The following is a 57,671-nucleotide window of genomic DNA, read 5'->3' as shown; positions in this document are numbered from 1 at the left end:
TTCATGGTGTAGTTCAGCGTGACCACTTCAGTCGCACCAGCGGCCAGGTGGTCGAATGCCGTGCCCGGGTTGAACACCAGCTTGCCGTCGACGACGCTGGCGCTACCCTTGCCGGTCGGAGCGCTGCCTGACAGCAGCGTAAAGCTGTGGTTGTCATCGGCATCAGTATCGTTGGCCAGCACATCAATGCTCAGCGTAGCGTTTTCCGTACCGGCTGCCGTATCGGCCACAGCGACCGGGCCGTCATTGGTGCCCGTAATCGTCACCGTCACCGTGCTGGACGACTCGGCGTTCTGGTCGTCCTTCATGGTGTAGTTCAGCGTGACCACTTCAGTCGCACCAGCGGCCAGGTGGTCGAATGCCGTACCCGGGTTGAACACCAGCTTGCCGTCTGCGACAGCAACCGTACCTTTGCCGGTCGGCGCAGCGCCCGACACCAGCGTGAACACGTGGCCGTCGTCGGCATCCGTGTCGTTGGCCAGCACATCAATGCTCAGCGTAGCGTTTTCCGTACCGGCTGCCGTATCGGCCACAGCGACCGGGCCGTCATTGGTGCCCGTAATCGTCACCGTCACCGTGCTGGACGACTCGGCGTTCTGGTCGTCCTTCATGGTGTAGTTCAGCGTGACCACTTCAGTCGCACCAGCGGCCAGGTGGTCGAATGCCGTGCCCGGGTTGAACACCAGCTTGCCGTCGACGACGCTGGCGCTACCCTTGCCGGTCGGTGCTGTGCCCGACACCAGAGTGAAGGCATGGCCGTCGTCGGCATCCGTGTCGTTGGCCAGCACATCGATGGCCAGCGTCTGGTTTTCCGTACCGGCTGCCGTATCGGCCACAGCGACCGGACCATCGTTGGTACCCGTAATCGTCACCGTCACCGTGCTGGACGACTCGGCGTTCTGGTCGTCCTTCATGGTGTAGTTCAGCGTGACCACTTCAGTCGCACCAGCGGCCAGGTGGTCGAATGCCGTACCCGGGTTGAACACCAGCTTGCCGTCTGCGACAGCAACCGTACCTTTGCCGGTCGGCGCAGCGCCCGACACCAGCGTGAACACGTGGCCGTCATCGGCATCGGTATCATTGGCCAGCACATCAATGCTCAGCGTAGCGTTTTCCGTACCGGCTGCCGTATCGGCCACAGCGACCGGGCCGTCATTGGTGCCCGTAATCGTCACCGTCACCGTGCTGGACGACTCGGCGTTCTGGTCGTCCTTCATGGTGTAGTTCAGCGTGACCACTTCAGTCGCACCAGCGGCCAGGTGGTCGAATGCCGTACCCGGGTTGAACACCAGCTTGCCGTCTGCGACAGCAACCGTACCTTTGCCGGTCGGAGCGCTGCCTGACAGCAGCGTAAAGCTGTGGTTGTCATCGGCATCAGTATCGTTGGCCAGCACATCAATGCTCAGCGTAGCGTTTTCCGTACCGGCTGCCGTATCGGCCACAGCGACCGGACCGTCATTGGTGCCCGTAATCGTCACCGTCACCGTGCTGGACGACTCGGCATTCTGGTCGTCCTTCATAACGTAGCTGATGGTGACCGTCTCGGTAGCGCCTGCCTTAAGGTGGTCGAAATCACTGCCTGGCGTAAAGACCAGCTGGTTGTTCACGATAGTAGCCGCGCCCTTGCCCTGCGGTGCAGTCACCGATACCAAGGTGAATACATGGCCGTCGTCCTTGTCGGTATCATTGGCCAGCACATCAATGCTCAGTTTTTGGTTTTCCGTGCCAGAAGCAATGTCTGCCACAGCAACCGGAGCATCATTGGTGCCGGTAATCGTGATCCTTACCGTGCTGGTCGATTCAGCGCCTTGGTCGTCCTTCATTAGGTAGCTGACGGTCACCGTCTCAGTGGCGCCTGCCTTGAGGTGGTCAAAGTCCGTACCGGGGTTAAATACCAGTTGGTTGTTCACTACGGTAGCTACGCCCTTGTTTTGCGGAGCTACACCAGACATCAAGGTGAACACATGACCGTTGTCCTTGTCGGTATCGTTGGCCAGCACATCGATGGTCAGGGTTTGGTTCTCGGTACCGGCCGCCGTATCCGCCACTGCAACCGGACCATCATTAGTACCAGTGATAGTTATTTTCGCAGTTGCCCAGCTCAAAGTGCCGTTGCCCAAGCGGATAGCGTAAGTGAAGCTGTCGTTAAAAACCGCTCCTGCCCCGAGTGCCTGGATCTTGTCCTGGATTAGCGTAGTGTCATACGCAACCTTCCCATCCTCTATCCATATCGTTGCACCGCCGGCGCTCCTTTCCGTGCTAAGCGCGCCGATGACCGTGTCTTTGGTGAGCAAGTCACCTTGCAGATCGCCGTTATCGAGCGAGTAGAGCGTCTTTGCGTTTCCGCCAAGGTCGTTCGCCATCACATCCAGGGTAAAGATGACTTTTTGGTCTTCAATAAACGTGAACTGGTCAGCCGTTGCTTGCGGGGTATTGGAAAACGAAACGTTGATTCCTGGAGTTGATGTAGTGTCGGCCATTGTTATCTCTTTGATATTTAATATGTTCGTGTCGTTTAGCTCGGCCATCAGCCAGGCAGTTTTGTTAATGCTTCGAACTTGCGTTCCAATCTGTTTTCCGGGTAGGACAAACCCTTACATGCCAGTTCACACATTCCTACAAGCTTCGACGATAATAAAGAGCAACCCATGTCCACACAATCTTGTTATGTCCCCCTATTAATAGGATGAAATGCCTCTTTTATCTCCGCGCAACTAGTTGATTTGTACTGTTTTTTGCTAAATTCTAGTTTTTCGTGCCTTCTTTCAGAAAGGCGACAGACAGAATTAAAGGTAATCTTGAGATATTTAAGGAAGTTGATTTCTTGACGACATCGGTGCTGCCCCAACGGGGAAGGCTTTCAGTTTCCGGCAGGTGCTCAGCTGCGGCAGCCTATTCAGTGCGCAGTGAGACTTCCCTTAAAAAATTAAATCCGTCGAGCGTCCAGATTTAACGTTCTTAGTGTTTTAAGCCCGGCGTCAAATTAAAGCGTTGAATCATCCAAGTTTGAGGTCGCCGCTAGCTGCAGTTTCTTGATGTGTGTTGGACTTATGCTTCAATTCAACGCCAGCAAATCGCGGCATTTTCTTATTTAAAAGCAAGTCATGTATGAAACAAACCTCTGTTTTCTTAGGCGAAAGGAACACATTCTTGTTGACAAAGGAAGTTTCAATATTTCAACAATCTGTGAAGAAATATAATTTTTAGAACGTTTGCTATCCGCGCTAATTTTCCAGTGGTAAGATCGTCGCAGGCTACTAGCAGTAATCCCAATTTGAATAAAGGTTTGTTAAATCTGTTAGCGCTCTGACGCTCACTTGTTGCATGGAGTGGCGCAATCCGCTGACCTGTTTGCAATGCCATAGCTGTGTAACCCAAGCATGTTCAAGAACAAGAACGACAGTAATGGCCGATTAGGGCTGGACTTTTCGGATGGGTCCATGGTGACCCATATCAGGTTGCTGCTCGCAGTCTCCGCCCTGCTTACCATTTTTACCGAGTCGGCACCCGAACCGGACCACTTGGACTGGGCCGTATTCATTGGCTACACGCTGCACACCACTGCGCTGTTCGTGCTTTCCCTGCTGCACAAGCCAATTGCACGCAGCAAGCTGATCCATTGGCTGGACGCCTGCTGGTACACCATGATGGTTGTCTCCACCGGCGGTAGCCAAAGCCTGTTTTTTCTGTTCTTCTTCTTTGCCATCCTGACTGCATCGTTCCGCTGGGGCTTTGAGGAAGGCGCGCGGGTGACCGTGGCGTCTACCCTGCTCTTCTTTGCGGCATGCGGCCTTGAGAAAACCGTCGATGTGCCTTCCATCCTGCTGCTGCGCGCCACCTTCCTGCTGGCGCTGGGCTACATGATTTCCCGCTGGGGCCAGTCTGAGCTGACATCGCGACGGAGGCTCGCGCTGCTGCGCGATGTTAGCCGGTTGTCCAACCCGCGTTTCGGCGTGGACCATACTGTGACGTCGGTCATGCGCAAGACCTTGGAATTCTTTAGCGCCGACAGTTGCGTGCTGGTGGTGCGCACTGAGGACAAGGTCGAATGCCAGTACCGCGCCGTCAAGGGCGATACACCCGCCGAAATAACGCGCGCACAGCAGGTGGATGCGCAGGCCATGGCCCCGCTGCTGAATTTTGCGCGCGACCAGGCTGTGGTGTATTGCTCCCCTACCTCGCCCAGAGCCGCCTTCCTGGCCGACTGGCGTGTGTATGACAGCGCCAGCAACCAGTGGATTAAAGGCGCCGGCGACGAAGGGCACAGCGTTGCCGAAATGCTAAACAGCAGGACTTTCATCGCTGCGCCAGTTCCGCTGCGACACGGTGAAGGCCGCATTTATGCGCTGTCCGGGAAGCGTGATTTTAGAAAGGCTGACGCATTATTTCTGGGTCATATCGCTGCGCAAGCCTTTCCTGTGATTGAGAACATTGAACTGCTGGACCGCATTGCCTCCGAGGCTGCGTCTCAGGAGCGCAAGAAAATAGCGTATGACCTGCATGATGCAGTCATACAGCCGTACATCGGCCTGAAGATTGCCTTGCATGCGATGAGCCGTAAGGCAAAACCGGACAATCCGCTGGCAGAAGACCTGCAAAAGATCAGCGACATGGCTGCCCAGGTGATTCAGGATTTGCGCCGCTATGCCGGCGGCTTCAGCGATACTGTCGTCTTAGGTGAGTCTGTATTCCTGGCAAGCCTGCACCGACAGGCTGAGCAGGTGCGCAAGTTCTATGGCATCGATATAACCGTCAGCGTTGATGACGAGATCGCCATCAGCGACCGGCTAGCGGCGGAGGTTTACCACGTCGTGAGCGAGGGCCTTGCCAACATCCGCAAGCATACCAGCGCCCGCCGAGGCGCAATCTGGGTGAGCTGCGCAGAAGGCTGGCTCAAAATCCGTATAGAGAACGAGGGCGATGAAACGCATCCGGCTGACTTCACGCCGCGGTCAATTTCCCACCGTGCTGCCGCGCTTGGCGGACGCGCTAGGGTGCTTACCGCAAATGGCGGCCGTACCGCGGTGCATATCGAGATACCAGTGTGATGCTGGTGTGGCACAACAATAGAATCGAACAGGAATAGAACGCATGCAGGAAACAATAAAAATTATGCTGGTCGACGACCACCAAACCATGTTGTGGGGGCTGGAACAGCTGATACGCGGCGAAGCGCCTCGCATGGAGGTGATAGGCACCGCGCGCAACAGCGAAGACGCACTGAGCTCAGCTCAGCGCTTGGCGCCGGACCTGATCCTGTTGGACGTCGACCTCGGTGGCAGTTGTTCGGTCGACATTCTCCCCGGCCTGCTGGCTAATGGTGTCTCCAAGGTGCTGCTGCTGACCGGCAGCAGCGACCAGGAAATCCTGGACTTGGCCATCAAGCGCGGCGCGCGCGGCATTCTGCACAAGAAGGCAGCGACCGCTGATGTACTCAAAGCAATTGAAAAGGTTCACTGCGGCGAATTGTGGCTGGACAATGTTTCATTGGGGCGGGTGCTTGGCAATTTCATGAATCCCGTTGTCGCCCCCAAACCTGACCCGGATGCGCACCGGCGCGCCAGCCTAACCAGCAAGGAACGCAAGGTAATCCAGGCGGTGGTGGAAGGCAATGGCGCGCTGAACAAGGTCATTGCGGAACGGCTGTTCATCTCGGAGTACACTCTGAGGAATCATTTGACATCCATTTATCAGAAGCTGCAGGTGGCGAACCGGCTGGAGCTGTATGTGTATGCGGTGAAGCATGGGCTAGGGGTGGAGCAGGTTTCCGATCCGAGTAAAAAGAGCGCATGAGCTCTTGCGCTTAGTTCTATTTCAAATTTATTCGCCTCTGAGCGCACTCCGCGCTCCCCCGCATTTCCTGAATAAGCGTCGAGCGCCTGCACCCTGCAAGGCTTTCTTGCTCTCTTCTCACCAGGAAACAGGATTCCTCTCCTCTCAGCCCTAGTACAAATCTCCCCCGTTTATACACAAATAAAGGTTGCGGAGTCCTACAAGGATTGGTCGTTTTGTAAGAAGTCGTCTTACTTTCCCATCCGTATAGTTTGCACATCAGCCGGCGGAACGAAGTTGTTTAAGCACCCCGGGACAAAGTGCCAAGGGAGAGACAAATGCAATCGACGACGTCTGAAGTTTACAGCCTGAAACAGTTCTTCCTCGAGGAAGACGGCATGTCGTTTATTGAATGTGCTCTCGTGGCCTCGCTTGTTGCTGTGGTGGGTGGCATCGCGATACTTGCCTTCGGAAAGCTCTGAATCGGACTATGAACGACTTCATTAAGTTGAAGTATTACGGGACCTGAGACTAGGTAGACAGCATGCAGGAATTTAAATCATTTCTCGAACTACTGGGAATGCTGGCGACAGACACGCGAAGCATGGTCTTGCTGTTGTTGCTGACAATCGCTGCTGTTATTGATTACCGGACTTTCCGCATTCCTAATTGGCTTACGTTTTCAGGCATGGTGTTTGGGCTGGGGTATAGCCTGCTGAATCCAGGTACGACGAGCCATGGAGTTCTATGGTCACTGACTGGGCTTGGTTTCGGATTTGCGGTGATGTTGCCCATGTATATGTTGAGGGTGATGGGTGCCGGCGATGTAAAGCTGATGGCAATGGCAGGCAGCCTCCTGGGTCTGGAAGCGACTTTTTACGCTGTGTTATGCACCTTCATCGTAGGTGGCGTCGCTTCAATAGGATTCGCTGCCACACATCGGGTGCTTGGCAAGATGCTCGCCAACATCCGTGACATTGCCCGCCTTGCCGCCATGTCGATCGCCGGCGGTATGCGCCCCGACATTCGCGTCCATGCTGCTCAGTCGGTAGGCAGGCTGCCTTATGGCGTGAGCATCGCTATCGGCACCTCGGGCTTTGTATTGGCACGGCACTTTGGCTACCTGTAATCAACGAACAGCAAGCGGACCAAGCGGAGACTTTTATGAAAAACATCAAGGCATTAGCACTGTTGCTCCTCGCCGCGGCAATCGGGCTGGCAGCAGCATTCTATGCGGCCGCCTGGACTTCCCAACGGGCAAATATCGCGTCAAACAAAGTGGTCGTCGCTGCTGTCGACGTAGGACCAGGCAGCAAGCTTACCGCCCAGATGCTTTCTACGGTTGACTGGCCCAGCGGTTCCTTGCCCAGCGGGGCGATACAGGACCTTAAGGCTCTCGAAGACCGGGTCGTTAAGGTTGGCGTGGTTCGCGGCGAAGCACTACTAGAAGGAAAGCTGGCACCTGTTGGCACACAAGGCGGGTTGTCTGCAGTAATTGCGGAAGGCAAACGCGCCATGACAGTACGCGTTAATGACGTTGTAGGTGTAGCCGGCTTTGCGCTGCCAGGAAACTATGTCGACGTGATGGTCAATGCCCAGCGCTCCAAAGATGGCAATGGTGGAGACGACCAGAAAATCAGCAAGACAGTGCTTGAGCATGTGCTTGTACTGGCTGTCGCTCAAGAGGCAAGCCGTGACGATACCAAACCGAAGGTGGTTAGCGCAGTGACGCTCGAGTTATCGCTGGAAGACTCTGAAAAGCTGGACTTGGCGCGCAGCATCGGGACGCTGTCCCTTGTATTGCGCAACCAGGTCGACACCAAAACCGTGTCCACTGCTGGAATTACAAAACAACAGCTATTTAACGATGAAGCACCGGCTCCCGTAAAGATCCCCGCCAGCATCAAGCCAGTCGTGAGTCCCAAGCCGCCACGTCCCAAGTCGACAAGTGCATTGACCAACTGCGTGGAAATAATTCAGAACAACGCCGCGGTATACAACTGTTTCTGAAAACAAGAAAAAGGGAGCAGCAAACGTGCGAACCAAATATACCAATATCGCCATCACAGTTGTAATGACATTCGGGGCTCATGCCGGCGCAGCAACAGGCGCATCGGCCAGTTCCGCAACAACCCAAAACACCGACGTTGGCCCGAACACGGCCATGAACTCCCGCCTCAAGCCATGTACGTCCGTCGTTGTTGATCAGGCTACCAATGTCACATTGGGCAAGTCGACAGTCGTCAGGTTGGAAGCCCCGGTTATTCGCATGATGGTCGGCGGCCAAGGCTCCAGTCGGGTAGGGCGTTCTGCCCAGCCCGTTCCGCAAATTTCGCCCCAAGCGCCTGTATCACCGCAAGCGACAGCGATGGGACTAGCCCCCACGCCGGCCGCCGGTTCGGCAGGAAGCGCAACAGACGGCGTATCTGATGTCGACATTACACTGCTAAGCCCGACGGAATTATTTGTACTCGGACGCAAGGCCGGTGCAATGAATGTCATCCTGCAGAGCGCCAACGGACAGTGCCATATCAAGGACATCATTGTCACCATCGATCCGAATGCCATCCGTGCGAAACTGATGGAACTCATGCCCGAAGAAACGGGCATCCAGGTGCGGGGTGCTGAAAATGCCATTGTACTAAGTGGAACGATTACTGATTCGGTCAAGCTTGACCAGGTAATGAGCCTGACGACTTCCTATGGCGACGGCAGGAAGGTGGTTAACCTGCTCCGCGTCGGTGCACCTCAACAGGTTATGCTGGAGGTAAAAATAGCCGAGGTAAGCAAGACGCTGCTTGACCGGGTCGGCTCTTCCTTAGGCGTCAGTCGCAGCAGTAACGGCGGCGCGAATTCCTATTCGCTTCTGTCGAGCTTTCTCTCCGGGGGAGGCGCCGTCCTGGAAGCCCTGAAGATAGGCAGGACTGCTGTGACTCTCGACGGCCAGAAAGATGACGGCCTAGTTCGCGTTCTTGCCGAGCCAAACATTATGGCTATCAGCGGCCAGCAGGCAAGCTTTCTCTCTGGCGGCAAAATTTTCATTCCTGTAGCGCAAAGCAATAATCTCGGCACGCCAACGATTACGTTGCAGGAAAAAGAGTTTGGTATTGGCGTGAAATTTACGCCCACTGTGCTTAACGGCGACCGGGTGAATCTGAAAATGGTGTCCGAGGTGTCGGACCTCTCACAAACAGGGTCGCCTTTTACCACCGTAAGCGGTGTTACATCGGTCTTGCCATCCCTCACCGTCCGGCGTGCTGATACTACGGTGCAGCTCAACGACGGCCAAAGTTTCGTGATCGCTGGCCTGATAAAAAACAACGTCACCGAAACAATCAAACGCTTTCCCGGCCTGGGTGAAATTCCGGTAGTGGGTGCCTTAGCGCGAAGCTCGGAATTCCAAAACGATCAAAGTGAGTTGCTATTCGTTGTCACGCCGCGCTTGGTAAAGCCCCTGTCTGAGTCTCCGCGCCTGCCGACTGACAACCATGTCATACCTACACGTGGCGAGGTGTACCTCAACGGTAGCTTGGAAAGCGCCATACCGGCTCAGCTCACCCCCGTCAATCACAACCAATAAGAGGGAAAGCCATGTTCAAGCTTGGAATCGCACTTGTCGCAAGTATGTTGGCCGGATGCGCAACTGTCACACCAAACTATGACGCTCACTTCGGCGATGCAGTGCGGCAAGCAAAGTTAAAAATGATCATTAATCCCAATGCAGGAAAAAGATCTGATGACGTAGCTGGTCTGGACGGCAAGGCAGCGAAGGAAGCAATGAGTTTGTACCAAGGAACGTTTACTTCTCCTCCACCGGCGGTAAACGTCATCAATATCGGTGGGGCTATCGGAAGTGGAAGATGATAAAAATAATAAAAAGAGTGCAATTTAGAAGAGCACTTTGTTAGAAAGCAACATTAGATTAACATTTCAACCTGAATAGAAAGGAAATCAATGAACATTACTTTAGATTCCATTAAAGAGTATTCGAAATCTTTCTTCAAAGAAGAAGAAGGTGCCCAAGTTATCGAATACGCCCTGATCATTGCAGTTGTATCCATTGCGCTGGTAATCGGCCTTAGGGGACTCAACGGACAGTTCGGCGCATTTATTACTAAAGTCGGTACCTGCCTCACCACCGGCAGTTCGTGCACTTCCTAATAGCTTAGTCATCCCTGGCTGAAAGGTTTGCAATGAATAATACTTTGACTTCTATAAAAACCTATTCAAAGTGCTTTTTCAGAGAGGAAGAAGGCGCCCAAGTTATTGAATATGCATTGATTATTGCAGTCGTATCCATTGCATTAGTAATAGGGCTTAGAGGACTCAACGGAAATTTCGACACATTTATTACTAAAGTCGGAACGTGCCTGACCACAGGAAGTTCTTGCACCTCTTAGTATTTTTCAAAACCGAAAGGAAATCAATGAACATTACTTTAGATTCCATTAAAGAGTATTCGAAATCTTTCTTCAAAGAAGAAGAAGGTGCCCAAGTTATCGAATACGCCCTGATCATTGCAGTTGTATCCATTGCGCTGGTAATCGGCCTTAGGGGACTCAACGGACAATTTGGCGCATTTATTACTAAAGTCGGTACCTGCCTCACCACCGGCAGCTCGTGCACCTCGTAACTTAATTTCTTCATCACGGGCATTTTTAAAAATAGGCCCGTGATGAAACGAAATCTAGCAACGCTGCTCTTTCAAGATTTACAAGTATCAAGAATTGAAAATCAAAGTAGTAAATGATTTTTGACTTTTGTACAGGCAAAAATTCATTAAAGAGTATTTCCATGAAGAAAATAACTGAACAGGGTCGCCAAGACGGAACAATCCTCATCACAGTTGCTCTCAGCTTGTTATTCTTGCTCGGTTTTATGGGGATTTCCTTAGACTTTGGACGGCTATTTATTATTAAAACCGAGCTGCAAACAGCAATGGATAGTTGCGCTCTTGCAGCCGCACAAGAACTAGATGGTGCCAGCGATTCGCTAGAGCGTGCGACGAAAGCGGCATCCACTGCGGGAAATCTTAACAAAGTTGGTTTTCAAGGTAGTCCAGCAGCAATTGTTGATAATGATATTTCGTTTAGCGAAACCCTGACAGGAACATACAGCCGTACTCTTCCGGCAAGCACCGTGAAATACGCAAAATGCAGCCATACAAAATCCGGCATCACTCCTTGGTTATTACAGTTCATGGGGTTATTCACCGGAGATAACAGCTATGGAAACAATCGAAACGTGTTTGCCCACGCAGTAGCTACTCGCGCATCAGCCCAAAGTAGCTGTGCTATTCCGGTACAAATTAATCCCAAGGGAACAGGCACGAATTTCGGCTTTGCACCCGGCGAGTGGATCCCTTCCCTTTATGACGAAAACTCGAGCGGCACTTCTGATACAGCCGCTGGCCATTTTGGCTGGGCTAACCTCAACGGCAGTTCAAGCGCTTCGGATACCGTATCCCAATTACTAGGGAGCGGCGTATGCGACTTGCGAGTCAATGATGTGTCAACTCCAGGCGCAAAAGTCGGTGCAAGGACGGCGTGGAATACCCGTTTTGGACTTTACAAAAATGGTAGTGGCAACCCGAATATCAACAACGCGCCGCCAGACTTAACAGGTTACTCCTATTACCTTAATAACTGGCCAACCAAGGCAAATGCCTCGTCCGATTTTCTGGCGAAACGGGCATCCAACCGATCTTATGGCGACACAGTTGACAGTGTGAACGAAGGTGATTCTCTTACCGGATTGAATATGAAAGGAAGTTATAGGGACAGCGAAATGGGCACTTATGCAGCGGGAACAAATTCCCTTGCAACCCATGGGCAAAATAGACGTTTGGCCTTGGCCCCCGTAGTCAGCAGCGGAAAAATCATTGCCTTTGCCTGTATTCTGCTGCTGCATCCAATTGACGGACCGAATGTCACAGTCTATTTGGAATATATAGGTAATGCATCGGCCCTGAATAGCCCATGCAGCACTTCAGGTCTCGCAGGCGGCACAGGCGGGTCACTGGTACCTACGCTTGTTCAGTAAAAGGGGCACTCATGAGAAAGAAGCAAGACGGTGTCGCGTTGATAGAGTTTGCATTGGTTTTACCATTGCTATTGGTGCTGACATTAATTACCACAGAGCTTGGCCGCGCCCTTTACCAATACAACACCTTGACCAAATCAGTAAGAGATGCTGTGCGGTATCTCTCAGTCCAATATCCTGGAATCAATACTGACAAAGCAAAAAACCTAGTTGTTTATGGCAGCCTTTCCAATACTGGCTCCCCATTGGCTTTCGGTTTGAGTACAAATCAAGTAAAAGATCCTACATGGCAGACGGCCGGCACAAGTCCGGTCATTAATACCGTCACGATCAAAATTGCGGGCTGTGGCAACTCGGCACCGCCGTGCTACAAATTCGTCCCACTACTAAGTAGTGTTTTTGGGGTCAATTTTGGCAATGTAAATTTTTCAGATATAAGCGCAACGATGCGGAGTCCATCATGAAAAATCAGGTCGGTGCCACTATAGTTGAATTTGCGCTGGTCCTTATGACGTTCCTGACCGTTTTCCTCGGCATTATTGATTTCGCACGCATGCTCTGGACTTGGAATGCAGCAAACGAGGCGACACGCTGGGGAGCGAGGGCATCCGTTGTATGCGACAGGGGATCAGAGATCGCACTGAAAAACATGAAGAATTATTTGCCTCAATTAACTGCAGCTAACGTCAAAATCGACTGGTACGACGGGGCAGGTGCCATTAGCACAACCTGTAACTCTACGAACTGTGCAGGAGTTAAGGTTCAAATTCAAAACTTGGACTATCAGTGGATTTCCCCTATTGGATTCAGTCTACGTGCGGCCATGCCGATGCCAGCTTTCTCAACCTATCTTCCTAGAGAAGTCATGGGCCAAGATCCCAACAGCGCCGCGGTTTGCTCTTAACTTCCAGAAAATTGAATATGAAAATCGCAGCTATCTCACCGAACAAAGACCATTTGCAACAACTCCGCACGGTGTTGGAGGCTATGTCTCATACGGTCGTAACGGTTGAAGGCGGCAAGACGAAAATGCGAACTGTTGCCGAACAGGAGATGCCTGACCTGATGATTGTAGAAGGCATGTGCTGTGACCCAGCGGAACTGGATCAGATAGAGCATCTGACCACGCAGCATCCAAGCATTGCAGTAGTCCTCCTTTGCGCTATCAACACCCCCGAATTTTTGATTAGCTCAATGCGAGCCGGAGTGCGCGAAGTGCTTCCCTCACCGGCAAGCGCAGAAGCATTGGAAGGGGCAGTAAACCGCATATTTTCAAAGCGAGCGAAAGTACGAAACAACACATCAGGAAAGATATTGGCGTTCATGCCTTGCAAAGGCGGTAGCGGCGCAACTTTCCTGGCCTCAAATTTTGGCTATCAACTGGCAGAGTCGAAGACAGTATTGCTAGTTGATTTAAACCTTCAATTCGGCGACGCACTCTCGTTTGTGCATGACCGTGCGCCAGCAGTGACTATCGCAGACCTTGCTCATGACATCAGTCGCCTAGATGCTTCCTTCTTGGCAGCAAGCGCAGTCAAAGCAGCTCCCAATTTAAGCATTCTAGCAGCCCCTGAAGACCCGGCGACGGCAATGGAAATCAAACCCGAGCATGTTGAGGCTATCCTGAAGCTGGCAGTGACTCAATACGATTATGTGTTGGTTGACGTGCCTCGAATTATCGATCCTGTCTCCATCAAGGCACTAGACCGTGCAGAACGCATCTTTCCGGTTCTACAAGCTGGTTTGCCGCACCTCAGAAACGCCCGTAAATTGCTCAAGGTGTTTAATGCGCTCGGTTATCCGGCTGAAAAAATCGAGTTAATCGCCAATCGCTTTGAAAAAAAGGGAGAGATTGGCTTGGACGATATGCGGCGCACACTCGGCCCTTACGTCCTGCACACGATGCCAAACTCCTTCAAAGAAGTAAGTATGTCTATCAACCACGGCAATCCTATTCTGCAACTTGCGCGGTCGAATATGGTGTCAAGGCAGCTGGCGGAACTCGCATTGTCCTTAAGCCCGAAACAGGAAGAAAGCCGCAGTGTGTTTGGGCGTCTTTTCCGGCGCACATGACAGACTATTTATTTATTAAAAAACGATTCAGCGGATAAAGGGTGTTGGCATGTCATTTCGGGAAAAACTGAACGCGGTTCAATCTATGCCTGTGGCCCACGAGCAAAGCCAAGGACCGAGTGAATCTTATAAGCAAATCAAAGCGGATATTCATCTAAAATTGCTTGACAAATTCGACTTAACTGTCCTAGAAAGCTTGGCGCCGGAAAAGTTGCGGCAGGAAATCGGCACAATGGTTGAACGTTTGTTACTCGAAGAGCAAGCGGCGGTTAATGATATCGAACGACGTATGCTCATACGCGACATTCAGCATGAAATGCTCGGATTTGGCCCATTAGAACTCCTAATGGCGGATCCAACCGTCTCAGATATCCTAGTTAATTCGTACAACAAGATCTATGTTGAGCGCAAAGGAAAGCTTGAGCTGACAAATGTCAGCTTTACTGACGATCAGCATTTGCTGCGGATTCTTGACAAGATCGTTTCGCTGGTGGGACGGCGTATCGACGAATCAAGCCCGATGGTGGATGCCAGATTGCCGGATGGCTCGCGTGTAAATGCTGTCATTCCTCCTATTGCTCTGGATGGACCGATGATGTCAATTCGACGGTTTGCGCATATCCCGCTGAGAATGGAAAACTTGATCCATGACTTGAAATCACTTACGCCGGAAATGGGGGTTTTACTAGAAGGCTTAGCCCGCGCCAAAGTAAACATGATTATTTCCGGTGGCACTGGCGCTGGCAAAACTACGCTGCTTAATATCCTATCCGGCTATATCCCTGCGTCAGAGCGTGTCGTCACTATCGAAGACGCGGCTGAACTGCAGATGCAGCAGCCTCACGTAGTAAGGTTGGAAACCCGCCCAGCCAATATCGAAGGCAAAGGAGAGGTTACTGCACGAGCGCTGGTCCGCAATGCCCTGCGGATGCGGCCCGACCGGATTGTAATCGGCGAAGTGCGCGGCGCGGAAGCGGTTGACATGCTGCAGGCGATGAATACCGGACACGAGGGATCACTAACAACTATCCATGCGAATACGCCGCGTGACGCGGTGTCGCGGTTGGAAAACATGATAGGCATGGCAAACCTGAATTTGCCCAACAAAGCAATGCGACAGCAAATCGCGTCCGCTATTACTGTCGTCATTCAAGGACTGCGCCTGATCGATGGCAAGCGCAAGATCACCAGCATCCAGGAAATTACTGGGATGGAAGGCGATGTCATCACAATGCAAGAAATTTTTGCCTACCGGCAAACAGGAGTAGACAACAATGGCAACATCGTCGGCTATTTTCACGCAACCGGTGTAAGGCCTAAGTTTGCAGACAGGCTGCAAGCATTTGGGGTTACTTTGCCCGACTCGATGTTTGACCCCAGCAAACGTTACTCGTAAAGAGGAGAGAAAAATGCTCAAGCCCGATGGCAGCAACGCTTTTCTCATTCTTTCAGTATTGGTCTTCATCGCGGTCCTGCTGGCACTTGAAGGCTTGTACCTGGTGTGGAAATCTTATAGAGGCCCGGAGGCCAGAAAGATACAACAGCGCCTGGATGCACTCTCAGCTTCCTCTGGGAGTGAAAGAGACAACAAGCTTCTCAAGGATCAGAAGTTCAGTGATGTCCCTAGCATTGAACGCTTGCTTCTAAAATTTCCAATATCTCATGATCTGCAAGGCCTTATTCACCAAGCGGGCCTAAAATGGACCGTTTCAAAACTGCTCTTGTCATCCATTGCGGTCGGCTTCTGCAGCTACATGATAATAAATATTCTCGTGCATCAAACAGCGCTATGGGCGGGCATGACCAGCATACTAGCGGCCACGCTGCCTTGGTTCTACGTCAAGCGAAAGCGCGCCCTGCGGTTACGTAAAATCGAGAACCAATTACCTGATGCGCTGGACCTTCTGGTGAGGGCGTTACGCTCTGGCCACGCATTCTCATCTGGCCTCCAAATGCTAGGTGAGGAAATGGCGGAGCCGATTGCGGGAGAGTTTCGCATCGTGCATGAAGAGGTGAACTTCGGCGTGTCCTTACAGCAGGCATTGATGAACCTTGGTAATCGTGTGCCTATCACAGACCTGAGGTATTTCATCGTCGCGGTGCTAATACAGCGGGAATCCGGCGGCAACCTGACTGAAGTGCTCTCCAATCTAAGCCGGCTCATTAGAGAAAGGTTGAAACTATTGGGCAGGGTCAGGGTGCTCTCTTCGGAAGGAAGATTGTCAGCATGGATATTAGCCATCATGCCATTTGCATTGGCAGGCCTGATGAGTTTAATGAATCCGGACTTCATGGCGCCGTTATGGAACGATCCTCTTGGCGCAACTTTCATTAAAGCCCTACTGTCGCTGATGGGAATTGGGATTTTGGTTTTGATAAAAATTATAAAGATCCGCGTGTAAAAAAAGGAAACATAACATGCTCATTATCCCTCTGCTTGTTTTCTTTTCGATCACGTTAGGCTTAGTCGGCGTGTATCTTTGGCTTGCTCCTAATAGAACTAGGCAAAGGCTTCAGGAATTTGCCGAGCCTGCTGAGAAAAGCGTATGGTCAACTACGGTGATTGGGATTATCGGGCCGTTTGCGCGACTGTCGACACCTACCGGTGACTGGGAATCCTCACCGTTGCGCGTGAAATTCATCCAAGCTGGTATACGACACCCGGACGCTGGTTATGTGTTCTTTGGCGCAAAAACTCTGTTGCCATTGATCCTTGCTGTTCTAATGTATTTATTTGCCAGATTAAACAACCAAACGGATCAAACGACATTTTTATTTGAAATTGCTCTTGCTGCACTTATTGGCTGTTACCTTCCAAATCTGTATCTGTCTATAAAGTTAAAGAACCGTCAACGGGAAATCTTCGAAAATTTTCCAGACGCGACTGACCTGATGCTGGTCTGCGTCGAAGCAGGGTTAGGACTAGACTCCGGCTTGACTCGGGTAGCAGAGGAAATAAAGATTAAAAGTCTCGCCCTGGCGGAAGAGCTTCATCTTACTAATCTTGAAATCCGTGCTGGGTCAACACGTGAGAAGGCATTACGGAACTTGGCAACACGTACAGGAGTTGAAGAAATCAGTACGTTTGCTACTATGTTGACGCAGGCAGATAAGTTCGGTACGAGCATCGGTGAATCGTTAAGAGTTTTTTCAGACGATTTACGCCATAAAAGGCAAATCCGGGCAGAGGAGTTAGCAGCAAAGATACCGACAAAAATGCTGTTTCCATTGGTCGTTTTTATATTTCCATCTGTGGTGATGGTGATTCTTGGTCCGGCGATTATTCATATCATCCGCAACGTTCTACCCATGATCGGTGGCGGGGGCTAATCGAAAGCAAGACAATTCAACCTTCGTGACACATATTATCAACAGCGGCATAACTGCGCCGGCGCTAAATTCGTTCGATGCCTGTTTTGTATGAAATGACTTACCTTTTCTTGAGGAATCGCGCACCTCACTCCACTTTAAGGTAAGCGGCACCATGGGCTTTCCGGGCATAAACGAAGTTAAAATTCGCTATCCCAAACGATCACGGCGTAGACTCTTTCCGACCTATTATCAAAATATTACTTGATGAATATTGCCCAGGTACGCCAAGGATCGAAGCAGCCAACCCAATGCGGCACAAAGAACGGGGGCACGACCTTGGCCGCCAACAAAAGGTTCAGATTTGCGGTCATAGCAACGACCCTCTCGGTTGCGCTCTCGTTTATGTCCAGTGCCGGAGTAGAAGGCATTGACCATCACGATAATCAACGGTTAGGCCAAGTAATTATCCTAGTCATAGCAGCTTTCATTCTGCTGTGGCGAATCATAATCGATAGAATTGATACGATCGCAGCAAGTAACATGGCGTTTCCATGTCTTGTGATTTTCTTTGCGCTGGGTCTTTTGTCGAGCTTTACGGCTTGGTCCGTTCGCCATGCACTTTATGAATTAGCATCGTTTGGTCTATTGATCGTTTTGGCATGTCTAATTGCAAACGAAATTAGTACTTTTGGTGAATCTCTTCTAGAACTGATATTACGTTTATGCGGTGGCGGCTGCGCCCTGTACGTATTGCTTGCACTGGAAGCGCACGTCTTAGCGCTGGTTCAAGGAATTCCAATGCACGGAGCGACCTTTGTTTTCATTAGCTTCGATAGTCCCCGATTCTTCAATTATGTGCAGACCGTGAGCTTGCCTCTTCTAGGCTTATTAACAACGCGCAGCTTGCTTTTTGTATCCGGAGAACACCGTGATGGCAACCGCTTAGACGGCGCGTGGCATCGCTATGAGTTTTTATTTTGGTCGGCCGTCTTGATCTTTTGGTGGATGTTGCTTTTTGCATCCGGGGGACGCGGGGCATTTGCCGGCATCATTATTGGCATGGCAGTCGCATATCTACATTGCCGGAAACATGCGAAACTATGGATTCACACCATGGTTTTTAGCTGCCTTGCCGGCCTTTTGGCTTATTTTCTTCTTTATTTTTTGGTACCACAAATGCTGGGGATACCGGCCGCTGGCAATCCATTTGAAACAGTCGAACGAACTATCGCTTCTCCCGCAACAGGGCGATATGCATTATGGCGTGCCGCGTTGGAAATGATACTCACACACCCGTTTCTTGGTGTTGGGCCACTGCACTACGCGCATTACGATGCCTATCTCCACATCGCCTCCCACCCACATAATTGGCCTTTACAAATTGCTTCTGAATGGGGCATTCCTGCCGCACTTTTTCTATCCCTTACGTTGGTAAGGCTGTGGCAAACATTAGTAAATATAAAAAAGAATATTTCCCAAGATGACTTAGTGTCGTCCACAACCTTGAGCGTTCTAATAGCAACTTATACTGCTATTCTAGTGGATGGTATGGTTTCCGGATTGATTGTCATGCCAGCCAGCCAGCTATGGATTGCCTTATATGGGGGTTGTGCATGGGGTTGGCTAAAGTTACAACGGCCGACTTCCGACACTCCACAATATCCACGGTCCCGCTTTGAAAAATGTCTTTATGGGCTCTCACTTACTGCTTTGTCTATCATGCTGGTGCAGGGGTTATGGCCAGAGGTAGCGGACTTACAGAAGCATAGGGAATTGAGTATTCAGCGAAATATGCTGCATGGTATTAAAATGCTTTGGCCGCGTTTATGGAGTGCAGGCTATTTTTAGAATAGAAAACTGAAAAAATTTTCTCTAATCGAACAGACATCAAGTGCAGCAAATTGGGAGAACTATAGAGTCAGCGGCTACGCCTTTTTTTGATTTTTTCTATAATGCCTGGTGGCAGCTAGAATGGATGGCATATCGACAGCTCCACTCAAAACCTACCCGTTGCAAAAAAATATGCCAATTGTTTTATGTTATTTTTGATATCATCAAACAGTTATTTTTAAAACAACTAAAAAAATGTCTTCGTTACCGCGCATTTTGAAAAATGACTTTGGAGCAGGTGCCGTCGAGTATGCGCTTCTGATATCCTTACTATCTGTTGGATTTGCCCTCGCTCTCGCCGCTTCAGGTGAAAGCCTTTGCGGCCTGAATGAAAGAGTAAGTCAAATTTTTCTTACCGGAACAGACATTCGCTCAACCTGCAGGCCTGGTAGCGGCAACGGCAACAGCAGTAATCATAGCAATGATAACGCCAATCCCAATGCGAATCAAAATGCTAACAATAATGGGATAGGCAACGGAAAAAATGGCAACGGAAATGGCAATGGTAATCCTTGAATATAGTATCCACCGAAAACTTGGGTTGCGCTTCTGACAATTACATCACTTGGTGCGGCGGTACCGATTTTCAGATAGAAATTAAACTGCCTTTGTTTTAAGTCCTGCTATCGACACTCTAATTAGGATGTCTAAGCGTATCCCAACTTTACGTCTCCTCTCTTCACTTTACGACTCGGCGAACTGAATTGGCCGCGTAAGACTACTGCTATTTGCTTACGCGAAGATGCACAACAACTACTTCAAAGATTTTACGGCCTAAAACTTTTCAGTCGGAAAGCAAAGTAAGCACCCGGCCATCCCGTCTTGACGGAACCTTCTAAGGTAGACGCGAACTAGGCAGGCGCCCAGCGATGTGGGAGCAAGTCGCTGATACGGCTGGCCGGTAGCGTTGGCAAGCGCTCCAGGACGTCCTTCATGTAAGCGTGCACGTCATGGCCGTTCAGGCGCGCCGAGTGCAATAGAGTCATCACTGCAGCCGCACGCTGCCCGGCCCTCTGACTCCCGGCAAACAGCCAATTCTTCTTGCCAAGTGCCATTGGCCTGATCTGGTTCTCTACCCAGTTGTTATCGATCGGTACCGCATCATCGTCCAGATAGTGCGTCAATGGACCCCAACGGCCCAGGATGTAATCCATGGCCTTGGCTGCCGCACTGCCGTCCGGTACGCGCTGTCGTTGCGCCAGCAGCCAGGCATGCAAGGTATCAGCCGCTGGCTTGCCGAACTGCTGTCTGGTCGCTCGCCTGGCATTGATATCGGGCCCCTGCACCTGGCGTTCGACGTCGTACAGCACCCCGAACAGCTTCAGGGCTTCTTCGGCGATCTGGCTCTTGTGGTTCGCATAAAGCTCGTGGAACTTGCGGCGAGCGTGCGCCATGCAGCCAGCTTCCATCATGCCTTGCCGGAACAGCGCTTTGTACGCCACATAGTCATCACAGCCAGCGTGCCGCGCCAGTCGCCAAGGAAGTCGCCGGCATGGCGACCAGCGCGCGATTCGGCGAAGTCGAACACCACTGCCTTCATGGCGCTCATGCTGGTGCTGCAGTAACTCCACAGGTAGGCCCGATGCGTCTTGCCATTGCCCGGCTTGAGCATCGCCACTGGTGTCTCGTCGGCATGCAAGACGGGCTGTGCCAGCAGTTCCTGACTGAGTGCATCGACCAGCGGCTGTAGCTGTACACCGCATACGCCGACCCACTGTGCCAGCGTCGAGTTCGGGATGGCCAGTCCGGCACGGCCAAAGATGCCGCTTTGCCGGTAGAACGGCAAGTGATTGCGCTTGGGCTGCTTCTTACCATCGTCCTCGGCCGGTTTGGTCGGCGCGAGTTGCTCGATCTCGGCGGTCATGGCTTCGATGTCGGTGTCGAGGGTCTTAAACAGCATTCGCTGCTGCTCGCCGCTATAGGCTTCGCTGGAAGCGGCGAACTTGAGCCGCTTGAGGATGGCCATCTCGTGCGTGAGCTTTTCGATCAGTGCCTGCTTGCCACACATCTCCTCCATCAGCCGGCTGGCGAGCTAGCGCAATTGGTCGGCATCAAGGGTGGACAGATCGGGTGCAGAAGTCATGGGCGGCAGTGTGCCAGAACAACTGCCGTATCGGAACAGAAACAGTATACGTACGGGCGTTAGACCACTGCAATGGCTTGGTCAGTGGCAAGCGTCTTCCATGGCAGGGCCGTGACCAGTGCCTGCAACTGCTTGGCGTTGAGCGCTACGGTGGCAATTGGCGCCCCCTCGGTCCAGACGAAGCGGCCACGGTTGAGGCGGCGGGCGGCCAGCCAGATCCCCAAGCCGTCATACACCAGGACCTTCATTCGCGTGCCGCTCTTATTGACGAACAGATAGGCATGGTGTGGGCGGGCGGTGCCGAACATCTTCACGACCCATGCCAGCACAGTGTCCGTGCCGGCCCGCATATCCAGCGGTTCGCCGGCCAGCCAGATCGCATTAATGCGGATCACCGCAGGACCTCGCGCAGCCATGCTGCGCATTCGTCAGCAGATGACATCGGCCAGCTGACCGTGGCGGTCACCGGACCGCGGCGCAATTTAATGCGTAGTTCCGTAACCTCAGAGGTCAAGGTGGTAGCCTGTAAGCCGACGGGAACTAAGGACAAGTCAGGCGCCGTCATAGCGGTGTCCTGGCGTTTGGCCGCCCGGGCACGCCACTTATGCACCAAGTTAGCATTGACGCCATGTGCCATGGCGACGGCGGCAATCGATGCGCCTGGACGTTCGCATTCTGCAAGAATCTACGCCTTCAAGCTTGCGCCACGGCGGCGCCGACGCACCGCTGTCGAGGTCGTTTCTGTCATGAGGTTTCCACTTAACATAGGTGGACACGATCATTCCTATATGCCCCGACTGTCACAAGGTAAGTTAGCTAGGTGCTTACAAAGCAAATGCGACGACGGGCCATTATTACTTATTATTAGCAAGCCGTTTCTTAACAGATTCTTCAAGCAAATTCATTTAGCTATAGAAATGAATTTTTATTTAAGCGATTTCCATGCAATTAGTTGTCTGTAATCGCTGGATTTCTCGTCGCTGAGCATGGCTGATTTTAATTTTGAACAATAGTACAAAACGACTACATAAAACGCTTAGGCGTGTGCCATTTGTCCCATGAAAAAAGTACATCCGGTCGATTGTCTCGCGATGGCAGACGGCTTAGGATGAAAGCGTGTAAGAATTGATGAAGCGCCACGTAGGAAACCACTTACATTTTATAAATCTTTAAACAAAAATTGCTTTTAGCCGATGACGTCTTGGCGCTACCCATTCATCGACTGGTATGAATAAAATGTTGGCGCTCTCTGAATAGTCATTGAATGGAGGCTATAATAATAATGAGCGAATCTTTACCTTCAGAATCTGTTTTGAAACTGACTTCACTTAGCAACGCTAGGGCGGTGCATTCACACGAACCGATATTTTCAAAACGTCAATCGATAGCGCGAGCAAAAAAATATTGCCCATCATTTTTCTCGAACGTTTTAAGGACAACTGATGTTGTCGCCCTCCTCGTCGCTGGATTTGCTGGCTATCTTTTCCGTTTTGGCATATCCTCTCCAATACTACAATCTGCACATTTATTTATATATCTTAGCGCCATAGTTACATCTGTATCCCTTCACTTGGCAAATGCATATAAGCCGCGAGCCATTTATTCATTAAGTACCCAGTTAGGAACGCTTTTTGTTGGCGGTTTTGGCGCTCTATTCTTTATTCTGATGTTTGGATTTTTTTCCGGGACATTGCGGGAATACTCCCGTATCTGGCTGTTAACGAGCATGCTTCTTACAGTTGTGATGTTATTAGCAAATCGCGTGGCCGTTATAAGTATGGCACGCGCAGCATTACAAAAAAACCATTTAACTGAATCGGTGGTGATTGTAGGCGCTAATGAACATACGGAGAAAATTATAAATGAGGTCATTAAAGAGCCAAACTTAGGAATAAACATACTGGGCATTTTTGATGATCGTGAGTATCAGCGCATCCCATCGTCAATTCAGGATCAACTTCTTGGGACCATAGACAGTCTTCTGACCTACATTAGACAAAACCCTGTTGATCGGGTGGTAGTTGCTCTACCTTGGGTTGCTTCGGACAGAATCGATTATTTAATAAAAAAACTTCGTACTGTCCCGGCGCGAGTAGATTTAGCTCCAAATAACGTAATCTGGAAATTTTCCACCATCAACATGGAAAGAATTGCAGGCATTCCTGTGTTGACAGTCGCAAACGGCCGCATAAATGAGCAAATTGGGCTAATAAAGCGAATTGAAGACCTCATAATTTCGGCTCTTTTGCTCTCCTTATCACTGCCTTTCTTCGCTTTTATCGCAGCTGCTATTAAGCTTGACAGCAGGGGACCCGTCATATTTAAACAGCGCCGCCATGGATATAACAATCAGATTTTTGAGGTTTACAAATTCCGTTCCATGAATTTGGAAGCTTGTTCCAGCGCAGAATTATCACAAGCAACACGAAAGGATCCGCGTATTACACGTGTAGGAAAGTTTCTTCGTCGTTTCAGCCTTGATGAACTGCCGCAACTGATTAACGTGCTCATGGGTCACATGTCTATTGTTGGACCACGACCTCACGCGGTGGAGCACAACGTGGAATACGGATCAATTATTTGTGAGTATTTTGCAAGACATAATGTAAAACCAGGCATAACGGGCTGGGCGCAGGTAAACGGATTACGCGGTGAGATCAACTGCCCGGATAAAATGCGTCGTCGTGTGGACTCAGACATCCATTACATAGAAAATTGGTCAATCCTCTTAGACTTAAAAATAATTTTGATGACCGCGATAACGGTGTGGTTCCAGAATACTGCCTATTAAAATGGCTGCATCCAAGTTACCAGGACAGTATAACAAGCAATGTTCCCGCATGTTAATGAACATGATTGCGAGGAAAAATGAGTTTTATCCAGTCGAGTACATCGAACTTTGTAGCAATCTTCATACGAATATCCACCGGCCTAGCACTGAACAAAATTGCTGCTATTTATTTAGGCCCTTCCGGTTATGCCGCGATGGGCCAGTTCCAAAGCATCCTGAATGTAGGATCGGTCTTGGCGAGTGGTGGATTAAATACTGGACTAATTAGATACACTGCTGAGTATGAAGATTGTGGCGAAAGTCAAAAAAAAATTTGGCGGTCCGCATTTCTTATTTCAACTGCATGCGCCCTAACTACTGCACTTTTTATTTTTTTCTTTTGCCAAGAACTATCTGCCTATGTTTTAAAAAACGAAAACCATGCTGATTTATTAATTGGCTTGAGCGGATTAATGGTCTTCATCACATGGACCGGATTACTTCTTTCTATTCTTAACGGATTAAAGCAGCTACCAAGATTCATAGCTATAAGCGTAATGGGAAACGTAATCGGGCTTGCCCTAGCCAGTACACTTACCATATTTTTCGGCTTCAGAGGCGCAATAATTTCTCTATTAGGCCAACAAGCTTTAATATTCTTGCTAGCCTTTGTCGTTTGTCGAAAAACGGTTTGGTTCAAAATGCAAAACTTCTTTGGCAAGTTCGACAAAAAATCGACATTAAAACTTTTAAAGTTTGCAGCAATGGGCAGTGTTTCAGCTTTAGTCGCGCATGGTGCCAACTTCTTTATAAGAAATCATCTTGTCGAGTACTATGGATGGCAGGAAGCAGGTTACTGGCATGCCATTACGCGCATAAGCGATCTTTATTTTATGATATTGACGGTCCCAATGTCTTTCTATTACCTGCCACGATTGCCGCGAATAAGAACATCAGAGGCGCTTAAACTTGAAATCCTGAACGGCTATAAATACCTCGTTCCAACATCAATTCTACTTGCTCTAAATATTTATCTTTTACGCTATTTTATTACTACAATTTTACTGACTAAAAGTTTTGCACCAATAGAGCCGTTATTTTTCTGGCAATTACTAGGTGATATCATGAAAATTGGGAGCTGGTTTCTTTCTTTTATAATTCTAGTCAGATCGTTAAGTAGGTTATATATTGTTACAGAATTACTCTGTGGCCTAAGTCTTGTGACGTTTACCATCCTCTTTACTTCAAAGATGGGGACAGAAGGAGCTGTTGTAGCATATGCTTTGACCTACTTTCTATACTGGATAGCGTTGATCACTATTTTTAAAGTTTTATTTAAATCAGCTAAGCAAAAAATTTAGCTGATTTAATAGGCACCCTACAGGATAAGATGTCGTTTTAAATCAAAGCACCTTTATGACATCAGGGTGTGTGTTTGAAGCATTAAATACACAATTCGCTCGGACGTCTGTTGTCATTCAAGCAAAGACCAGGAAGGGGATCTCAGGTATACGTTTGTATTGAAAAAAATGTGCTAGTAAGATGATTGAAATTTTACCTTTGCCAACGTATTAAGTTTTCAATTCGTTAAAAGTTAAGAATATTATGAGCGAACTAGTTAGCGTTGTTATGGCGACTTATAATGGCGCAAAATATATTGATCAGCAAATTGAGAGCATTCTTCAACAGACTTATAAAAATTTCGAGCTGATAATAGTTGACGATGCATCGACTGATAATACAATTTTTCATCTTCAAGCCTACGCCGCGAAGGATCAGCGCGTAAAAATTCATCGCAACTTTCGCAACTTCGGGGTAGTAAAGACTTTCGAAAAAGGGCTTAGCTTAAGCGTTGGAGAATTTATCGCATTGTCAGATCAAGACGACATTTTTGCAGTAGACAAGCTAGAAAAGCAGGTAAAGGCTTTAAAGAGTGCACCAAGAAGCGACTTGGTAGTATCAGACTTACGCTTGATACATTCAGATGGTAGTGAGCTTTCCTCATCGATGTGGCGTTATCAAGAGCTAAAGGTAAAGCCTGGAAAGCCATTTTGTCAGTTGCTTTATGCAAATTTCGCAACTGGATGCGCAACGATGTTTACTCGGCGGTTGTTAGCCAAAGCTTTACCGTTCCCGCCAGACTGCTTTATTCATGACTGGTGGCTTAGTGTCTTAGCAGCTAGTTCCTGGGGTGGAGGTATTGTACTGATTCCTGAACCACTGACTAGCTATCGTCAGCACGGGTCCAATGTGATCGGTGCGCATTCAAAGACTATTCGAGCGGGACTGAAGCGTGTTCCACCGTTGAAAAAAAGGATGATTTGGTATGCCGAATGTAAGGCAAGGATTGCGGGATATCGAACAAAGGATTTTTGGACAGCGAAAGAACTATCAGACCTGAAGAAAGCCGAAAATGTCTTTTTCGGTTTCTTAGCGGACGGGTCTAGCTCATTTACAAATCGTATATTGCGCCTACCATCGCGTTGGCATTTTGCGAAGGAAGAAAGTATGGTTCATCTGTGTGGCATATCGCTATTAACTATATTTCCGCGATTTGTAGAAAATATACTTGGTCGGAACGAATAGAGAATCTCTGATTACTAAATCAAGTTATTATTAGGTAAGTTAAACTTTGAAAATTCTGCGAATTTTAGGTACCCGTGGCGTTCCGGCTTCACATGGAGGATTCGAAACCTTCGCTGAGCAGTTAGCAATTTTTTTAGTGAAACGTGGCTGGCGTGTAGTTGTGTACTGCCAAAAGCTAGGAGACGAAAAAATATATGGCGACATTTGGAACGGTGTTGAACGTATTCACATTCCTGTTTGGCAAACCGGAGCTAAAGGTACAATATTATTTGATTGGAAATCAACAAAACACGCGTGCCAATTCAATGATATTTGCCTTACGCTTGGGTACAATACTGCGATATTCTGTTCCGTATTACGGTTGAAAGGAATTTACAACGTAATTAATATGGATGGGTTGGAATGGACGCGCGCAAAGTGGGGTTTGTGGGCAAGGATATGGCTTTGGCTGAATGAAAGGGCCGCCTGCTGGATTGGAAATCATTTGGTTGCAGATCATCCAGAAATTAAAAAACACTTAGAATCGCGTATATCTGCCGAAAAAATTACTATGATTCCCTACGGTGCAAATTTGATCTCTAATGCATCTTTAACCCATGTATATAAATTCGGGTTAATACCGAAGAAATTTATAACGGTGATTGCACGAGCGGAGCCAGAAAATTCAATTTTGGAAATTGTTTCAGGCTTTTCAAGCAAACATAGGGACTGCGAATTGGTCATATTAGGTTCATACTATGAGTCTGATCCATATCACCGCCGGGTGAGAGCCGCTGCTAGTAAGCAAGTTCGTTTTGTCGGGCCCATTTTTGAGAAAGAGATTGTTCAAGCGCTTCGTTTCTTTAGCATTTTATATGTACATGGGCATCAAGTCGGTGGAACCAACCCGTCTCTTGTAGAAGCTTTAGGTGCTGGCAACCCTATTGTTGCGCACGATAATCACTTTAATCGATGGGTAGCGGGAGACGGCGCAATATATTTTAATGGCGCTGCATCGTTTTCCTACTGCCTTGAAAATTTATTAACTAACCCAAAAAAGCTGCAAGAAATGTCAGCTTTGAGCTTGATGCGCTTCCGCAGTGAATTTGTTTGGTCGGATGTATTGCGACAGTATGAGGAGCTACTTTCGCATAAATCGTTTTGAGGCTGGATGGCATTCGCAGCTGAATCCATGCAACCCGTGTACGCCTATTGGCGCTGTCCAGCGTTTGTGTCCGGCAGGCTCTTTGTGCTCAAAGAATTTAAAGTAATGATTACTATGTTTCTAAATTTTTATTTCCGCACTCACGATTAAACTGACGGTAAATTAGTCCAAGAGCGGCTGACACTGACAATGGCCCCGTTAGCTTGCAACTTAAACTTCGGAGTCGCTAAAGCCAAGGCGTCTCTGTTCTGGGATCTGGCATTCAATCCCTGCAGATAACATCACTGCGTACTTACAGTTGCTTAACAACCTCATGTCGAAAAGCGAGGCCCATTTAGCAGTATTCGTGAATATCAATTTCCAGGACGCCTAGTAGTAGTTTGTTGAAAGTAGTGGACTGATGGTCTAGGCTAGGGGCAGGAGGTATGCTGCCATGACTGCCCGCCGTCCTTGCCCGCCAGCATCCGGTCCACTCGAAGATTACGCAACACACTTCGATCCCTCGTTCCATTCGCTGGCGCAACGTCATCACTTTCGCACTTATCTTGCTGGTCTACTGGCACCGCGCGACCGGCCCAAGACGCTCACGGCATTAGCCGGTGCCGAGCAGCTCGTCGAGGCGCAGACCGCGCCTGTACAGCAATTGCAGTTCTTCCTTTCCGAGTCCTGTTGGGATGCCGACCTCATCACGATGCGGACATTGCAGTTGCTGGGAGACGTACTGGACTGAGCCCGGTGCCAAGCTTAAGTACTGCGTATATCTTTGCGGATACTAAAAGCAAATGGGCCAGCAACATGCTGGCCCACCCTGATTACCTACCCTGCACCGAGAATTAAACGCGACGGCGGCGGCTCAGGCCAAGACCGAGCAGAGCAATGCCGAGCAGCGCTACTGCACTTGGCTCTGGCACGAAGAACACATTAGCTGCGCCTTTGATGATCGAGCTTGTGCCATTGAGGTTGATTGGCTCAGTGCTGCTGAAATTGCCATCAATGGTGAGCTCCTTATAGAACGGCGAGGGAGCGGTAAAGTAAGCAATACCATCCGTAGTCAACACCAAGTCATTAAAAGTCAGCGTAAAGTCACCATTTGCCTCTGTAATGCTTCCGGGGCGCAATGAGCCCGAGCCAAACTTGAAAGTATCGGTAGAAGCGAGCAGCACGTCGGTTTCACCATTCACTACATTGATGGGAGCACCGCCAATTGCCGGCAGCGTGAACATAGACCTGTTACCTTTGTCCAAAAAAAGCTGAATGCTGCCGGAGGTCCCAACGAACTTGCCGCCATTCTCAACAACTTGACCGCTTGCAGTGAAAATCGCGTACACCTTCAAATCGAATCCAACGGGAACAGTCGCTTCCTCACCCAAGAAGACAGGCCCAGCTGCAACGGCTGACGTTTTAAAAGTGGACCCATTATCAATAGTCAGGATCTCTTGATAGCCAAATACCATTTTGTCAGCGATAAAGCCTGTTCCGTCCTGATCCACATTGAAATCCAGAAACAGTTCCGCATGTGCGGGCGCGGCGAATGAGGATGCAGCAAGAGCAAGCATCGACAGGCTGCGTTTGATGGTGGTAACAATATTCATATTATTCTCCCTGGTAAAGTTGCCTTTATAGTTCTTAGCAGAAATTGTGCCTGAAATAAATTAGTTCCTTAAATCAACCACTTACCTGTAAATTCAAAAAAGTCGTTTCTTTTCTGTAAAGAAACTCGACAGTGAGCTTGTATCTCAAAGAAAAATTTTGATATGCAAGCTGAGTGAACCGGCAGCAGGCTGCGGTGAGCTTCTTTCTCTTTCGTGCCTTGCGGCGTTATAAAGGAAGACGAACAGGACAATGCCGCGCAAACCGAAGCTTATTGACTTGGAAGTGTTTGCGGATCGCAGCGATTATGGGGCGCTGCTCATGGGCAGATCAGACGTTCCAAAATGAGGTATGGCGCCATCAGCAGGCTCAGTGCCGCTCGAACGGCGTAGCTCTATAACCGACTCGCTTCGTACCCTACCCGGCATACACCAGATCTGACTTTGGCTCCTACATGCCACAGGTCTGGAGCTCAAACACTTCCGCAGGGCATCAAGCCGCCGGCATCCACGGCAGCCTGCCGATTCACAGCCAGCACCCGCTGGTCGAAGCCTTGTCCCCGGGTCTTCAGGTTGCGTTCCTGTTGCGAGCGGTGAAAGCGCAGCAGCTGCGCTTTCCATGCGGCGTCTTCTTCGCCGACGTACATATATAGGTCCGCCCGTATAGAGACGGTCTTTGCATCGAGGTTCAGATAGGTATCAACCCGCAAGCCGTCTTCAATGGCGATGGCATGGAAGGTTTCGTAGGTGCGACGATGGGTGCGGTTGGTGTCGTCGCCATGCGGCAGAAAGACGAAACCCGGGCGCCTGGCATGCAGGTAGGCCCGCAACGCTTCCCATCCCGCCTGCTCGTTATGCTGTTCGTCCTCGCCTTCTCACAGGCGCATGAACACCAAGCGGTCCATGGACAGGCCGAAAAAGGCGCAGGTCGCCCGTTGCTCCGCTTCGCGCAACGCGCCCTTTTCCAAAGCCCCGTGCGCGCCCCGCCACCCGTCCTCGATGCCGTTCGCGCCGGAAGTCAGGACAGCCAAGTGGATTTCATGTCCCTTCCGATGCAGGTGCCGCAGCGTGATGGCAATGGCGTCGAAGTCGTCCCGATGGGGTGCGAGCACGGCGATGCGGGATCTTATGGGCAGGACGGGTAGGCAGCAGCAAGGGGCGATGTTGGGAAATACGGCGAAGGGAGGCTTGTACATGAGCTTCGCGGCAGAGTGAGGCCATCCGATGGCGGCAGGAAAAGCTGGCCGGCTGCAAGGCCCATGTTGCCCCAGCCGTGCCGGTTTTGCGGGGCGCTTTACCACCCCACGTTGTATTCACTGCGTCAAGCGCAACACATGCTTGACCTTGCCAGTCGCCAACCGGATGCCGGGAGGCCATGCATGCGCCTGATGCCATCTCGAGCGGACTCTTTCTTATGCCAGCCTGCACAAGGGACAAAACCCTAACGTTTCGGTTGGAGGAACTGTGCGTAGCAAATGCATGTTTAAGCCAGCGACATTCAGCTTTTATTTGAATCCCAACCGGATGGCGCGGCATCGACTGGCGCTAGCGGGCCAACATCTCGCCAACAACATCTCGGCAAAAAATATTCTTTGTGGAAACTTAAAGCTTAGATATCATTGTTTCCACCGACCCAATTACTCAATTAACTACATTCTTAATAAAATATGCAATCTTCGAAAAAATTCGATCATCATCGAATTGATGTTTTGGACTACGCTCGGTTTGCCGCTGCGCTTTCCGTCATGCTTTTCCATTATTCCTATATTGGCATCAAGTACGGAACCGTGGGATCGTTTTCCTATATGGGGAAAATTACAGACATTGGTAGGTATGGTTACTTGGGGGTGGAGTTTTTTTTCATCATTAGCGGTTTTGTCATCTTTATCTCATCGAGCGGACGAACCGCTTCCCAATTCTTGATTGCGCGTGCATTACGGTTGTACCCAGCTTATATATGTTGTGTTCTCTTGACCGGCTCAGTTCTATTCATATTTGGCAATCCAGAAAGTCCCGTGAGCCTGCGTCAAATCATAGCCAATTTCTCCATGCTAGCGCCTGCCTTCGGCCAAAAACACCTGGACGCCAGTTATTGGACCCTTGGTGTTGAATTAAAATTTTATGCTGCCATCTTTTTCATTATGCTGCTTGGTTTTTCCAGGAATCTTGAAAAACTTTTCTTGGCATGGGGAATCGTCATACTGGCAGCCGCAATTGGAAATTTTACCGCCTTCCCTGCCTTGAGCGGATACTGCAGTTACTTTTGTGCCGGCGCCTTATTTGCTGTGAGAATGAAAAAGAAAAGCTGGCCACTTAATGTGCTAATAGTTGCGTGCCTGTACTATTCCATCAATTTTTCCTGCATCGAAAGCCCGCAAATAAAAGAGATGCAACTTCTATCCCCCGAAATTATTGCAGTAATTGTATGCGTCTTTTACTTATTTTTCTGGGCCATTAGCTCTGGAAAATTTTACGGACTCAATTTGCCAGCCGCAAAAGAAGTAGGAATGATTACATACCCGTTATATCTTGTTCACCAATCAATTGGATACGTCATTATGTCCCAATTCGCCACAGAAGAAAATAAAATTTTGATGATTTTCATTACCATGTTAACAATGATTTTATTGGCATTCGCAGTTCATCATTACTCTGAAGTCAAGCCGTCTATATTCTGGAAATCCTGTTTTCAAGCTTTTTTGGGTCAGCCCGTGACATGGTGCGAAACATGGATAAGTAAAGCTAGAATAAAGTTAAGAAATTTGGCTGTGCATAATTAGGCACAAGGATTTTTCAATTAATCGGTACACGATCGATTCAGGCTTTATTGTCCAAAATCTGAAATCCTAATTTCTCAACCCTGTTACCGTGAAAAAATGCGTTCAGACCACACTTTTTTGTTCAAGCGACTGTTTGCCGACGGTGTCGGTCATTGCTGCAATCTGTTCGACAAGCCAGCATTTCTATATATGTTCCTGAATTTTTCCGAAAAATAGATGACGATTACTTATGAATGCTGCTTAGATGGCGCTGAATCGAAAGCGTATTTCAATCTGATGCAAACATAGGCTCTCTCTAAAGCCTGATGACAGCAAATTGAAATTTAAACGACAAGCCCATGTCGCGCTATGAAGCCTCCTGAGAAAATGCCCTTTAAAACAAAGTAATTTTATAAATAAAAGGAGCTAGAACAGTTCCTGACGCTTTACGAAAGGGCAAGTGTTGCGTGCCATGGCTTTTTCATTCGGCGCAGACGCGGCGTGAATACGCACTTCAGCAACGGCCGAATGCCACTGGGTCAGTCCATGCACCGCGTTTGTAGCCAGCAATATAGATAGCAGCCCAGTGCCAAGTATCTTGCTGTACTTATCCAGCCTACTAACGCCGAGTCCCAGAATCATCAGGAGAAAAGGGAGGAAACTACCGGAATAAACAAAGGTTTCAGATCCATAAACCAAATGAAGCAGGACCAGGAAAACTACGGACCCTACAACGGTGTACGAGACCCTATCAATAGGTGACTGTGCCAGTAAGGTGCCCATCATGCGGCCTTGCTTTTTGATAGAACATAGCATAGTAGTGAAAATGGTCACCAAGCCGGCCAGAAGAAAGGTGCTCAACAAGAAGAGCGCTGTTACTGCCAACAATGAATCACGCTTCCAAACAGCCTGTTGGACAGTTAAAAAAGCCTCCTTGCCAGGCATATTAACAAGTTGAAATTCAGGGAATACCAGGCTGCCGAAGAAAAATAACGCCAGCACTTGGCGAAGCCGTTCCAAAGAGATGGATACAAAGAAGCTTGCCTCTCCCTGAACGGCGGAAGGAAGGAAAAAAATTCCAGAAAATGGAAACAACAGTCGTTGAGTCACAGCAAGAACAGACACCACCGCAATCGCCATAGCCGATAGAATTAAAGCACGCTTGATGCCGCACGATTGTACTGCTGCCCATCCTGCTATTGCTATGTTTGTCACAGTGACTGAAAAAGCGATGGCAATCGTCATCACCCATTGCATGGCAATTCCGGATTTTTTCTGGCGTAGTGTCGTTATAAAAAGTACGATGCTAAATGCAGCAAATGAATAGGCATAGCTTTCTGGAATGCTGAACCAAGCGAGTGACGCCGCCCCGCTCAATCCAAGAGCAACTATAAGAAAAGCGTTGATTTCGGATATTTTCGCATTGCGCAGTGCATTGAACAAAAACACGGCCCCAATGGCTACAATTAGGGAAAGCTGGATACGGATTGCTTGGATAATCTCTATGCCGAAAAATTTCAGAGCATTAGGCAGTGGGTAGGTCATCAGGGAAAACAAGGGATGAACTTTATTTCTCCAATGGTCGTTTGCAATGCGATCAACAGCTTGGCATATATAGCGCGGCACATCGGCATCAAACCAAAAATTATCAAGGCTTATACCAAACTGACGTGGCGAAAGAATATTGGATAAGTAGTATATCCATAAAAATGACGCAATGAATACACCGAAGTCGTAAAAGCGCGATTGCTTTGGCAGTGTCAGACCAACATCGGATCCCAGAACAGTATTCAATTGATTCTCAATTTATTTTTCAGGAAAGATTCAAGGCATGCTTCTTATGAAAACCGCCTTCATACGGACCGGCACTGTATCAAGCATGCTTCTCTATGACTTCGCAACCATCCATACACCTGCGCAAATCAAGATCACGCCGCCGGCACGTAGGGGACCGACTTGCTCTCCTATAAAAAGTCCTATCAATGCAGTCATCGCAAACCCTATACCTACAAAGGGATACGCCTTGCTGACATCCCACCGGGAAAGTACGGAGAGCCAGACCACAGCACCGAGGCCATAAAACACAAACCCGCTTATGACATAAGGTTGTGTAAAAATTGCAAGCAGCGTCGACATGCCGGAAAAAGTTGCTGAAGCTGTCTTTACGGAGCTACTGCCCATACCAGCCTTGAGTAAAAATTGCGCAGTCACAGAAAAGCAAATGCTTATAACAGCCAGGATCAGAGGATTCATCAACTTTTCTTATCCTAGAAGCCGTGCGAGCAAGGTTAAACCGATCATCATCAACAGCGTGGCCTGGCTACCGAAATCCCTTGCAGCGAACACAATTGGATCGTCATGCATTTCTCCCCGCGCTGTTTTAATCCATAGACGTGCATTCCAGTAAAGCAAACCTAGGCCTACGAGCCAAAGCAAATCCGCGTTGGCATATGCCGACTTGGTTTGTGGCGCACCGATATAAAGCCCAAACACGACTACGGAGCAAAGACTCGCCGCGATACCAAGAGGCCAAAGCACAGCCAAATCCTCCACTTGATAGTCCCTCCCCTCAGTATTCTTCTTCTGCGCCATTTGGAGCGACTTTAGCTCCGCACACCGTTTAATAAGGGCAAGACCAAAAAACATAAAGATGCTGAAAGCGAGCAGCCACTGTGTAATGTGGATTTCAGTTGCTATAGAGCCTGCTAGGACGCGGAACGTGTATAAGACTGCTAACATCAACACATCAATCAGTACATAATGTTTCAACGTCCAGCTATACAACGTAGTTAGGACGATATATCCCACTACCATGCTAGCAAATGCATAAGAGACAAAGCAGGCCAAGACCAATGAGGTCAAGAAGAGCCCACCTGCAACTATAACGCCCTGAAAAATAGGTACATGAGCGCTGGCAAAAGGCCGATAACGCTTTCTTGGGTGTTTACGGTCGCTTTCTAAATCCCACAGATCGTTAAAGATATAAGTGGCAGATGCAGCAAATGAGAAACTGGCAAATGCAATTAGCGCAGCCGAGATTTTTAAAGCATCGTCGAAGGCAAAAGAGGCGAGGATAGGTATGAATAAGAGTAGGTTTTTCAACCACTGGTGCACTCGGAGCGCGCGTAGCCAGATGACTACCCCAGCCTTTCGGTTATGGAATTCGATCTCTACTTTCCCGCTTTCACGCACTTCACGGCTTATAGCCTGGGACGCACCGACCAGAACCGCGGTTTCAGCTGCTCGCCAGATAGGTAAATCTGCTGAGCTATCGCCCGCATAGCTAAAACGCGAGCCGATCTGCTTTTGGATTTCTTGAAGCTTTGCGGTCCCTTTTAAATTGCTCCCACTGTCAGTTGAAATTACCTTATGAAAAAATCCCAGATGGTGCGCAGCATCTTGCGCTATTGTTCGATGTGCCGCCGTTGCGAGGACCAATGTTCGGCCATTATTATGCTGTTCACGCAACCAGGTTAGAAAATCTTCTCGCCACGGTATAGTTTTGATCGAAAAGTTAGTTCTGCAAGCAACCCGACGTTTAAACTCCGCGCGCCCAGTGAAAAGCCAAAGGAGTACAACAAAAATATTGAGGGGGTTTTTTTTGAGTAGCGAGAAAATGGATTCCACTAAAGTGTCCGTTGGAGTTAGCGTGCCATCCAAGTCCACTACCAGAGGAATAGACAGTGCCACTTCAGCCAAAGAAATTTTATTCATAGTGACATTCTAGAGATTCATTACGTAGCAGTACCAGAAAAGAGGAGCAAGCAACTGATTTGGATATGTGATTGCAATGGCCGCGTTCGTACGATCTGCTCAGTGCTTCATCAATATGTGACAGTTAAACTGTTGAACACAATTTTTGATGCAGATTCAAAGGTCAGTTTGATTTGTTCTATGAATCGAAGCATGGCGGAATGTAGAAAGATGCATGCTAGTCGTCGGAACATACTCCATCGGCTACGCCCCGTCGTTTCCCGGATGAAATTATAACTATAAATCTGTAAATATTTCAAATTTGAAACAAAAAATAAATTTTTTTGTTACACTCAGGGGAATTTCCGCCGCTCTTGAGAATTAATACGGACGCGTGTCCTCTCATGTGCAGAGTGCAGACGATGATTGGATGGCTTGTTTTAAAAAGCATGGGGTTGCTTATAGGGTCTCTAACTTTTTAGGCGAACTGTAACTGTATGATGTTGGTGCATCGTGTTGCTACCATGCGTTATGCAATAGAAACTGTGTTTCATGGGTGGCGCACTGTTACGCACTCTAAGTGACGACTTGTCGCTACTGAAGTACTCCCCTGATTCCCCGGACCGTCGGTATTCCTTAAACTAACGACTAGGAATACTGCTATGGATATGCCTATGCCTTCGGGAAGAGATCAGCAAGTGGAAGTCATTACCGGGGTCCAGCGGCGCAGACGCTGGACCCCGGAACAGAAGCTCGAATTGATTGAGCGCAGCATGGAACCGGGGATGTCGGTGTCCCTGGTAGCTTGGGAGGCGGGCATCACCGCCAGCCAGCTATTCCAGTGGCGCAAAGTCTATACAGAAGGATTGTTGGTTGCCGTAGGTGCTAATGAGCCCGTCGTGCCAGCATCTGAACTGCAGGATGCAATGAAGCGCTTCAAGCAACTGGAAGCGGCATTGGGACGCAAGACTTTGGAGAATGACATCCTCAAGGAAGCAGTGGACCTTGCCAAAGCAAAAAAGTGGATTGCGCGCTCGCCGCTGTTGCCCGGGGACGACCAATGAGACTGGTGTGTTCGACCCTTGGCGTGGCGCGCAGTCATCTCGTGGCACTACGCAAGCGTTCTGATGACTGGACTGACCGCCGCACGGCACGCAGCCGGATGGATGACACGTCACTGCTGGAAGACGTTCGGCACGTCATTCACGGCCTCGGCACCTATGGCTACCGACGGGTCTGGGGTGTATTGCGACATCAGCATCCCAGGCCGACTGGACAGTCTCCTAACCACAAACAATGGAATGGACTCCTCCTCCCCGCAAGGAGCACGCAAAAGTGTCACACTGGAGTTTCCACACAACCAGTCGAAGACGGAGTCCGATACGAAGCTTATCCGCATTGGCGTCGATTTGGCAAAAAATGTCTTCCAGGTGCATGGTGTGGATCGCTTCGAAAAGCCGGTCTGGCGCAAGAAGCTGAACCGGGCAGACTGGATTAAAGAAGTCGTTGAGCGGATCGAGCCAGGTTGCGAGATCGGCATGGAAGCATGCGCCGGCGCCCACCATTGGGCAAGACAACTGCAGCGGCATGGCTTTCAGGTCAAACTCATTGCGCCCCAGTTCGTCAAACCCTACGTCAAGAGCAACAAGAACGATGCCAATGACGCTGAAGCGATCTGCGAGGCAATGAGTCGGCCGAGCATGCGCTTTGTCGCCGTCAAAATGGTCGAGCAACAGGATATGCAGGCGGTACACCGCATCCGTTCCGAGCTGATCGCGCAGCGCGTTGCCAAAGCTAATCAGACCCGCGGCCTGGTTGCCGAATACGGCTTGGTGGCGCCGCGAGAATTGCTTCAGTTGCGGCAAGCAATCGCCTGCTGGCTGGAAGACATGAACAACGGTCTGACCGAGCGCTTTCGCCGGTTGCTCACAGGTTTGCAATCAGACCTGCGGCAGCTTGATGAAAGAATCAGCGAACTGGACCGCGAGATTGCTCAGATGGCGGCAAGCGACCCGGTGGCAAGGAGATTGCAGCATTTGCGCGGTGTCGGGCCGATTACCGCAACGGCGTTGGTGGCTACCGTTGGCGATGCCAGCCAGTTCGCAAATGGTCGGCAAATGGCGGCATCGTTAGGGTTGACGCCAGCACAAAACAGCTCAGGTGGAAAAGAGCGATTGCTGGGCATCAGCAAGCGCGGTGACGCCTATCTGCGCATGCTGCTTGTGCATGGAGGTAGATCCGTCATGCGCACTGCCGTAACAAAGACGGATCGGCTAAGCCAGTGGATTACACGGATTGCCACGACGCGGCACCATAACGTCGCCGCCGTGGCGATGGCCAATAAAACTGCTCGAATTGCGTGGGCGATGACCAGGAATGGTACCGACTATCAACCGGAAGCGGTGTCAGTATGAGGGAAAACGAGTTATGAGAAGTGGATAGAAGAAGCATCGTTAAAGAAAGAAACGCAGCGAATCACTACCACGATTGCAAAGCAAATCGTTGATGGCAAATAGGTCGAACCGGCGCTGAAAGAACCCGAAATAGACAAAGGCTACAAAGCCCGGACAAATGATAGGGAATCAGCGCGCGAATAGCCCATCATGGTCCAGCTCCGTAGAGGAGCGAGCAGTCAGAGACCGGATATACGTGAGCAGTCGTACCTCAACGCCCAAAACGAATTGTTTGCAAAAAAGGAGGAGTCCATATACGTCTATCGGGTCATGCGGGACCATGGCCTGCTGCTCTACCGTCATGGTCAACGACCTGTCTCTACCCGCAGGCACGATGGCAAGGTAGCCGTCGACAGCAGCAATACCCGCTGATGCTCGGATGGCTTTGAAGTGGCTTGCGACAATGGCGAACGGGTACGGGTAGCCTTTGCGCTGGACTGCTGCGATCGGGAAGTCATGAGCTGGGTGGCAACGACAAAAGGCATTGACGCCGGGCTGGTGGGCGACTTGATGATGCAAGCGGTCGAGTCTCGATTTGGTCCAAACAACACGACGCCATCGGAGATCGAATGGCTGACCGACAATGGCAGTTGCTATACCGCTGCCGAGACCCGATTGTTTGCGCTTGCACTGGGTCTCAAGCCGGTGACCACGCCGGTTTCAAGCCCACAGAGCAACGGGATGGCCGAGGGTCTGGTCAAAACCATTAAGCGCGACTAAGCCAGGCTGGCATTACGCCCGGATGCCGGAACTGTGATGCGACATTTGGTGGACTGGTTTGAGCACTACAATACGAAGCACCCGCATAGCGCGCTAAAGTACCTGCCGCCACGCATGTTTAGAGAAAAACAGGCTTCGAGCAACTAACGCCGGTAGTACGGGAATATAGGGGCGAGACCATTCGGAACGGATATTAATACAAGCGAATCCGAAGGGCCTGTCGTCCAAGGCAATCTTGGTGACATCTTTCGCATGCTTCAAAAGCGTTTGTTCGCCCCATTGCCGTACTGGCATTGGATTAAGCAGGCCGAGGATCACAGGCTTGATGAAAACAACAGGATCGTTAGCGAGTCTGTACAAGAGTTCATCCGCTTGGCAAGAGACCGGATGAATAACAGTCCGGCCTTGTTCGATCAGCCTAGCAATTTATTGGAAGCAATGATTGCGGCGCGCGATGAAAATGAATCTATTTTCTTGGACTCCGAATTGGCCGGCAATATAGTCACGCTCCTTCTGGCCGGCGAAAATACCACGGCGCACTCACTTGCCTGGTTTATCTACCTCGCTCATCAGTCTCCAGACGTGTTGCTACGTATCCGTGAGGAAGTCGACAGGATCATAGGTAAAGATGCCGTGTCCACTCGCCATGAGCAACTTGGCGAACTGGACTTTATCGAAGCCTGCATTAATGAATCGATGCGACTCCGGCCTTCCGCACCTCTCGTCGGCGTAGAGGCAAATCACGACACAGTTGTCGCCGACGTCGCCATACCGAAGGGCACGATGATTTTGTTGCTAACGCGTGTGGGCGCATTGAAAGAAATGCATTTCGCGAACCCTTGCGCATTTCGCCCGGACCGCTGGATGACCAGCGTATCCGAGTCCATACATCGCAAGGCATGCATGCCTTTTGGCGCTGGTCCGCGTTTGTGTCCAGGCCGCTTTCTCGCTATTGAAGAAATGAAGATGGTGATTACCATATTAGTAAAAAACTTCGATATCAGTGCCCTCGATACACCCGACGGCAAATCGGTCCAAAAACGACTGACATTCACAATGGCGCCCGTTGGGTTACAACTGAAACTTCGGCGTCGGTAAAGATAATGCTTCCCTGTCCTGGGAGCTGGCGATCAATCTCCATGGATAACATCCCTCAGCCCTTACTGTTGATTCAAAACCTCATGTAGAGGAGCGGTGACCATTTAGCAGTGTTTGTACATATCAATTTCTAGGACGCTTAGATAAGATTGGCGTGAGGCGTAATCATGTTATTTGGTCAGGTCAAGAATTACCCGCAGTAGTGGAAAACATTAGGGCGCGGGTCTAAGCAAGCACCTGGCTACAGCGCTGGTAGGCGGTAGCCAGGTTCAAGGTGCACAAGATCAAGGATTATCATTCCAAGGCGCATCAGTAGAAACTTCGATACGAATCTCTCCTACACGCAGTACTTGGCCGCGCGGAGCATTTTCGCCGCTGACGCGCTCGAAAGAGACAGTAAATTCTTGTAGCTCGGTTGACGAGAATTTCGACAAGACTTCGGTGGCCGGAAATTCCAAGGTGGCTGAACCATGATGTGAAGCGCCAGCAATTTCAAACGGCCCCATCGTCCCAAGCAAATACTTTTCACCACCTCCGGTGGCATCTCCTGAAACAGGTAAGTTGATATAGACCTTGTAGAAATAGCCGCCCTGGGCACCGGCACCGAGCAGTTGCAGATTTTCTAATACGACCTTGACCGACCGCACAGTATCGGGAGCCAATTGAGCAGGCGCACTGAGTGCCGCTGTTACAGCATTCTGCACAACCTGCACATTCGTTCCATTTAAAGGCAAACGCGCACTGACAGAAGCTTCGCTTAAACCCACGCTTGCGACACCACCCAAAGACCGACTGGTCGCAGATATTGCCCTTGCAGCAGTCGCCGGAAAATTTCCGTCAGGCGGTCGAGTAACAAACTGCGGCACTTGTGCTTGTGTGAGCTTAAACGGACTGATCACCTTGGCCGATAGTGGCAACGAAGTTGGCCGGGTATTGTTGGCGTTATCGTAGCCTAGCCAGCTAGGCGTATAGGTTTTGTATCGTTCTATTGTCATGGTCGATCCATATCTGAATGACCCAGCCCAATAAGAATTGCTAGTCGATGAGTTATATGGATTACTTGTATAAGGAACGCGTTTGCCGCCAGAGCGCACCCAGGCATACCACAGCCGGTCAATATTACAATGGTGCAGAAAGAAAATCGGGTCTCTTGGAGAAGTCATGTTTGCCATTTCCCCGCCGATCAAATTGTGCACTGGATTATGGGGTTGGGATTCTATCGACGTCTCGAATGCGTTTGAAGTACCCCGCTGAAAGTTCACGACGGTGGAGGCAAACGGTGCCAGCGTCAGCGCGTTATAGACATTGGTGCCAGTACGCGACACATAAAGCGGATTGCCCGTGGCCGGGTCGGTGAACTCGGCTGGTATTCTGGAGTATTTATAGTAGTCCCAGTACGGCAGCGTCAAAGTCGGATACATCTTGCGCAGTTCTTGCTCAAAGTAATACAGATAACCACGATGCCATGCCAGAAAGTAAGAAGTGCCATGAGGGCAGTAATTGACATGGGCATTGACCCAATAAGTCCACGAGGAAGGACTGCTCGTTGCCGTGCTGGCACGCATTCTTTTTATAGCATCAAGAAACTGCGTATATTGCGTTGTGGTCTTGAATTGCTGCCATTCAAGACGAATGCGGGTAGTTTGACCAAGCACGAGGCTTGGAAAGGATATGAGTGCTGCAGCTGAAGTAAAACTCTTGACGAAATTACGCCGGTTAATATGCAGAGAGGACATTTGCAACTCCAAGACCAATTGAGCAGCTGATGAGATAGGCAAAGCAGTGTCAGCTTAAACCTGCCGGTATTTCAGCTTGCAGACTAGGCATTCGGATTGCACCTCTCTAGTGCGGCATTTCGAAAGTATGAGATAAATCAGTAATTGGTTTTTTGATCTATGGATGATTAAAAATAGGCGACACTGTAGTTAAAACAAATTTGGGATTCCGGGCTACTGCCGCTGTGCTACAGTATTCATTCATAACCCAATAATAAATGATGAATGTAAAAGTGTGTATTTAATTTGCCTTTAACATTTGCTCCGGGCCACAATCCGTTTTTCCAACAACTGATCCAACGCCCATTGTGGCATCGAGAACTTATTTCACTGGTTTTTTTATTGTTCTTATCTCAGCCAATAATGGCCTTCAGCAAGGGTTGATCTTTGGTATGTGTCAAAAAAAACCGAAGCGCTAAGCGCGGCACAAGATGAACTGCTTGTGATTCCCATCCCATCAGTGCAGGATTTCCACCAACACGTTGCGCAAGGTAATAGCGCGTGTAGCTTTGCGTACGGTCTGAATCAGCAAGAAATCCTGTAATCCTGACTTTCAGCCCTGCTTCCTCATAAGCTTCACGAATGGCGCTTGCCTGCCGGCTTACCTTACCTTCGATACGTCCCTTCGGGAACGTCGCCAGATAACCTCCGAATCCGTTGGAAGGGGCCACAAGCCAGAATCTACCATCCGCTTCTTCCACAACAACGCCAGCCGCCGGCATTTTGCCCTGCGGCGGGCAGAATGCCGGCTCTTCAAAACAGCACTGGCCTTCAACGTTATTCCAGGCCTCGTGGGAAGTAGGAACATCATGCCAGTCGTCGAACTTGATGCCGTTGAGCGAACTTGGCATCTGCCCGCCGGGCGTCACTGTTGCAACAGCATCGACCTGATTCCAGCATGCCAGAGGCGTTGCTTTACTAGGGCTTTTCAGCAAAACGGGTTTTCCGTGTTCGTCAGGCAGAGGGTGGTAAACGAGCATGTGTTTCCTCATCGTGATGTCGCTTGTCATCCAGATTGGATTAGGCAGCCGGGTGCAGCATTCCTTTAGTTAGCCGGATAGCGGCCAAACCACTCATTCTTGTCCGCGTCAGGTTCAAAGTCCGGTATATGCACCAAGTCGCATGCCACTGCCTCAATGACCTCCTTCAATTCGAGCGGATCCAGCCACTGCTTTGGAATAGCGGACGCGCCGTGCAACGCGCCCAGCAAGTTGCCCGCAATGGCACCCGTCGAATCACTATCCCCGGTAATGTTGACTGCCATGATGACGCCGTCCTCAAGGCTTTCGGCTATTAACGCACAATAAAGCGAGATGGCCAGAGCTTCTTCGGCTATCCAGCCTTCGCCCAGCATCGGAATGGCTTTCTCTGGCATTTCACCTCGGCGAGCCAAAGCCTTGGCCGCATCCAACGCAAACAATGTCTCCTCATGCTCAGGAAAACTGATGAGAATCTCACGGGTAGTGTCAACCGCTCGTTCTAGTGACTGCCCATCCATGAGTAACGCAATCAATGCAGCGAACACGCCAGCCGATAGATAGCCGGTAGGATGACCATGCGTGAGTTTTGCCGCTAGGCTGCCAAGATTGAACGCCGCCAGTGGGTCGCCCGGATGCAAGATTCCGCAGGGAGCAACCCGCATGATCCCACCGCACCCTTTGCTGTTGTTGCGCTCGCCGCCTTTACGGCCAAGCGCGCTCAGGCACGTATTGCCAGGTGCCCGACGGGAGAAAAGTGCTGACTGCTTTAGAAGCCAGCTGTCAACAGTGCCTTTCCCTTTATCGGCTGCTGATGTTTGGGTATGCAGCCACCGCATGTAGGCATTTCTGAGAATGTCCTTGCTGTTGTCAATGCCATACTTCATTGAATGATGGCGTACACGAAGGCACCCTTCCGCAGTGAATAGCGTCATCTGAGTATCGTCGGTGATTTTGCCGATACCCCCGTATGCGGGTGCATATTGCCGGATGCCTGCCGGACCGAATCGCCGCAGTATTTCAGCACGATCGATGAATTCAACAGGAGCACCAAGTGCGTCGCCTGCAGCGCCACCAAGCAGGCAGCCGATAGCGCGATCGAGCAGGTTATTCTTGTTATGCATGAATCTTTCTCCCTTAATGATATTATGTCACTAAGTTAGCATTGTTAGTGGCGTTATGCAAATAAGTACAACGAAAAAATTATTTCCTCTAGTCACCGCCGATATAGCGCTCTTCACATTGATTGACTGGGAGCTGCACGTGCTGCTGGTAAAAAGGGACAACGATCCTGCGCCAGATAGATGGGCCCTCCCAGGCGGCATTCTGAGACCAGATCTGGACAGCAGCCTGGATGAGACGGCAATGCGTGTCCTTAAAAGCAAAGTCGGGGTCGATGTGCGCTACCTGGAACAGGTAACCACGGTAAGCGGCCCGCATCGCGATCCACGGGGTTGGTCAATTAGCACGGCGTATTACGCGCTGCTGCCCGGAGAGTTGGTTCCCGCGGCGGCTGGCACCTCAGTCAAGGCAATTGGTTGGTGCTCCCCTGTCGATCTGGAAGATCAACTGGCATTCGATCATGGATTTCTTCTCAGTGAGGCACTTGCTCGGCTCAGGCAAAAAGTCCGGCAAGGCGCCTTGCCCCTGCATCTGCTTTCAGACAAATTTACGCTGACTGACCTGCAGCGCGCCTGCGAAGCCGTATTAGGAACCCGGCTCGATAAGGGCGCCTTTCGCCGCCTCATCAAAGACGAGCCCTCGCTGCGTCTGCTACCTGGAAAATTTCTCCGTGGCCCGCAACGGCCAGCACAGCTTTTCGAAGCCGCGCCCGATTTCCGGTTTTAGGCTGTCAGATCGCTTCACGCGTAATGCGTAAGATACCGCGTAAACTGTGTCCGCCGTTCTCAGGGACTATCTCAATCGTGGCCGTGCGGTAGTAGACGCGACGCCTACAAATAATATGATTGCGCCCAAACCAACTTAGCTGTTGGACAAACGAAAACACCCCGAGCCGGGGTGTTTTCATTTGTGAGCAACTTTTTAAAGTTGCCCTTTATATTAGACCTCTAATTAGTTCTTTACGAAGCCTTTGGTCGTGCAAGCGCCACTGTATGTCCAAGTAAGACGAGTACCATCTACAGTCGGGCTCAGAACGCAAGTATCACCAGCTACAATACCTTTGTATGCATTAGGCGTTGCAGTGATCACGCCATCAGCAACAACCAAGCTATTGAATGCTTTTTGGGTCGAAGTCGCAGGAGTAACTGGAAGGTTGGTTGCAGTACCGCCGTTGGTAGCAGCATCCATATCGGCAAGAGCAACACCATTTTGGTAGCCTTCTTCGACAGCGAGCTTGTATGGCGTCATTGCCAAAGTTACTTCAGTATAAGCAGCGCGCATAACGTAGTTCTGATATGCCGGAATCGCAACTGCCGCCAGAATACCGATGATTGCTACAACGATCATCAGTTCGATCAGGGTAAAACCTTGTTGTGCTTGTTGCTTGTATTGAGCGAATTTCATATTGGCCTCTCAGGTAAGTAAGTGAAACAAGTTAATCTGTTGAACCCACTTTCTCATGAGCAACAAGCGTGCCAAGCAGAAACATTCCAAAACCGCTCGAGCAAGCTTGGTTATTTAGCAAGCATGACACCCTTAGCAGGGTCGTCAATCAATTCTGAGACCCCAAAAAGGGGTGTCATGATTACTTGGCACCCCAACCAGAGTGTCATAAGATTCACCCTAAACAAATGTGAGGTTGCCAAATTGGAACTGATTAGCATCGCGTCAGCAATTACCCTAACGGAGTGGAGTGAAAGTACGTTCCGACGTCGAATCGCAGACGGGTCTTTAAAACGAGAAGTTGAAAGCGGGCCAGGGGGACGAGCTATGGTCAGTTTCGATGCCATCAAACCACATGCATGTGTTCCACTTGAAGACGAAGACATTCCACTGATAAAAGATGCCGACAGTGGCAATGCAGAAGCACAAAATGATCTAGCCCTTCTTTTCTTGGAAAACAATAAGCCTCGGAGCGCTATTTACTGGCTTGAACTCGCTGCGAAGCAAGAGTATCCGGATGCTATGCATTGGCTTGGCCGGTGTCATTTAGACGGAAATGGAGTTTTGCAAGACGACAATCTTGGAATGATGTGGCTGGCCAAGGCTGCAGCCCGAGGCCATGTAATCTCTCAAACGCAGATGCAAGCTATGCGAGACAGCTTTATAAGAGACATTTAGCCACTTCACCTCTGGTAATGGCACATCCGGATAAGCGATCGGATGGAAAATGAACTACAAAGCCCAACAGCCAGCGCAGCTTTTTGAGGCCGCGCCTGACTTCCGGTTTTGAGCGCTTAAATCAGATTCAGGTCCAGCCGCCGCATAAGATTGACGATGTTTCTCCGCAGCTCGCCAGTAGCAAGCGACTCGGTTTCAAGCACATTGAACCGCCTGGAAGGAAGTCTTTGACCAAACAACATCAGACACCGGGCAGCATCGTGACGGCGTGAGCCATAGCCGATCCCTTGTGCTGCCGGCTGCTGCAAATAAGCAGCCTGCGCCCATGCCCTCGTACACGGATAGTCCTCTGGCGGACTGTCGACTAGAGCTGTACGTGAAATTCCCATTTTCGGCAAATAGGGCGTGTGGAAGCTGACGAATTTCAGATCGTACGGAATTTGCAGCCGGACCAAATGAAAATACCTGAGCCGATCCAGCTCGAATGTACCGGCAGGACGTAGCGGCACATCGTGAAGGACTGATTCCATGACAGCGCATTCGATTGTGCTAGCGATGTAATAGGTGTGGACTGGCGTGCCATCTGCCTGGAATAGCGGCGCGAAACGTGACGCTCCATAGCCCTCATTGAAGGTATCCGGTTTTGTGTCGGGATAGTTTTCGGTGGAATAGACGTGAAACCAATCGAGCTTATCCGTATGCAGGACTTCGTCCTCGGTAAATGCCTCGGCGGCGGTAGGCAGGCGCAACAGCGTTGTCATGCGACGTAAGTGCCCTTCCGGGATCGAACCGCCGCCCAGAGTTTGTCGCGTTGGTCCAGTGCGTCTTTCGGTGCAATAACCTGACGTCCGCCTGGAGTATCCGCAGTAAGGTAGCCGTTCGGGAAATGAAACCAGGCAGCGATCTTCCAGGTGTCGGATTCCGCTGCGAACTCCTTCAGAAGATCACCGATGATCGGAAGTGGCCGATATGCCGCGTCGAACTCATACCGGGGATAGTATTCAATGCCGTCGTGGTTGACACTAAAGATCCGTCCCCGTCTCTTCCAATCGCTTGCGGGAAGGGATTTCTGCGCTGGCGGGTTTTCTTGCGCTGCATTGATTTCCGCCGCTGTCAGCCACTCTCCTTCACGGAGCATTTTACGGATCGAGCGCAAGCGATCCATACGTTCTTCAACCAGATAGGCATCAGGTTGAAACGTTCCTATCATGGCTTGGGCTAAACGATCTGCGGAAGCGATGATTGATTCTTGTGATCCTGACCGAGCAAGGATAGCCAGCACCTTTTCTGCTGTTTCCTTCAACGTCGCCTCAACAGCGGGATCAACATTTTCTGGAACAGGTACTTGCAAGCTGATGTTCCGATCAGTTGGTTTATCCTGTGCAACACTCATACTTTGCACCTCCATCGTTGCCAACATTGCAGCGTTTGAAAAAATAATAGCAATATTGGCATATATTTGGATTTTTGACACAGATGGATATGGCATCCTCGGAACAATTTCATTGCCCCGTCGCGAAACAAGGCAGATTCCTCACTTCGTCAGCCACAAATCGCCGCCAACGTCCAACATCTATATTTTTTCGCTCAGCTTAAAAACGACACGACCGATAATGCTGCACTCGCTGTTTGCATATCGTTTGCGCGGAAAACGTCGTTGTGCAGCACTATCCGAGCATAGCCACCAGCGTCCTGCATCGCGTAGCAAGCGTCTGATCAGAACTGTTCCTTCATAGGCAAGCACAAACACCTCGCCATCATGAAGCTGCCTATCGGACAGATTGACGACAAGGATATCTCCGGCATACAGGCCGGGCTCCATGCTGTCTCCATCCATTGCAAGCGCAATCAGCGCTTGATCGTGGTAGCCACGCGTCTGTAGCCATTCCTTTCCAAGATAAACCCCGTCCCCTGATCTCACATCAGCCTGAACAGCAAACTCGGTGTCCTTGGCGGACGACCGCAATCTGACTGTTCTGATCCGAACCGGACCCGCAGCTTTATCAGCATGAGACGGTTTCGGAAAAACAAACAGATGCTCGAGATCAGGTTCCGTCATGCCCAACACGACTCCTTCTGTACTAACGCCCCGTTCTGCACCTGTCCCATCTGCAAGCCACTGGAACGGCATCTCACATGCCACAGCAAGTTTTTTCAGCGTCTCGGTCGCAGGTCCCTGCCTGCCAACGCCATTGAGGATGCGGTTAATCGTTGGCTGAGGCACGCCTGAGCGGCGCGCAAGCTCGCTCTGGCTCGTTATGCCGGCACTGTTCATGGCTTCTTGTAGGCGATTTGAGATAGTCATCCCCGAACTATACACAAATGAATAGGAATCTCCAGTTCATTCATAAATGAATTGATAAGCACGGCGAATGTGTTTAGTGTTGTTGTTATCAAAACAACAAAAGACGACTATGCGTTCAACATGCAAAACCTATCGCAGTGGAGCGGCCGACTGATGGCGGAGCCAATTATCTCCATTGCAAAACTCCGGGCAGCCGCTCAACAAGCCGTTCAAGAAGGCACCTCTGTTCATGACTGCCCGCCTGCATTCAAGTTTGTAGAACAGCTCTGGCGTGCCGAGTACTGGTTCGCCCACTACGAGATGACCTGCAAGGACCCTGATGAGTAAGTCACGGATCGTCCTGCTACCCAGCCCGGCCCCTCCGAGCGATGCAGTTTTCTCCCGCATTCCCTACCTCTTATTCCAACTCACTCAAAGAAAGGCTGTATGAAGCGCACTGCCCTCCTTCGCAAAGCCCCGTTAAAGCCGCAAAAGAAACCATTACAACGCTCCCCGATGTCACGCGGCCTTACCGGAAAACTGTTCTGGCAATCGCATCAGCGCGTCAAGCAACGTACCCAGAGCAAGAAGCCCAGACGCAAAAAACCACTGAGTGTCGAAACCGCACATTTCAAGCGCGTGGCGATGCTCCCTTGCGCCTGTTGCGGGGTTGTCGGATTTTCACAAGCCGCTTACAGCAACCGCTATCAGGACGGCAAGGGTGCCCGCATCAAGGCACATTATCTGGCGACCTTTCCCCTTTGCTGCAGCCGACCGGGCATTCGGGGCTGCCACGTTGAACATGACCAGTGCATTGGCATAACCCGCGAAGAAGCCGATGCGCGTACCGCTGTCTATATCGCCGACACTCACCGCAGGCTGGGGATACATCAATGAGCATCAGCTTTATGGCACTTGCCTGGAAAACCGACATACCTGCAGGCAGAAAACTGGTGCTGCTATCGCTGTGTGACCATGCCGACGATCAGGGCGAATGCTATCCCTCGGTCGAAGCCATTGCGCAGAAATGCAGCATGGGCCAGCGCACCGTGCAGCAGCACATCAGCGACTTGGAGCGCGCCGGGATGCTGGTGCGCCGGTTCCGCAAAGGCCGCAGTACCCTGTACCAGGTTCACCCGGACAAATTCTTCACACTCTCAGAATCTGCCGTACCGCAGATTTCTCCTTCTACCTGTGCAGCATCCGACACCTTAGCCCCGCAGCATTCGCATCATGCCCCTGCAGATCCCGCGCCCATAAACGTCATTGATTCATCAACTAACCGTCTGGTGGTGCGCAGCATGCCTTTGCCAGGCAACTGGGCACTTCCGCCACTCTGGGCAGAATGGGCATTGCAACAGCAGTCGACTTGGACCACGGGAGACGTGGAGTTCGTCGCCGAAAAATTCCGGGACCACTGGTCGGCGCTGCCAGGACCGCGTGGCATGAAAGCAGACTGGTTCGCTGCCTGGCGCAACTGGTGTCGCAACGAGCAGCGGTTCAGACGTCAACGGACGGCAGACTACGGTGCGTTGCGGCTAAGTAGTGTTGGAGCCGTAACGCACCATGGCACGCCGAACCCGGCCCCTCTCCCGGGCGAATCGGTTGCCGTCTTCAAGTCTCGCATCAGACAACAGATGGACACGGTCGACACACAGGCAACGATCCCGCTTTTTGCACTGCGGACTGACAGCGACAAAGGTGAGGCAAAACCGACCATTTCATCCGCAAACCGGGCGGCAGCACTTCAGGCAGCACGTGCCCTCCAAAGCCGACGGGTCAAAGCCGCATGAAGTGCTTGGATTACACACAGAGCAGCTACTAGGGAAGAACATGCCGCTATCTCCGCGCTCACTAGATCAACAAAACGAACAGGAAAAACAATATGGAACACTGGGAAGTAATACTGGAAGCTGGAGTAGAAGGTGGCAGCATTACGCTGTACAGCCGATACACCGGCAAGAGCTGGATCTTCGGACGAGATGTCCTCGATCAAACGCCCACCCTGATCGACGAGGCAACAATCCACTACAAATCGGACAGCGTCTACTCATGGGAAGAAGCCTTGGAGCTCCTGGACAAGCATCCATGGCATCTCTTCTACCCGGTTAAAATCCACCCGCTCTTTCGGGGCGCAGTCCTCGCTGCCGTCATAAGGCGTAGTAAGCACAATGCGATGGATGATGACTACGGCTTTCGAAATTGGCTGACAATCTGTGGCGACTTACCCTAAGTCCAATGGAGGCTAGCATTATGCTGATCGCGATAACGCGGTTACCATGAGCTCATTGTCAGGCAGCGTGCATGCGCTGCCATATTGCCCCCTCTCCGCAGATCTTCACGGCATGGAAAACCCTGTTCACCCAAGCTTAAAACCAGTAACTTCCAAACGGATCAAACCCCTACCGTCTTCCTTGATTTCTGTTTCGATATGGATCGATCCGAAGATGGATTGGTACGGCAATCCAAGTGGGCAGCGAGGGCGTAGTCAGACGTTCAGCAATGCAGCGATTGAGTTCTGTTTGACTGTCGCATGGCTACTTGGCCTGTCTTTACGTCGCGCAATCGAGCAGACCAAGAGTTTGCTCAAAACCGCCTCTTTAGATTGGCAAGTGCCCGACTACAGTACGTTGAGTCGTAGGAAGAAGCAATTCGGAAGGTTAGCCGTGGAAGGTTTCTGTCACGGCAAAACGCAAGCGCATCTATTAGTTTACGACAGGGGTGTCAGTGTCGTCCTTAACAGCGACGAACTAGGACCAAATCATTACATAGCTCATGAACGCAACTGGCGGATGTTGAAGTTGACACTCAAGGGTAACAAAGGAAAAGTCTAGCCTGTTGTGCAACAGGCTACCGAAATATTTTTCCAGATATCTTGCGCCTGCTCTCTTGGTAAAGATTGGCAGAAATAGCGGTCTGGCAAGGCGTTCGAAACCATTGATTGCCGTCCTTGTTTATGCGTTCAATTGACCATAAAAAGACATTTTTAAAATGTATGTGCCGCAATCCGCCGACAACTACTCCTCCTATTTTTCGTAAATCCTAATGTCCAAAGTGCTCATTTGTGCAACAAAAGCGTAACGAAAGACGCTATTTATGCAACAAAAACGCTGATTTATGCAACAAAACTCTCAGCCCGACAACTTACATCTCACTTTCAAAAAGCGAGGCAAGTTAAATGTAAGCATCTGATTTTAAGAAGTATTTTGAAAGTTTCCCCGTTGGAAGTTGGAAATCGGGCCGCAACTGTGGCTCTTAAGGCGACAACCTTAAAAAATAGAATATTTACAACCGAATACGACTTAACCATTTGAATAAAAAACGTTTTTTCTTTGGAACACAAAGAGATGGTAACGGCAACCACGATTTTTAGCTCGGTTTACCGACAACCATAATCACAAGAAAAACTGGATCTATGGGCTGCACGCTTCAAAGCGAGCAGGTAATGAGGGACAAGGGACTGGTGCAATGGAATTTAATGGGGCTGTAGTGACTATGGCCCGCCACCTTGATATCGGAACCTGCCCGGTCAGGCAGCTTGCTTGCGCTCAGCTGCAAGCCGGCCCTGAAGTGCCTACAGGCTAAAGGTCTGTAGCTCGAACACCTCCGCATACGGCATTGGGCCACGAGCATCTACAGCAGCCTGCCGATTGACCTCCAGTACCCGCTGGTCGAAACCCTGCCCTCTGATCTTTAGGTTACGTTCCTGCTGGGAGCGATGAAAGCGCAGCAGCTGCGCCTTCCATGCGGCATCTTCCTCGCCGAAATACATATACAGGTCTGGCCGCATGGAGAGGGTCTTCGCATCCAGGTTCATGCAGGCATGCACGCGCAATCCATCTTCGATGGCAATGGCGTGAAAGGTCTCATACGTGCGCCGGTGGGTCCAGTTGCTGTCGTTGCCATGGGGCAGAAAAACGAGATCCGGACGCCTGACATGCAGATAAGTCCGCAGCGCCTGCCTTCCAGCCTGTTCGTTGTACTGTTCGTCCCCGCCTTCCCACAGACGCATAAACACCAGGCGTTCCATGGGCAAGCCGAAGAAACCGCAGCTCGCCCTTTGCTCCGCTTCGCGCAACGCGGCTTTTTCTGCCGCTCCATGCTTGCCCTGCCAGCCATCGTCGACACCATTCGCGCCGGAGGTCAGGACGGCGAGGTGGACCTCATGTCCCTGCCGATGCAAGTACCGCATCGTAATGGCAATAGCGTCGAAGTCGTCTGGATGCGGCGCCAGCATGACGATGCTCGACTTTGCTGGCAGTGTGAGTTCAGTCAGTAGCAAGGGGCGCTGTGGCGGGAAGTGAGTGAATGGATGCTTAGGCATATGTTTCATCGCAGGGCAAAGTCGTCCGATGGCAGGCCGGGAAAGCTGGCCAGTTCAGTGACAGAAATTTTACAGGTATGCCAGAAGGCGTTTCAGGCGAGGTTCTTCTTCGAGGCAGGCTAACCTGACGATCCATCGACTCTCCTTTTCGGTCCCGGCAGAAAACCGTAGTACTACCCCGGCATGACGCAAGCTTTCTGTCCGCCCTTCGCGCAAAAAAACCCATTCGGCGTTACATTCTTACTCACGCATCACCTACCCGGCAGGCCAGCCCAGGCACCGACAACAGGCTGTCAACGATCCCGAAGAGGATCGCTGCTCTCGCAGGAACCGTTTCACCTTTGCGGCTTTCAAACTGTGACCATGGTCCGCCAGCCTCATGGCGGCGCCTCAAGCAAATCGGACCACCATGACCTTTCTGCTACCGGAAATGCTATGGCTGCTGGCTTTACTGCCCGCAGCCGCCCTTGCCTATGTGCTGCTGCTGCGCCGCCGTAAGAAGCTGGTCGCGCATTTTCCGAATTTGGCGCTGGTGCGGGGCGCGATGGGTCCGCGCGCTTCGCTGCGGCGCCACCTGCCGCCCCTGCTGTTCTTTCTCGGCCTGGCCGCCGCGCTGCTGGCGGCGGCCAGGCCGGCGGCCAGCCTGCGGCTGCCCTATGCCTACGACACCGTGATCCTGACGCTGGATATCTCGCGCAGCATGGCCGCCGACGATGTCAAGCCGACCCGGCTGGCGGCGACGCAGGCGGCCGTGCGCGGCTTCATCGCCGGGCAGCCTCGCCATACCCGCATTGGCCTGGTAGCGTTTGCCAGCACTGCCGCGGTGGTGCAGACGCCCACCACCGACGCCGAAAGCGTGCTGGCGGCGCTGGACCAGCTGCAGTTGCAGAATTCGACTGCCATCGGCACGGCGGTGCTGGTGTCGCTCGGCGCGATCTTTCCCGAGCGCCAGTTCGACCTGTACCGCAACAGCCGCGGCGCGCGCGGCCTGCTCGGCGAACGGGAGCGTGCCGCCCTCGAGGAATCCGCGCCCAAGCCGGTGGCGCCAGGCTCGTACAAGTCGGCCGTCATCGTTCTGCTCAGCGATGGCAGCGCCACCACCGGTGTGCACCCGATCGAGGCGGCGCGAATTGCCGCCGATACCGGCGTGCGCATCTTCACGGTGGGCGTGGGCACGCCGAATGGCAGGGTAACGCTGCCCAACGGCGCCGAGATACGGGTCGTGCCAGACGAGGAAACCCTGAAGGAAATGGCGGCGATCACCAAGGGCGATTATTTCTACGCCGGCTCGGCGCCCGACCTGACGCAGATCTACAGCCGGCTCGCCCAGAATCTGTCCGCTGAGAAGAAAAACCAGGAAATCTCCGCCGTGTTCGCGGCCGTGGCCGCCCTGCTCTTTCTGTGCGGCGCTGCGATGTCGGCAGTGGGGGCAAAGATCTGACAGGTAGCCGATACCATGAATTTGGCAAATGCAGACATTCCGATACGGTCTTGTCGTTAGCTATCCTACGATATTTACTCAAAGAAACATTTTCCTGTATATTTGCATGACGATGATTTCCGGGCTTCGCCTGCGCATTGTTTTTTCCTGTCAGCTTCGATCCGGCGCTCCCTGCATGCTGATGGATCAGAAACGCTTCTGAATCGTTATCGCCATGCCCACCTTCGATCCCCGCTCTTTCATCATCACCTCTGCGGTCGCCGGCATTCTTTGCTCGATGATTTTTTTCGTCCTGCGCCGCAGCTTCCCCAGGGATATCGGCGGCATTGGCGAATGGGGCTGGGGCTGCGTGACCATGGTGGCCGGGGCGTTTCTTTTTACGTCCCGCAATACGCTGCCGCCGCTGCTGACGATCGTGGTGGCCAATACGCTGATCGTTGGCGGCATCGCGCTCATGCATGTGAGCCTGCGCCGTTTCGCTGGCCGGCGCGCCGGATACCGCCATGCCGCGGGCCTGGTGGTGGCCGTGGCCGCGGGGCTGCTGTGGCTGACCATGGTGGTTGACGACTATCGCGGCCGCCTCGAATTCGTCACGTCCGTCAACACGCTGCTGTTCGGGCTCAGCGCACTGCTGCTGTTCCGGATGGAGAAGCAGGGTTTTGCCGAGCGTTTTACGGGCACGCTGTTTGCCGCCGAGGCACTGGTATCGCTGGGCCGTTTTTATTTTGCCGTCACTGGCCAGGACAACGGCAGCTACTGGAACGATAATTCACCAGTCCATGTGTTCTACCTGGCCAGCTTTTCAATCGCGCTGGTCGGCCTGAGTTTTGGCTTCATGCTCATGGTGACCACCAGGGTGCAGGAGAAGCTGGAATATGCCGCCTCGCATGACGATCTCAGCGGCGCCTACACCCGCGCCACGTTTTTCAGGATGATGTCCGGCGAAGTCCAGCGCGCGCGCCGGCAGCGCAGGCCGCTGTCGCTGCTGCTGATCGACATCGATGACTTCAAGCGCATCAACGACAGCCATGGCCATCCGGCGGGCGATGCGGTGATCAGGACCTTCGCCGAAGTCACCACCGGTGAACTGCGCGGCCATGACCTGCTGTGCCGATATGGCGGCGAGGAATTCGCGCTGCTCTTGCCCGACACCGCGCTGGACGAGGCCATTGCCGTGGCTGAACGCATCCGCGCCAGGTTCAGCGATGGCAGCTTCGACGGCATGCCATCCTTTACCGTCAGCCTGGGCGTGCAGTCGGCCGAACAGGGCGCGCTGGATGTGGCGCAGATGATCGAAGGCGCCGACCGGGCGCTCTACATCGCCAAGAAGCTGGGCAAGAACAGGGTGGAGATCGCGCCCGAGCTCAGCTATACGCCCGGCACGGACGGCCTGGTGGCAAACCGGCCGCCGGCGCAGTAATCATCCAGGCCCGGTCCTGCATCAATGAACGGGCTGGGCAGGCTCGACATCTGCCGGCCCCTGCGCGCCATACAGTTCCTCGTTCAGGGCAGCAACCAGCGTCTCGACCGCATACGGCTTGGCAAGGGTGCGTATGCCCGCGGTTTCGACCCGGCGCTCGGAATAGCCGGTGGCCAGCATGATGCGCATTGCCGGGAAGCGGCTGCGCACGATCTCGGCAAGCTCGATGCCGCTGACGGCGCCCGGCATGACGATATCCGAAAACACCAGGTCGAATGGCTGCTGCGATTCCAGGCGGCGCAGCGCTTCCTCGCCATTGTCCGCCACATCGACCGTGAACCCCGCCTTCTGCAGCGCCGGGCTGACCGTCTGGCTGACCAGGGTATCGTCCTCCACCAGCAGGATGCGGCCGCGGGATCGGGCCGCCGGCGCGATCGCCCTCGCGGCCGGCGCCGCCGAGGGCGCTTCCTGCAGGCTGCGCGGCAGGTAGATTGACACGTCCAGGCCTTCGCCCTTGCTGCTCTGCAGGGTCAGCGTGCCGCCCATCTGGCTGGCAAAGCCATAAGCCTGCGCCAGCCCCATGCCCGAGCCCTTGCCGACGACCTTGGTGGTGAAGAACGGGTCCAGCGCCTTGTTCAGCACCTCTTCGCTCATGCCTTCGCCGGTGTCCCTGATGCGCAGATGCACATAGTCGCCCGGGGCAAGGCCATTGGCCGCGGCGGCAAGGGTGACATTGCTGGCGCTGATGCTGAACTGGCCGCCCTGCGGCATCGCATCCCTGGCATTCATGGTCAGGTTCAGCATGGCCAGCTCGAACTGGAGCGGATCGATGCGCACCGGCCACAGGGTCTCGGGCATGCCCGCGAAAAATTCGATATTGCTGGGCAGCGCGCCACGCAGCAGGGAATGGATTTCCTGCATCTGCCGCGGCAGGTGCACCGCCCTCAGGTGCGCCTCCTGAACGCGGCCGAACACCAGCAGTTGCCGGGTCAGCTGCACGCCGCGTTCCACCGCCCGCTGGCAGGCCAGCAGCGCGGTCTGTATGCCCTGGTCCTTCACGGAGAACAGCGACAGCTGGATGCCGGTGGTCAGGGTTTGCAGGATGTTGTTGAAGTCATGGGCAATGCCGCCGGTCAGGCGTCCCAGCGCTTCCAGTTTCTGCGCCTGCTGCAGCGCGCGCCGGCTGTCCTCCAGCGCCTGCAGGCGCTCCCGGTCCAGCTGCTCGGCCTCCTTGCGCTGGCTGATGTCGGAAAAGGTGCCGACCATGCGCAGCGGCTGGCCGTCGGCCGCGTGGCTCACCACCATGCCGCGCTCCAGCACCCACTTCCAGCCGCCGTCCTGGCAGCGCATCCGGTGTTCGCTGTTGTAGGTCGGGGCCGCGCCCTTGAGGTGCGAGTCCAGCTCGGCCAATACCCGCGGCTTGTCTTCCGGGTGGATCCTGCCGTTCCATTCGTCGATATGGTTTCCGATGGCGTCGTCGGCATAGCCGAGGATCTCTTTCCAGCGCCGCGAGAACTGGACCTGCCCGCCACGCACGTCCCAATCCCATACGCCTTCGGCAGCGCCTTCCAGCGCGAATTTCCAGCGTGCCTCGCTGTCGACCAGGGCGGCGGTGGCAATGGCGCGCTGGCGCATGCCGGCCAGCAGGAAATAGCCTATCGTGGCCAGCAGCACCGAGATCGCGGCGCCGATCGAGAAATAGGCCAGTCGCTGCTGGCGGTAGGACGCCAGGATGGTGTCCATGGACTGGCCCACCACCACCACCATTTCTTCCTTGGGCAGCAGGCGCCAGCTCGACAGCCGTTCGATGTCGTCGAGGCCGGAGCGTCCCTCGTACTGGCCGTATTCGGCCTGGCCAGGCTGGAGGAAGGGCGCATCGGCGACCGCCTTGCCCATGGCGCTTTCGGAATCGGGCGATTGCGCAAGAATCTCGCCGCTGGCGCGCGCCAGGGTGATCGAACCGTCCTTGCCGAGATCGATGGTGTTGTAGAAGCGCCCGAAATAATTAGGCGATACCGACAGGACGATGACGCCGGAAAAATTGCCGCTGGCATCGATCAGCGGCCGGGTGAACTGGATGCTCCAGCGCTTGGACAGGCGGCCCATCACCGGCTTGCTGATGAACAGCCGGTCGCCGAATGCCAGGCCGCGATGGACGCGGAAGTGTTCACGGTCGGCGAAGTTCATCGCCATGCCTGACGTACGCACGCTGGAAAACACCAG

The 57,671-nt window shown here is 51.4% G+C and carries 54 protein-coding genes and 3 pseudogenes (2 of these 57 cut by a window edge); 38 read left to right on the top strand and 19 right to left on the bottom strand.

Annotated elements, in window-relative coordinates; genetic code table 11:
• On the bottom strand, positions 1-2,480 hold the 5' portion of the coding sequence (locus KTQ42_RS17465) for an Ig-like domain-containing protein (RefSeq protein WP_217346620.1). 1,987 nt of this gene lie to the left of the window's left edge; 2,480 of the gene's 4,467 nt are visible here — the first part of the coding sequence; it begins with the start codon at positions 2,478-2,480; the stop codon falls past the left edge of the window.
• A 960-nt stretch (positions 2,481-3,440) separates the two neighbouring features.
• Between KTQ42_RS17465 and KTQ42_RS17460 the strand changes: the two genes are divergently transcribed.
• The 19 genes from KTQ42_RS17460 to KTQ42_RS17370 all read left to right on the top strand — a co-directional run bounded on the left by KTQ42_RS17460 (position 3,441) and on the right by KTQ42_RS17370 (position 19,605).
• Complete coding sequence (locus KTQ42_RS17460; RefSeq protein WP_217346619.1) at positions 3,441-5,048, top strand: histidine kinase; 1,608 nt, start codon at positions 3,441-3,443, stop codon at positions 5,046-5,048.
• A gap of 43 nt (positions 5,049-5,091) precedes the next feature.
• Positions 5,092-5,793, top strand: a complete 702-nt coding sequence (locus tag KTQ42_RS17455; protein WP_217346618.1) for a response regulator transcription factor — start codon at positions 5,092-5,094, stop codon at positions 5,791-5,793.
• A gap of 317 nt (positions 5,794-6,110) precedes the next feature.
• Positions 6,111-6,254: a hypothetical protein gene (locus KTQ42_RS17450; RefSeq protein WP_217346617.1), complete on the top strand. Its 144-nt coding sequence runs from the start codon at positions 6,111-6,113 to the stop codon at positions 6,252-6,254.
• A gap of 62 nt (positions 6,255-6,316) precedes the next feature.
• Complete coding sequence (locus KTQ42_RS17445) at positions 6,317-6,901, top strand: A24 family peptidase (protein ID WP_217346616.1); 585 nt, start codon at positions 6,317-6,319, stop codon at positions 6,899-6,901.
• A gap of 35 nt (positions 6,902-6,936) precedes the next feature.
• Positions 6,937-7,782, top strand: coding sequence for a Flp pilus assembly protein CpaB (cpaB, locus tag KTQ42_RS17440; RefSeq protein ID WP_217346615.1), 846 nt, complete (start codon positions 6,937-6,939; stop codon positions 7,780-7,782).
• Positions 7,783-7,807: 25 nt separating this feature from the next.
• On the top strand, positions 7,808-9,352 hold the full coding sequence (locus KTQ42_RS17435; protein ID WP_349292159.1) for a type II and III secretion system protein family protein: 1,545 nt from the start codon (positions 7,808-7,810) through the stop codon (positions 9,350-9,352).
• 11 nt (positions 9,353-9,363) lie between these two features.
• Positions 9,364-9,636: a hypothetical protein gene (locus KTQ42_RS17430; RefSeq protein WP_217346614.1), complete on the top strand. Its 273-nt coding sequence runs from the start codon at positions 9,364-9,366 to the stop codon at positions 9,634-9,636.
• Between the two features lie 90 nt (positions 9,637-9,726).
• Positions 9,727-9,933: a Flp family type IVb pilin gene (locus tag KTQ42_RS17425; RefSeq protein WP_217346612.1), complete on the top strand. Its 207-nt coding sequence runs from the start codon at positions 9,727-9,729 to the stop codon at positions 9,931-9,933.
• Positions 9,934-9,965: 32 nt separating this feature from the next.
• Positions 9,966-10,172 (top strand): Flp family type IVb pilin, encoded by a 207-nt coding sequence (locus KTQ42_RS17420; protein WP_217346613.1) that lies wholly within the window; start codon positions 9,966-9,968, stop codon positions 10,170-10,172.
• Between the two features lie 26 nt (positions 10,173-10,198).
• On the top strand, positions 10,199-10,405 hold the full coding sequence (locus KTQ42_RS17415; protein WP_217346612.1) for a Flp family type IVb pilin: 207 nt from the start codon (positions 10,199-10,201) through the stop codon (positions 10,403-10,405).
• Between the two features lie 113 nt (positions 10,406-10,518).
• A complete protein-coding gene (locus KTQ42_RS17410) occupies positions 10,519-11,814 on the top strand; it encodes a Tad domain-containing protein (protein ID WP_249222805.1) in 1,296 nt (431 codons plus the stop codon).
• Between the two features lie 11 nt (positions 11,815-11,825).
• Positions 11,826-12,278, top strand: coding sequence for a TadE/TadG family type IV pilus assembly protein (locus tag KTQ42_RS17405; RefSeq protein ID WP_217346611.1), 453 nt, complete (start codon positions 11,826-11,828; stop codon positions 12,276-12,278).
• Positions 12,275-12,718: a TadE/TadG family type IV pilus assembly protein gene (locus KTQ42_RS17400; protein ID WP_217346610.1), complete on the top strand. Its 444-nt coding sequence runs from the start codon at positions 12,275-12,277 to the stop codon at positions 12,716-12,718. Before KTQ42_RS17405 ends, KTQ42_RS17400 begins: the two co-directional genes overlap by 4 nt.
• A 17-nt stretch (positions 12,719-12,735) precedes the next feature.
• Positions 12,736-13,887 (top strand): AAA family ATPase, encoded by a 1,152-nt coding sequence (locus KTQ42_RS17395; protein ID WP_217346609.1) that lies wholly within the window; start codon positions 12,736-12,738, stop codon positions 13,885-13,887.
• 49 nt (positions 13,888-13,936) lie between these two features.
• Positions 13,937-15,283: a CpaF family protein gene (locus KTQ42_RS17390; RefSeq protein WP_217346608.1), complete on the top strand. Its 1,347-nt coding sequence runs from the start codon at positions 13,937-13,939 to the stop codon at positions 15,281-15,283.
• A gap of 13 nt (positions 15,284-15,296) precedes the next feature.
• Positions 15,297-16,289 carry a type II secretion system F family protein gene (locus tag KTQ42_RS17385; RefSeq protein ID WP_217346607.1) on the top strand — a complete coding sequence of 331 codons (993 nt, stop codon included), beginning with the start codon at positions 15,297-15,299 and terminating at the stop codon, positions 16,287-16,289.
• Positions 16,290-16,305: 16 nt separating this feature from the next.
• A complete protein-coding gene (locus KTQ42_RS17380; protein WP_217346606.1) occupies positions 16,306-17,217 on the top strand; it encodes a type II secretion system F family protein in 912 nt (303 codons plus the stop codon).
• 246 nt (positions 17,218-17,463) lie between these two features.
• Positions 17,464-19,047: an O-antigen ligase family protein gene (locus tag KTQ42_RS17375; RefSeq protein ID WP_249222970.1), complete on the top strand. Its 1,584-nt coding sequence runs from the start codon at positions 17,464-17,466 to the stop codon at positions 19,045-19,047.
• Between the two features lie 237 nt (positions 19,048-19,284).
• Positions 19,285-19,605, top strand: coding sequence for a hypothetical protein (locus KTQ42_RS17370; protein ID WP_217346604.1), 321 nt, complete (start codon positions 19,285-19,287; stop codon positions 19,603-19,605).
• A 335-nt stretch (positions 19,606-19,940) separates the two neighbouring features.
• Here the strand turns inward: KTQ42_RS17370 and KTQ42_RS17365 are convergent.
• From KTQ42_RS17365 to KTQ42_RS17355, 3 genes and pseudogenes are all read right to left on the bottom strand, one after another.
• Positions 19,941-21,109, bottom strand: a pseudogene (locus KTQ42_RS17365) (IS66 family transposase).
• A gap of 122 nt (positions 21,110-21,231) precedes the next feature.
• Entirely contained in the window at positions 21,232-21,588 is a 357-nt protein-coding gene (tnpB, locus tag KTQ42_RS17360; protein ID WP_217346603.1) for an IS66 family insertion sequence element accessory protein TnpB, read from the bottom strand.
• Positions 21,564-21,857: a transposase gene (locus tag KTQ42_RS17355; protein ID WP_349292172.1), complete on the bottom strand. Its 294-nt coding sequence runs from the start codon at positions 21,855-21,857 to the stop codon at positions 21,564-21,566. Before KTQ42_RS17355 ends, tnpB begins: the two co-directional genes overlap by 25 nt.
• Positions 21,858-22,454: 597 nt before the next feature.
• On the opposite strand from KTQ42_RS17355, the gene KTQ42_RS17350 reads away from it, so the two are divergent.
• The 5 genes from KTQ42_RS17350 (at position 22,455) to KTQ42_RS17330 (ending at position 28,402) form a co-directional block, all read left to right on the top strand.
• Positions 22,455-23,963 carry an undecaprenyl-phosphate glucose phosphotransferase gene (locus KTQ42_RS17350; protein WP_217346601.1) on the top strand — a complete coding sequence of 503 codons (1,509 nt, stop codon included), beginning with the start codon at positions 22,455-22,457 and terminating at the stop codon, positions 23,961-23,963.
• A 77-nt stretch (positions 23,964-24,040) separates the two neighbouring features.
• Positions 24,041-25,303, top strand: a complete 1,263-nt coding sequence (locus tag KTQ42_RS17345; RefSeq protein WP_217346600.1) for an O-antigen translocase — start codon at positions 24,041-24,043, stop codon at positions 25,301-25,303.
• Between the two features lie 244 nt (positions 25,304-25,547).
• On the top strand, positions 25,548-26,528 hold the full coding sequence (locus KTQ42_RS17340) for a glycosyltransferase family 2 protein (RefSeq protein ID WP_217346599.1): 981 nt from the start codon (positions 25,548-25,550) through the stop codon (positions 26,526-26,528).
• A 46-nt stretch (positions 26,529-26,574) separates the two neighbouring features.
• Positions 26,575-27,672: a DUF1972 domain-containing protein gene (locus KTQ42_RS17335; RefSeq protein ID WP_217346598.1), complete on the top strand. Its 1,098-nt coding sequence runs from the start codon at positions 26,575-26,577 to the stop codon at positions 27,670-27,672.
• A 433-nt stretch (positions 27,673-28,105) separates the two neighbouring features.
• Complete coding sequence (locus KTQ42_RS17330) at positions 28,106-28,402, top strand: transposase (RefSeq protein ID WP_217346597.1); 297 nt, start codon at positions 28,106-28,108, stop codon at positions 28,400-28,402.
• A 103-nt stretch (positions 28,403-28,505) separates the two neighbouring features.
• Here KTQ42_RS17330 and pepA read toward each other — a convergent pair whose 3' ends face one another.
• The 3 genes from pepA to KTQ42_RS17315 form a co-directional block, all read right to left on the bottom strand.
• Entirely contained in the window at positions 28,506-29,264 is a 759-nt protein-coding gene (gene pepA, locus KTQ42_RS17325) for a flocculation-associated PEP-CTERM protein PepA (RefSeq protein ID WP_217346596.1), read from the bottom strand.
• 470 nt (positions 29,265-29,734) lie between these two features.
• On the bottom strand, positions 29,735-30,091 hold the full coding sequence (locus KTQ42_RS17320) for a hypothetical protein (RefSeq protein ID WP_217346595.1): 357 nt from the start codon (positions 30,089-30,091) through the stop codon (positions 29,735-29,737).
• A gap of 45 nt (positions 30,092-30,136) precedes the next feature.
• The gene (locus KTQ42_RS17315; protein WP_217346594.1) at positions 30,137-30,457 is read right to left on the bottom strand and encodes a PIG-L family deacetylase; all 321 of its coding nucleotides are present in this window, start codon (positions 30,455-30,457) and stop codon (positions 30,137-30,139) included.
• Between the two features lie 471 nt (positions 30,458-30,928).
• Here KTQ42_RS17315 and KTQ42_RS17310 point away from each other — a divergent pair, with 471 nt between their 5' ends.
• The gene (locus KTQ42_RS17310; protein ID WP_217346593.1) at positions 30,929-32,041 is read left to right on the top strand and encodes an acyltransferase; all 1,113 of its coding nucleotides are present in this window, start codon (positions 30,929-30,931) and stop codon (positions 32,039-32,041) included.
• A 405-nt stretch (positions 32,042-32,446) separates the two neighbouring features.
• Here the strand turns inward: KTQ42_RS17310 and KTQ42_RS17305 are convergent, their stop codons facing one another.
• The 3 genes from KTQ42_RS17305 to KTQ42_RS17295 form a co-directional block, all read right to left on the bottom strand.
• On the bottom strand, positions 32,447-33,814 hold the full coding sequence (locus KTQ42_RS17305) for a hypothetical protein (RefSeq protein WP_217346592.1): 1,368 nt from the start codon (positions 33,812-33,814) through the stop codon (positions 32,447-32,449).
• Between the two features lie 93 nt (positions 33,815-33,907).
• Positions 33,908-34,273 carry a hypothetical protein gene (locus KTQ42_RS17300; RefSeq protein ID WP_217346591.1) on the bottom strand — a complete coding sequence of 122 codons (366 nt, stop codon included), beginning with the start codon at positions 34,271-34,273 and terminating at the stop codon, positions 33,908-33,910.
• Positions 34,274-34,282: 9 nt separating this feature from the next.
• Positions 34,283-35,734 carry a UbiA family prenyltransferase gene (locus KTQ42_RS17295; RefSeq protein WP_217346590.1) on the bottom strand — a complete coding sequence of 484 codons (1,452 nt, stop codon included), beginning with the start codon at positions 35,732-35,734 and terminating at the stop codon, positions 34,283-34,285.
• 641 nt (positions 35,735-36,375) lie between these two features.
• On the opposite strand from KTQ42_RS17295, the gene KTQ42_RS17290 reads away from it, so the two are divergent.
• The 4 genes and pseudogenes from KTQ42_RS17290 to KTQ42_RS17270 all read left to right on the top strand — a co-directional run bounded on the left by KTQ42_RS17290 (position 36,376) and on the right by KTQ42_RS17270 (position 39,984).
• Entirely contained in the window at positions 36,376-36,777 is a 402-nt protein-coding gene (locus KTQ42_RS17290; RefSeq protein WP_217346589.1) for a transposase, read from the top strand.
• Positions 36,778-37,014: 237 nt separating this feature from the next.
• A complete protein-coding gene (locus KTQ42_RS17285) occupies positions 37,015-38,127 on the top strand; it encodes an IS110 family transposase (RefSeq protein ID WP_249222804.1) in 1,113 nt (370 codons plus the stop codon).
• A 297-nt stretch (positions 38,128-38,424) separates the two neighbouring features.
• A pseudogene (locus tag KTQ42_RS24015) lies at positions 38,425-39,033 on the top strand (DDE-type integrase/transposase/recombinase); the annotation flags it as partial.
• Between the two features lie 18 nt (positions 39,034-39,051).
• Positions 39,052-39,984: a cytochrome P450 gene (locus tag KTQ42_RS17270; RefSeq protein WP_217347025.1), complete on the top strand. Its 933-nt coding sequence runs from the start codon at positions 39,052-39,054 to the stop codon at positions 39,982-39,984.
• Positions 39,985-40,268: 284 nt separating this feature from the next.
• Here KTQ42_RS17270 and KTQ42_RS17265 read toward each other — a convergent pair whose 3' ends face one another.
• The 3 genes from KTQ42_RS17265 to KTQ42_RS17255 all read right to left on the bottom strand — a co-directional run bounded on the left by KTQ42_RS17265 (position 40,269) and on the right by KTQ42_RS17255 (position 43,860).
• Positions 40,269-41,720, bottom strand: a complete 1,452-nt coding sequence (locus KTQ42_RS17265) for a tyrosinase family protein (RefSeq protein WP_217346586.1) — start codon at positions 41,718-41,720, stop codon at positions 40,269-40,271.
• 392 nt (positions 41,721-42,112) lie between these two features.
• A complete protein-coding gene (locus tag KTQ42_RS17260; protein WP_217346585.1) occupies positions 42,113-42,739 on the bottom strand; it encodes an NUDIX hydrolase in 627 nt (208 codons plus the stop codon).
• 65 nt (positions 42,740-42,804) lie between these two features.
• Complete coding sequence (locus tag KTQ42_RS17255) at positions 42,805-43,860, bottom strand: ADP-ribosylglycohydrolase family protein (RefSeq protein WP_217346584.1); 1,056 nt, start codon at positions 43,858-43,860, stop codon at positions 42,805-42,807.
• A gap of 55 nt (positions 43,861-43,915) precedes the next feature.
• Here KTQ42_RS17255 and KTQ42_RS17250 point away from each other — a divergent pair, with 55 nt between their 5' ends.
• Positions 43,916-44,584, top strand: a complete 669-nt coding sequence (locus KTQ42_RS17250; RefSeq protein WP_217346583.1) for an NUDIX domain-containing protein — start codon at positions 43,916-43,918, stop codon at positions 44,582-44,584.
• A gap of 225 nt (positions 44,585-44,809) precedes the next feature.
• Here KTQ42_RS17250 and KTQ42_RS17245 read toward each other — a convergent pair whose 3' ends face one another.
• Positions 44,810-45,262: a prepilin-type N-terminal cleavage/methylation domain-containing protein gene (locus tag KTQ42_RS17245; protein ID WP_217346582.1), complete on the bottom strand. Its 453-nt coding sequence runs from the start codon at positions 45,260-45,262 to the stop codon at positions 44,810-44,812.
• 21 nt (positions 45,263-45,283) lie between these two features.
• Between KTQ42_RS17245 and KTQ42_RS24375 the strand changes: the two genes are divergently transcribed.
• Positions 45,284-45,979, top strand: coding sequence for a tetratricopeptide repeat protein (locus tag KTQ42_RS24375; protein WP_217346581.1), 696 nt, complete (start codon positions 45,284-45,286; stop codon positions 45,977-45,979).
• A 116-nt stretch (positions 45,980-46,095) separates the two neighbouring features.
• On the opposite strand, the gene KTQ42_RS17235 is transcribed toward KTQ42_RS24375, so the two are convergent.
• From KTQ42_RS17235 to KTQ42_RS17225, 3 genes are all read right to left on the bottom strand, one after another.
• Positions 46,096-46,740: an RES family NAD+ phosphorylase gene (locus tag KTQ42_RS17235; protein WP_217346580.1), complete on the bottom strand. Its 645-nt coding sequence runs from the start codon at positions 46,738-46,740 to the stop codon at positions 46,096-46,098.
• Positions 46,737-47,453 (bottom strand): hypothetical protein, encoded by a 717-nt coding sequence (locus KTQ42_RS17230; RefSeq protein ID WP_217346579.1) that lies wholly within the window; start codon positions 47,451-47,453, stop codon positions 46,737-46,739. Before KTQ42_RS17230 ends, KTQ42_RS17235 begins: the two co-directional genes overlap by 4 nt.
• A gap of 99 nt (positions 47,454-47,552) precedes the next feature.
• Complete coding sequence (locus KTQ42_RS17225; protein ID WP_283093276.1) at positions 47,553-48,284, bottom strand: S24 family peptidase; 732 nt, start codon at positions 48,282-48,284, stop codon at positions 47,553-47,555.
• A gap of 69 nt (positions 48,285-48,353) precedes the next feature.
• Between KTQ42_RS17225 and KTQ42_RS17220 the strand changes: the two genes are divergently transcribed.
• The 5 genes and pseudogenes from KTQ42_RS17220 to KTQ42_RS17200 form a co-directional block, all read left to right on the top strand.
• Entirely contained in the window at positions 48,354-48,611 is a 258-nt protein-coding gene (locus KTQ42_RS17220) for a hypothetical protein (protein WP_217346577.1), read from the top strand.
• 99 nt (positions 48,612-48,710) lie between these two features.
• Positions 48,711-49,160, top strand: coding sequence for a hypothetical protein (locus KTQ42_RS17215; protein WP_217346576.1), 450 nt, complete (start codon positions 48,711-48,713; stop codon positions 49,158-49,160).
• A complete protein-coding gene (locus tag KTQ42_RS17210) occupies positions 49,157-50,056 on the top strand; it encodes a helix-turn-helix domain-containing protein (protein WP_217346575.1) in 900 nt (299 codons plus the stop codon). Before KTQ42_RS17215 ends, KTQ42_RS17210 begins: the two co-directional genes overlap by 4 nt.
• A gap of 92 nt (positions 50,057-50,148) precedes the next feature.
• Positions 50,149-50,496, top strand: coding sequence for a hypothetical protein (locus KTQ42_RS17205; RefSeq protein WP_217346574.1), 348 nt, complete (start codon positions 50,149-50,151; stop codon positions 50,494-50,496).
• Between the two features lie 187 nt (positions 50,497-50,683).
• Positions 50,684-51,097, top strand: a pseudogene (locus tag KTQ42_RS17200) (transposase); the annotation flags it as partial.
• Positions 51,098-51,837: 740 nt separating this feature from the next.
• Here the strand turns inward: KTQ42_RS17200 and KTQ42_RS17195 are convergent.
• Complete coding sequence (locus KTQ42_RS17195) at positions 51,838-52,500, bottom strand: PIG-L family deacetylase (RefSeq protein WP_249222803.1); 663 nt, start codon at positions 52,498-52,500, stop codon at positions 51,838-51,840.
• A gap of 496 nt (positions 52,501-52,996) precedes the next feature.
• Between KTQ42_RS17195 and KTQ42_RS17190 the strand changes: the two genes are divergently transcribed.
• Both KTQ42_RS17190 and KTQ42_RS17185 read left to right on the top strand, forming a co-directional pair.
• On the top strand, positions 52,997-54,028 hold the full coding sequence (locus KTQ42_RS17190) for a VWA domain-containing protein (RefSeq protein WP_217346572.1): 1,032 nt from the start codon (positions 52,997-52,999) through the stop codon (positions 54,026-54,028).
• A gap of 277 nt (positions 54,029-54,305) precedes the next feature.
• Positions 54,306-55,448, top strand: a complete 1,143-nt coding sequence (locus KTQ42_RS17185) for a GGDEF domain-containing protein (protein WP_217346571.1) — start codon at positions 54,306-54,308, stop codon at positions 55,446-55,448.
• A 21-nt stretch (positions 55,449-55,469) separates the two neighbouring features.
• Here the strand turns inward: KTQ42_RS17185 and KTQ42_RS17180 are convergent, their stop codons facing one another.
• A protein-coding gene (locus KTQ42_RS17180; protein ID WP_217346570.1) for a PAS domain-containing protein crosses the window boundary here: on the bottom strand, positions 55,470-57,671 show its 3' portion. Its footprint extends 336 nt past the window's final position; the window shows 2,202 of its 2,538 coding nt (coding positions 337-2,538); the start codon falls outside the window, past its right edge; its stop codon occupies positions 55,470-55,472.

The organism is Noviherbaspirillum sp. L7-7A (assembly GCF_019052805.1).
In the GTDB taxonomy this organism is placed as follows: domain Bacteria; phylum Pseudomonadota; class Gammaproteobacteria; order Burkholderiales; family Burkholderiaceae_D; genus Noviherbaspirillum_A.
Note: the sequence above shows the minus strand (reverse complement) of the source record. Positions and strands in the feature narration are given on the sequence as shown.

Coding starts and splice junctions, on each gene's coding strand:
- KTQ42_RS17460 (WP_217346619.1), top strand. CDS start 3,441: ATGGTGACCCATATCAGGTTGCTGCTCGCAGTCTCCGCCCTGCTTACC.
- KTQ42_RS17455 (WP_217346618.1), top strand. CDS start 5,092: ATGCAGGAAACAATAAAAATTATGCTGGTCGACGACCACCAAACCATG.
- KTQ42_RS17450 (WP_217346617.1), top strand. CDS start 6,111: ATGCAATCGACGACGTCTGAAGTTTACAGCCTGAAACAGTTCTTCCTC.
- KTQ42_RS17445 (WP_217346616.1), top strand. CDS start 6,317: ATGCAGGAATTTAAATCATTTCTCGAACTACTGGGAATGCTGGCGACA.
- cpaB (WP_217346615.1), top strand. CDS start 6,937: ATGAAAAACATCAAGGCATTAGCACTGTTGCTCCTCGCCGCGGCAATC.
- KTQ42_RS17430 (WP_217346614.1), top strand. CDS start 9,364: ATGTTCAAGCTTGGAATCGCACTTGTCGCAAGTATGTTGGCCGGATGC.
- KTQ42_RS17425 (WP_217346612.1), top strand. CDS start 9,727: ATGAACATTACTTTAGATTCCATTAAAGAGTATTCGAAATCTTTCTTC.
- KTQ42_RS17420 (WP_217346613.1), top strand. CDS start 9,966: ATGAATAATACTTTGACTTCTATAAAAACCTATTCAAAGTGCTTTTTC.
- KTQ42_RS17415 (WP_217346612.1), top strand. CDS start 10,199: ATGAACATTACTTTAGATTCCATTAAAGAGTATTCGAAATCTTTCTTC.
- KTQ42_RS17410 (WP_249222805.1), top strand. CDS start 10,519: ATGATTTTTGACTTTTGTACAGGCAAAAATTCATTAAAGAGTATTTCC.
- KTQ42_RS17405 (WP_217346611.1), top strand. CDS start 11,826: ATGAGAAAGAAGCAAGACGGTGTCGCGTTGATAGAGTTTGCATTGGTT.
- KTQ42_RS17400 (WP_217346610.1), top strand. CDS start 12,275: ATGAAAAATCAGGTCGGTGCCACTATAGTTGAATTTGCGCTGGTCCTT.
- KTQ42_RS17395 (WP_217346609.1), top strand. CDS start 12,736: ATGAAAATCGCAGCTATCTCACCGAACAAAGACCATTTGCAACAACTC.
- KTQ42_RS17390 (WP_217346608.1), top strand. CDS start 13,937: ATGTCATTTCGGGAAAAACTGAACGCGGTTCAATCTATGCCTGTGGCC.
- KTQ42_RS17385 (WP_217346607.1), top strand. CDS start 15,297: ATGCTCAAGCCCGATGGCAGCAACGCTTTTCTCATTCTTTCAGTATTG.
- KTQ42_RS17380 (WP_217346606.1), top strand. CDS start 16,306: ATGCTCATTATCCCTCTGCTTGTTTTCTTTTCGATCACGTTAGGCTTA.
- KTQ42_RS17375 (WP_249222970.1), top strand. CDS start 17,464: ATGAATATTGCCCAGGTACGCCAAGGATCGAAGCAGCCAACCCAATGC.
- KTQ42_RS17370 (WP_217346604.1), top strand. CDS start 19,285: ATGTCTTCGTTACCGCGCATTTTGAAAAATGACTTTGGAGCAGGTGCC.
- tnpB (WP_217346603.1), bottom strand. CDS start 21,588: ATGGCTGCGCGAGGTCCTGCGGTGATCCGCATTAATGCGATCTGGCTG.
- KTQ42_RS17350 (WP_217346601.1), top strand. CDS start 22,455: ATGAGCGAATCTTTACCTTCAGAATCTGTTTTGAAACTGACTTCACTT.
- KTQ42_RS17345 (WP_217346600.1), top strand. CDS start 24,041: ATGAGTTTTATCCAGTCGAGTACATCGAACTTTGTAGCAATCTTCATA.
- KTQ42_RS17340 (WP_217346599.1), top strand. CDS start 25,548: ATGAGCGAACTAGTTAGCGTTGTTATGGCGACTTATAATGGCGCAAAA.
- KTQ42_RS17330 (WP_217346597.1), top strand. CDS start 28,106: ATGACTGCCCGCCGTCCTTGCCCGCCAGCATCCGGTCCACTCGAAGAT.
- pepA (WP_217346596.1), bottom strand. CDS start 29,264: ATGAATATTGTTACCACCATCAAACGCAGCCTGTCGATGCTTGCTCTT.
- KTQ42_RS17315 (WP_217346594.1), bottom strand. CDS start 30,457: ATGTACAAGCCTCCCTTCGCCGTATTTCCCAACATCGCCCCTTGCTGC.
- KTQ42_RS17310 (WP_217346593.1), top strand. CDS start 30,929: ATGCAATCTTCGAAAAAATTCGATCATCATCGAATTGATGTTTTGGAC.
- KTQ42_RS17300 (WP_217346591.1), bottom strand. CDS start 34,273: ATGAATCCTCTGATCCTGGCTGTTATAAGCATTTGCTTTTCTGTGACT.
- KTQ42_RS17295 (WP_217346590.1), bottom strand. CDS start 35,734: ATGAATAAAATTTCTTTGGCTGAAGTGGCACTGTCTATTCCTCTGGTA.
- KTQ42_RS17290 (WP_217346589.1), top strand. CDS start 36,376: ATGGATATGCCTATGCCTTCGGGAAGAGATCAGCAAGTGGAAGTCATT.
- KTQ42_RS17285 (WP_249222804.1), top strand. CDS start 37,015: ATGGACTCCTCCTCCCCGCAAGGAGCACGCAAAAGTGTCACACTGGAG.
- KTQ42_RS17265 (WP_217346586.1), bottom strand. CDS start 41,720: ATGTCCTCTCTGCATATTAACCGGCGTAATTTCGTCAAGAGTTTTACT.
- KTQ42_RS17260 (WP_217346585.1), bottom strand. CDS start 42,739: ATGCTCGTTTACCACCCTCTGCCTGACGAACACGGAAAACCCGTTTTG.
- KTQ42_RS17255 (WP_217346584.1), bottom strand. CDS start 43,860: ATGCATAACAAGAATAACCTGCTCGATCGCGCTATCGGCTGCCTGCTT.
- KTQ42_RS17250 (WP_217346583.1), top strand. CDS start 43,916: ATGCAAATAAGTACAACGAAAAAATTATTTCCTCTAGTCACCGCCGAT.
- KTQ42_RS17245 (WP_217346582.1), bottom strand. CDS start 45,262: ATGAAATTCGCTCAATACAAGCAACAAGCACAACAAGGTTTTACCCTG.
- KTQ42_RS17235 (WP_217346580.1), bottom strand. CDS start 46,740: ATGACAACGCTGTTGCGCCTGCCTACCGCCGCCGAGGCATTTACCGAG.
- KTQ42_RS17225 (WP_283093276.1), bottom strand. CDS start 48,284: ATGACTATCTCAAATCGCCTACAAGAAGCCATGAACAGTGCCGGCATA.
- KTQ42_RS17215 (WP_217346576.1), top strand. CDS start 48,711: ATGAAGCGCACTGCCCTCCTTCGCAAAGCCCCGTTAAAGCCGCAAAAG.
- KTQ42_RS17210 (WP_217346575.1), top strand. CDS start 49,157: ATGAGCATCAGCTTTATGGCACTTGCCTGGAAAACCGACATACCTGCA.
- KTQ42_RS17205 (WP_217346574.1), top strand. CDS start 50,149: ATGGAACACTGGGAAGTAATACTGGAAGCTGGAGTAGAAGGTGGCAGC.
- KTQ42_RS17195 (WP_249222803.1), bottom strand. CDS start 52,500: ATGCTGGCGCCGCATCCAGACGACTTCGACGCTATTGCCATTACGATG.
- KTQ42_RS17190 (WP_217346572.1), top strand. CDS start 52,997: ATGACCTTTCTGCTACCGGAAATGCTATGGCTGCTGGCTTTACTGCCC.
- KTQ42_RS17185 (WP_217346571.1), top strand. CDS start 54,306: ATGATTTTTTTCGTCCTGCGCCGCAGCTTCCCCAGGGATATCGGCGGC.